This window comes from Streptomyces sp. NPDC102514, from assembly GCF_055584525.1.
Window position 1 is genome coordinate 170,159 of sequence record NZ_JBVJLW010000010.1, and the last position, 55,666, is coordinate 225,824.

The window sequence follows — 55,666 nt, forward strand, 5'->3', positions numbered from 1 at the left end:
GTCGCGGGCTCCTCTTCCTGGACGAACTCTCCACCGCCACCCCGGCCGTGCAGGCCGCTCTGCTGCGGGTCGTCCTGGAGCGGCGGGTCGGCGCGCTCCAACTGCCGCCCGGCGTACGGATCGTGGCCGCCGCCAATCCCCGCGCTTCCGCGGCGGACGGATGGGAGCTGAGCCCGCCGCTGGCCAACCGGTTCGTCCATCTGTACTGGGTGCACGATCAGGAGGTGGTGGTGCGTGGTCTCGGCGGTGTCTGGCCGAGGGCCGAACTGCCCCGGCTGGAACCGGAGTTGCTGGCGGAGGCGGTGGCCTTCTCCCGGCGCGTGGTCTGCGGCTTCCTGACCGCGCGGCCGACGCTGATCCACCGGCTGCCGAGCACCGAGACACGGCGTGGCGGTGCGTGGCCCTCACCCCGGAGCTGGGACGCCGCGCTGACCCTGCTGTCGTTCGGCACGGCGGCCTCGGTCTCGCGCGAGGTGCTGGCCCTGCTCGTACGGGGTGCGGTGGGCGACGGCCCCGGACTCGAACTCCTCGCGTACATGGACCGGATGGACCTGCCGGACCCGGAGACGCTGCTCGCCGACCCGGCCGCCGCCGAGCTGCCGGAGCGGGGCGACCTGCGGCAGGCCACGCTGGAGGCGGTGGTCGCGGCCGTCGGAGCACGGCCGGAACGGGAGCGCTGGGAGGCGGGCTGGGCGGTGCTGGTGCGGGCCCTGGAGACCGGTACCGCGGATCTGCTGGTCGCCCCGGCGACGGCCCTGGCCGCGGTGCGCCGCGACGACTGGGAGGTACCGGCGACGATGGACCGGCTGGCCGGGGTGGTGGGGCTCGCCCGGCGGGCGGACCGGTCGGTGGAGCGGGTCGCCGCGGCAGCCGCCGCGGCCGAGCGCGCGGCGGCGGGGACACGCCGGTGACGGGGACCCCGAGGACTCCGAAGCAGGCCGCTCCGCATGCCCCACCGCATCCGATGCCCCGGCCCGCGCCGCCACGTCCGATGCCCAGGCCCGCGCCGCCGCGCCCGGTGCGGGCCGCTCCGCCGGAGCAGCCGGCCGGCTCCCGTGCGGCGGCTCGAACGGCCGGGCTCCCGCTGGACATGGAGAAGTTGCTGGCCGCCCGGCTGCACGCGGTGAAGGTGCGCCCGTATCTCGCCGGTGCGCTCTTCGCCCTGCATGTGGTGGAGGACCGGTCGGTGCCGACGATGGCGGTGGACGCGCACTGGCGCTGCTACGTCTCCCCCGGGTTCGTGGCGCGCATGCCGACGGAGGAGCTGGCGGGTGTGTGGGTGCACGAGGTCTCCCATCTGCTCCGGGACCACCACGGCAGGGGCGAGCGGTACGCGCGGCAGCACGAGGAGTCCGGACCGGGCGAGGGAAGCGGGACGGGGGTCCCCCCGGCCGAAGGCTGGGGCAGGTTGCGCCGGAACATCGCCGCGGACTTCGAGATCAACGACGACATCTACGGGGACGGTCTGCCACGGCCCGCCGGAGCGGTGCTTCCGTCCCTGCTGCGGCTGCCGGGCGGGCTGTTGATGGAGGAGTACCTGCGGACGGCGTCGATGTCCGGTCTCACCGCGGACCTGGCCTGGCTGGACTGCGGCAGCGGCGCCGACGGGCAGGGCCGGCCGTGGGAGCTGGGTCCTGACGGGGCGCACGGGCTGAGCAGGCACCAGCAGGACGCGGTCCGCTTCCGGGTCGCGGAGGGGATCAAGGGCAGGCCGGGCGAGGCACCGGAGGGCTGGCGCCGATGGGCGGACGAGGCGTTCCAACCGCCGCAGCCGTGGCGGCAGTTGCTGGGTGCGGCGGTGCGGTCGGCGGCGGGCGCGCCGGGCGCGGGCGAGAACCACAGCTACCGGCGCCCGTCCCGGCGCTCGGCCGGTGTGCCCGGAGTGGTGCTGCCGAGCCTGCGCCGTACACCGCCCGCTGTCTGCGTCGTGATCGACACCTCCGGGTCGGTGAGCGACGCCGAACTGGGCAGCGCGTTGCTGGAGGTGGCGGCGATCTCGCGGGCGGTGGGCGGGCGGCGCGACCTGGTCTCGGTGATCTCCTGCGACGCGGCGGCCGGGGTCGCCGTGCCGCTCTGCCGCGCGGAGAACATCGAGCTGATCGGCGGCGGGGGCACGGACCTGCGCTCCGGTTTCGCCCGGGCGCTGCGCTCCCGGCCGCGCCCCGACGTGATCGTCGCCCTCACGGACGGCCAGACCCCCTGGCCCTCCACGCCGCCGCCCTGCCGTACGGTCGTCGGTCTCTTCCCGCGCCCCGCCCGCGCGGCGGACGAGGAGGACCCCGACTACGTACCGGACACTCCGCCGTCCTGGGCGCGTGTCGTCACGATCGGCTGAGAGCCCGCCGGGCGGGAGCTGCCGCGGCCACCGCGTCTGCGGCAGCTGCCTCTGCCTCCGGCGGGGAGCCGGCCGCCGCGGTGAGGCGGCGGTCGGCCAGCTGCCGGGCGGCCCTCATCGGGGTGATGCCGGTCGTGCGCGCGAGGCCGAGGATGTGGCCGACGGTGTCGCCGATGCCCTCGACCCGCTCCAGGGCGGCCTCGTGGCTGTAGCCCTCCGACTCCCGGCTGAGCGTGTAGGCGACCCCTCCGGCGCCGGCCACGTAGTCCGGCACCCAGACGATGCCGCGCTCCGCGAGGGTGTCGGCGACCGACTCGTCGGCGAGCTGGTTGTTGGCCGGTCCGACGACCAGCGGCGCGGTGAGCCGGGGAACACTCGCCTCGTCGAACACCCCGCCCACGGCGGCCGGGACGAGGATGTCGGCCGGTGCCGACAGCGCCCGGCCGGGCTCGACCCACCCGTACCCGCTCGCCAGCGCGGCCTCCTTGCGGGAGTGGTCCACGTCCGACACCACGACGTGCGCCCCTTCCGCGGCCAGGCCGGCCGCGACCCGGCCGCCGACGGACCCGAACCCGCTGACGACGACCCTCTTGCCGGTGCAGGAGGCGTCGCCGAAGACATGCCGGGCGCCGGCCCGCAGCGCGGCCAGGACACCGACGGCGGTGGGCCCGCCGGAGTCCCCGGTGCCGCCGTGCTCCTCGGGCGCGCAGTACGCGTACGGCGAGAAGCGCCGCAGGACCACCATGTCCTCGGGACCGGTGCCGATGTCGGGCCCTGTGCGGTAGGAGCCGTCGAAGGAGGCGATCAGCTCGCCCAGGTCCTCCAGTGCGGCCTGCCGCAGGTCCGGGGTGACGTCGGTGTCCCGGTCCAGGGCGATCACGCTCTTGCCGCCCCCGAAGTCCAGTCCGGCCACCGCCGACTTGTACGTCATCGCCTCCGACAGGCGCAGCGCGTCGGTCAGTCCGTCCTGCCAGGTGTCGTAGCGGCGCATCCGGCAGCCGCCGGCCGCAGGTCCCAGTACGCGGGAGTGGACGGCGACGATCAGCGGCAGGCCGGAGCGGCGTCCGCGGCGGACGACGACCTCTTCGTGTGCGAATGCTCGACTCATGGCGCCGAAGCTAGGCTGATGCGCGGACCACCGGGAGCTGCGCCGAATTACATTCGGTGTGCGGGCAGGGGAGGAAGCCGTGGACGAACTTGATTCGGCGATCGTGCGCGAACTGCAGGCCGACGGTCGGCAGTCGAACCGTGCCCTCGCCGGAAAACTGGGCATCGCCCCCTCGACCTGTCTGGAGCGCACGAGGCTCCTGCATCGGCGCGGCGTCATCCAGGGCTACCGGGCCGAGGTCTCCTTCAAGGCGCTCAACCGCTCGGTCCAGGCGATGGTGTTCACCCAGGTACGCCCTCTGCGCCGGGATGTCGTCACCTCGTTCGAGCAGTCGGTGACGCGGCTGCCGGAGGTGGTCTCCGTGTACACGATGACCGGGAGCGACGACTTCCTCGTCCATGTCACGGCCCAGGACATCGACCACCTGCACGCCTTTCTCCTGGACCAGTTCACCAACCGCCGGGAGATCATCGCCTTCCGCACCTCGATCATCTACCAGCACCTGACCAACCCGGTCCTCGGCCCGCTGCCGCCCGCGGAGTAGAGGCGCACCGGCAGCGTGCGGGCCGCCCGACCCGACCGACCCATAGGACCCATGCCATGACCACTGCACGCACCTTCCCCCTGGAGCCCACCCCGATCCACGTGTCCGACGAGGTGCTCGACGACCTGCGCGCCCGTCTCGCGTCGACCCGTCCGCCGCTGGACGAGGGGAACGAGGACTGGTCCTACGGCGTCCCGGCCGGCTACCTCGGTGAGCTGCTCGCCCACTGGCGGGACGGCTACGACTGGCGCAGGGCCGAGGCCGCCATCAACGTCCACGAGCACTACCGCGTGGATGTCGCCGGTGTCCCGGTGCACTTCATGCGCAAGCCGGGCCGCGGCCCCCGCCCGGTCCCGCTGATCCTCACCCACGGCTGGCCGTGGACGTTCTGGCACTGGTCGAAGGTGATCGGCCCGCTCGCCGACCCGGCCGCGTCCGGCGGTGACCCCGCCGACGCGTTCGACGTCATCGTGCCGTCGTTGCCCGGCTTCGGTTTCCCGGGCCCGCTCACGGGCTTTCCGGACGTCAACTTCTGGAAGGTCTCCGACCTCTGGCACACCCTGATGACCGAGACCCTGGGCTACGAGAGGTACGCCGCCGGGGGCTGTGACATCGGCGGGATCGTCACCAGCCAGCTCGGCCACAAGTACGCCGACGAGCTGTACGGCATCCATATCGGCTCCGGGCTGCCGCTGGACTTCTTCAGCGGCCCCCGCGCCTGGGACTTCGCCCGGAACCGGCCCCTCACCGACGACCAGCCCGCCGAGGTCCGCGCCCGTCTCGTCGAGCTGGACCACCGCTCGGCGTCCCACCTCACCGTGCACATGCTCGACGGCGCCACCCTGGCCCACGGGCTGAGCGACTCTCCCGCGGGGCTGCTCGCCTGGCTGCTGGAGCGCTGGAACTCCTGGAGCGACAACGGCGGTGACGTCGGGTCCGTCTTCACCAGGGACGACCTGCTCACCCACGCCACGATCTACTGGGTGAACAACTCCATCGCCACGTCGATGCGTTACTACGCCAACGCCAACCGGCACCCGTGGACCCCCGCCCACGACCGCACCCCGGTGGTGGAGGCCCCGGTCGGCCTGACCTTCGTCACCTACGAGAACCCGCCCGGCGTCCACACCGCCGAGGAACGCGTCCGGGCGTTCGAGACCGGTCCGCAGGCCGCCTGGTTCAACCACGTCAACGTCAACGCCCATGACCACGGCGGTCACTTCATCCCGTGGGAGAACCCCGACGCCTGGGTGAACGACCTGCGCCGTACCTTCCGGGGCCGCAGACCCTGACGACGGCACCGCTCTGACCTGGGGCGGAGGAGTACGGGAGGACATATCCGGACCGCCGTGTGGGTAACTTCCCCCGCATGGCTGCCGTGTTGTTCGACTTCTCCGGGACCCTCTTCCGTATCGAATCCACCGAGAACTGGCTGCGCACCGTACTGGCCGAGGCCGGGACGGCCCTGCCGGAGCAGGAGTTGCTCCGGACCGCGAAGGAACTGGAGGCGGCGGGCGCGCTGCCCGGCGGGGCGCCGCACAGGGGGCCGGTGCCACCCGAGCTGACCGCGCTGTGGGGCATCCGCGACGAGAGCGCCGAGGCGCACCGGGCCGCGTACACGGGAGCCTGCCGCCAGGTGGCGCTGCCCGCCGCGGAGCTGTACGACGCGCTGTACGACCGGCACATGAGCCCGGCGGCCTGGCGTCCGTACGCCGACGCGATCGACGTACTGCACACGCTGCGCGACCGCGGGGTCGCGATCGGGGTGGTCAGCAACATCGGCTGGGATCTGCGGCCCGTGTTCCGCGAGCACGGCCTCGACGCGTACGTGGGCGCCTACGTCCTGTCGTACGAGCACGGCGTCCAGAAGCCGGACGCCCGGCTGTTCGCGACCGCCTGCGACGCGCTCGGGGCCGATCCGCGCGACACCCTCATGGTCGGGGACGACCGGCAGGCGGACGGCGGCGCGGCGGCCCTGGGATGCGGGGTGCACTTCGTCGACCATCTGCCGGTGACCGACCGGCCGAACGGTCTGCGGCCGGTGCTGGACCTGATCCGCACCTGACTGCCGTCGGAGCCGCACCGGACCCCGGGCCGTTCCTCAGCTCTGATAGCCCTCGACCTGCGAGGACGGCCGTACGCGCGCGTCGTCCGGGTTCTCGCCGAACTCGGACTTCGCGCGCCGCTGCCGCAGCAGGTCCCAGCACTGGTCGAGGTCGCGCTCCAGCCGGCCGAGCCGCTCTTGTTCGGTCGCGCTGTCGATCTTCCCGGACGCGAGGGCGTCCCGGAGTACGCGTTCGTCGTCGACCATCGCCGTGATCCTGGCAAGGATCTGCTCTTGATCCATGGGTGTACGCCTCCTCGGCACTCCTGCCCACTCTAAGCAGCGGACGAAGGCTCGGCGACAGCGCCGAACGGCAGGCCGTCCCCCTGGCAGCCGCCGCACGAGGGGCACGCCGGTTCCTTACCGACCGCCCGGGACGATCCCCCGCGTCGCCCCGGACGGACGGCAGCCCGGAAGGGATCCCCGAGGGGACCGGCCCGGACGCGCTGAGTATAGTTGGCTGGCAGCCAGTCAACGCAGGAGTACATAGGATGTCCCCTCGCAGCGCATCGGTCAATGAAGAGTTGCGGCGACGTTCCCGCGAGAGGCTTCTGCAGGCGGCTCTGGAGCTCGTCGGCGAGCGCGGATACGACGCCACGACGCTGGGCGACATCGCGGACCGCGCGGGCTCCGCCCGGGGTCTCGTCTCGTACTACTTCCCCGGAAAGCGCCTGCTCGTCCAGTCCGCCGTGCACCGGCTGATGCACCGCACGCTGGACGAGGCGCTGGAGCGCGAGCCGCGCACCGAGGACGGGCAGGAGCGGATGGCACGGGCCATCGACGCGATTCTGGGCCTCGCCCGGGACCATCCGGTCGTGATGCGCCAGCACATGGCGGGCATCCTGCAGGGCGAGGGGTTCAAGCAGTGTCCTGAGCAGCGTCGGCTGGCCGAGCTGCTGAGCGACACGATGTCCCGCTACGGCTCTCCGGACACCGCCGCCGACTACCCGATGCTGCGGGCGCTGCTGATGGGCGCGGTGTACGCGGCCCTGGTGCCCGGGGTCCCGATGCCGGTGCCGGTGCTGCGGGCCGAGCTGTTCAGGCGGTACGGGCTGGAGTGGGAGCGGGGTGCCCCGCCGGGCGCCGAAGCACCCGGCGGGACGTATCCCGAGGATCTCTCACGGTTCTTCGCTCCCGGGAGCCGCGAGCCGGAAGAAGGCAGCGGTCACGGTGGCGTGGCGAACCAGGAGACGGACGCGGCCGGTCAGTCGAAGTAGTCCGGCTGCGTCTGGACGTTCAGCTCGTCCAGTCGGTTCTTCTTCGCCGGGTCCGTACGACGGTCATTGATCTTCAGAACGTCGAAGCCCTTGGCGATGTCGTTCGAGTAGATGTAGCCGTTGTAGTAGTACGCCGACCAGGAGCCGCCGGTCACCATGGTGGTGGTGCTCAGCGGACCGCGCTCGAAGAAGGCGATCTCCTTGGGCTTCGAGGAGTTCGTGAAGTCCCAGACGGAGATACCGCCCTGGTACCAGGCCTGGACCATGATGTCCTTGCCCTTGACCGGGATCAGCGAGCCGTTGTGGGCGACGCAGTTCTCGGTGTCGGCCTGGTGGCGCGGGATCTTGAAGTAGCTCTTGAAGACGAGCTTGCGCTTGTCGCCCTTGCCGACGATGTCGTAGATGCCGTCCGCGCCGCGGTTCGGGCCCACGGTCTCGTTGCAGGTGGCCGCACCGCCGCCGCCCAGCTCGTCCGTGAAGACGACCTTGTTGGCCTTCTGGTTGAAGCTCGCCGAGTGCCAGAACGCGAAGTTCACGTTGTCCTGGACCTGGTCGATGATCTTCGGGTTCTCCGGGTCCTTGATGGAGAACAGGATGCCGTCACCCATGCAGGCGCCCGCGGCGAGGTCCTTGGAGGGCAGCACGGTGATGTCGTGGCAGCCGGTGGTCTTGGAGACACCCGGGTTGGTCGGGCCACCGGGGTTGCCGCCGCCGTCCGGACCCTCACCGGGGAACAGGACGGGGAAGTTGACGACCGCGGCCTTCTCGGGCGCCTTGCGCGGCACCTTGATGATCGAGATGCCGTCGTGCGGCGGCTGGCAGTCGGGGAACGTGGCGCTCGGCGAGTACGAGGACACGTAGATGTAGACGTTCTTGCGCTCCGGCACCAGCGTGTGGGTGTGGGAGCCGCAGGCGGTCTCGACGGCGGCGACGTACTTCGGGTTCTTCTTGTCGCTGATGTCGAAGACCTTCATGCCCTCCCAGGAGGACTTCTCGGTCGCGGGCTGCGTGGTGCTGCTGCAGGAGTTGTCGCTGCGCGAGGAGTCCGTCGACAGGAAGAGCAGGTCGCCGGAGACGGTGATGTCGTTCTGCGAACCCGGGCAGAGCACCTGGGAGACCGTCTTCGGGGCCTTCGGGTTGCTGATGTCGAAGATGCGGAAGCCGTCGTAGTTGCCGGCGAACGCGTACTTGCCCTGGAAGGCGAGGTCCGAGTTGGTGCCGGGCAACGCGTCCTTGGGGATGTTCACGAGGTGCTGGATGTTGTCCGAGTGGACGATCTCGTCCTGCCCGGGTATCTCGCCGCTCGCGATCGCCGCTCGCGCCTCGGCCGCCTCGCTCTTGGAGACCTTCTCCGAAGTCACCGGAGCGTCCCCGGGGTCGGGGGTCGCGACCGCGGGTCCTGCCGTGAGCAGGGCGGCCAGCAGGCCGGCCGCGGTGGCGGCAACTCCCAGACGTCTGCGCCGCGTTCGGTGATTGTTCAACAGGGTCACTGCGTCCTCCCTTGTAGCCGTTCGCAGTCGAACGGTTCAGGTACCACCGCAGTATCGTCTTCATCATGCACAGATCAACAGGTGGCAACGCATTCGTAATGAATGTTTTTGATCATTGGCGCGCGGAAGCGTGCTAGGACGGTCATCGACACTCACAAGGTGTCCGTACTCGTCAGATGTCTGCCGATTCATGTGCCACAGGAGGTCACTGTGCTCGCTCGCCGTACGTCCCGCCGTCTGATCACGGCGTCCGTGACGGCCGCCGTTCTCGCACTCGGCGGCTGCACGGGCTCCGACGACGAGGCCAAGTCAGCGCCGGACACGGGCCCTTCGGTGATCGCGCCGGGCAAGCCGGGCGAGGCCGCCGAGACGCTCTCCGCCGCGGACGCCGCGAAGCAGCGCTCCGACGACGACACCCCCAACTCCGCGGACTTCGACTACGCCCGGATGATGATCGAGCATCACACCCAGGCCATCGTGATGACCGAACTCGCCCCGAAGCAGGCCTCGTCGACGCCGGTGAAACGCCTCGCCGAACGGATCGCCGCCTCACAGGGCCCGGAGGTCGAGACGATGAAGGCCTGGCTCAAGAACCACGGCGGCGACAAGAAGGACGCCAAGGGGTCCGGGGAGCACCACCACGACGTGATGCCCGGCATGGCGACCGAGACGCAGCTCAAGACGCTGCGCGCGGCGAAGGGCAAGGCGTTCGACGAGCTCTTCCTGACACTGATGATCACCCATCACAACGGCGCGATCACCATGGCCACGGACGTCCTCTCCCAGGGCAACAACATCCAGATAGGCGAAATGGCCGACGACGTGATCGCCCAACAGACGAGCGAGATCAGCAGGATGCGCGAGATGTGACACGCCCGCCACGCAGAGGGGCAGCCCCGCAGGGGCGCCCCTCAAGGGGCGCGGGGAACTGCGCGCCCAGCCACGACGCACCCGCACCCGACACACAACCACCCGCCCCGCCCAGCCGCAGGCACGGGCACCGGCCCCCTCAAAGACACCGGCGGAGCCGGACGGCGTCAGCGTCGAACATGCCGCGGCGCCAAAAGCCCCGCATCCCGCGCCCCCGCGATCAACCTGAGCGACCGCCGCCGGCTGTACCCCGTCGCGGACATCACCGCGAGCACCGGATCCCGCCCCGCCCGCTGGGCCGCCAGATACTCCCCGGCGACCAGGCGGCGGCTCTCGACACCGCGCGGCAGCGCAGGGCGCGCGTGCCGCTTTTCGGGGCTCCCGTCACCACCCACGGCGCTCGCCACCACGGGCGCGCCCCCGCACGCCTCAAGAAGCGGCCCCTCGATCCAGTCGGCGAGCACCGCCAGGTCGTCGAGGGAGAGCGCGGGCCGGGCCCGTACGTCCTCGACGGCGACGCCGCCCTCGCACACCGCCGCGAGCAGGTCGACACCGGCGCCGTCGGCGAAACTCAGCCGGACGTTGCACCACGTCGTGGCGGTGTCGTTCTCCCGCACTTCCCAGGCGCGCCGCACGGACACCGCCCCGTCCGGCTCATCACGATCAGAAAGATTAAGAAAGGATGTTTCCAGCACATACTCAACGTAACCGCATGATCACATTCATTGCGGCCAGGCACGCGCGAGGGGTCCGCGCGGCACACGGTCGGCGCAGCGCCGCGCCCCGGCCGTCTCCCGGCCGCATCCCGGCCCGTTCCCGCCCCTCCCCCGACGCGCGGTGCGATGCGATGCTGGAAGCGCCAGCGAGCTTCTCGTTCTCCTCGGGGAAGGGGTTGTGCCGTGCTGCAGGTCGCCGTCGTCGGTTCGGGGCCGAGTGGGGTGTACGCCGCGCAGGGTCTCGTCCAGCAGGAGCTGGTGCCCGGGATCCGGGTCGATGTGCTGGACCGGCTGCCGTGCCCGTACGGCCTGGTGCGCTACGGCGTGGCGCCCGACCACGAGAAGATCAAGTCGTTGCAGGGCACGCTGCGTACGGTCCTGGAGCACGAGCGGGTGCGGTTCCTCGGCGGAGTCCGGATCGGCCCGGAGGGACTGCCCGCCACCCGGCTCCGGGACTTCTACCACGCGGTCGTGTACTGCGTGGGCGCCGCCACCGACCGGCATCTCGGGGTGCCGGGCGAGGAGCTGCCGGGCAGCTGGTCGGCGACCGACTTCGTGTCCTGGTACAGCGCGCACCCGGACGTCGTGACCGACAGGTTCGGGACCGGCGGTTTCGTGGCCGGCGCACGGGCGGCCGTCGTCATCGGCGTGGGGAACGTGGCGGTGGACGTGACCCGCATCCTGGCCCGCGGTGCCGCGGAACTGAGCCCGACCGACATGCCCCAGGCGGCGCTCGACGCGCTGTCCGCCAGCCAGGTGCGGGAGATCCAGATGGTGGGCCGGCGCGGCCCCTCGCAGGCCCGCTTCACCACCAAGGAACTGCGGGAGCTGGGCGGTCTGCCGGACACCGGGGTCACCGTGGATCCGGCGGAGCTGGCGCTCGATCCGGCGTACCTGGATCCGTCCGCCCTGCCCGCCGCGCAGCGACGCAACGTCGAGGTGCTGCGCGGGTGGGCCGAGCGTCCGCGGGCCGTCGGCTCCCGGCGGATCCGGCTCCGCTTCTTCCTGCGGCCGGTCGCACTGCTCCCGGACGGCGGCGGGCGCGTGGGCACGGTCCGCTTCGAACGGACCGTCCCGGACGGCCTCGGCGGCGTGACGGGCACGGGGCGGTACGAGGACATCGAGGCCCAGTTGGTCCTGCGCTCGGTCGGCTACCGCGGGGTTCCGCTGGAGGGCCTGCCGTTCGACGCGGACCGCGGCACCGTCCCGCATCTCGCGGGCCGCGTCCTGCGGGCGGGCTCGGTCGCGCCCGGGGAGTACGTGGCCGGCTGGATCAAGCGCGGCCCGACGGGCGTCATCGGCACGAACCGCCCCTGCGCGAAGGAGACGGTGACCTCGCTCCTGGAGGACGCCCCCGCCCTCGTACAGCGCGAGATCCCGTCCGACCCGCTCGCCGCCCTGCGGGCCGAGGGCCTGCATCCGGTGGACTGGTCGGGCTGGCAGTCCATCGAACGGGCGGAGGCGGCCCTGGGTGCGTCCCTGGGCAGGCACGTGGTCAAACTCCCCGACTGGCAGGCACTGATGGATGCGGCCCAGCCCCTTTAGGGGCGCGGAGAACGGCGCGGCCGACCCCCACCGGCCCGCAGGCGACGAACAACCCCTCCGGGCAGGACACCAACCGGCAACACCACTGAAATCAACATTCTGTTCAACCCCCGTACGGTCACGGACAGCCCCCCTCCCCGCCACTCCAGGAGTCATGCCCATGACATCCCCCGTTCCGGAGCCCGCACGGCAGCTGCACCCCGTGCACCCGGTGGACGAGATCCCGCCCGTCCACAAACTCGCCGCGTTCGGCCTCCAGCACGTCCTCGCGATGTACGCGGGCGCCGTGGCCGTCCCCCTGATCGTCGGCAGCGCGATGAAGCTGTCGCCCGCGGACCTGGCGTACCTGATCACCGCGGACCTGCTGGTGTGCGGCATCGCGACGCTCATCCAGTGCGTCGGCTTCTGGCGGTTCGGGGTGCGGCTGCCGATCATGCAGGGGTGCACCTTCGCGGCCGTGTCGCCGATGGTGCTGATCGGGACGGGCGGCGGCGGACTGCCCGCGATCTACGGCTCGGTGATCGTCGCAGGTCTCGCGATCATGCTGCTGGCGCCGGTCTTCGGGAAGCTGCTGCGGTTCTTCCCGCCGCTCGTCACGGGCACGGTGATCCTGATCATCGGGCTCTCGCTGCTGCCGGTGGCCGGCAACTGGGCGGCGGGCGGGGCGGGTTCGGCGGACTTCGGCGAGCCGGAGAACCTGGCGCTGGCCGCCTTCGTGCTCGCGGTGGTGCTCGGCGTACAGCGGTTCGCGCCGACGTTCCTGAGCCGGATCGCGGTACTGATCGGCATCGTCGTGGGTCTCGCGGTCGCGGTCCCGTTCGGTTTCACGGACTTCGGCGGGGTCGGGGACGCGCACTGGCTCGGCATCAGCACGCCGTTCCACTTCGGCGCCCCCGCCTTCGAGGCGTCGGCGATCGCGTCGATGCTGGTCGTGGCGCTGGTGACGATGACCGAGACGACCGGTGACTTCATCGCGGTGGGCGAGATGACGGACCGCAGGATCGAGCCCCGGACACTGGCCGACGGGCTGCGCGCGGACGGCCTGTCCACGGTCCTGGGCGGTGTGTTCAACACCTTCCCGTACACGGCGTACGCGCAGAACGTCGGCCTCGTCGGCATGACACGGGTCCGCAGCCGCTGGGTCGTGGCCGCCGCGGGCGGCATCCTCGTCCTGCTCGGACTGCTGCCCAAGCTGGGCGCGGTGGTCGCGGCGATACCGGCTCCGGTGCTCGGCGGCGCCGGTCTGGTCATGTTCGGCACGGTCGCCGCGAGCGGCCTGCGAACCCTGGCCCAGGTGGACTTCAAGGGCAACGACAACCTGACGGTCGTGGCCGTCTCGGTGGCCGTGGGCATGCTGCCGGTCGGCGTACCGACGGTGTACGAGAAGTTCCCCGACTGGTTCCAGACGGTGATGAACAGCGGGATCAGCGCGGGCTGCCTCACGGCGATCGCACTGAACTTCCTCTTCAACCACCTCGGCCCGAAGGGCGGTTCAGCGGTGGACGGTTCAGCGGTGGACGGTTCGGAGGCGCGTGGTACAGGGGCGGGTGGTTCGGAGGCACCCGGGATTCCCGCGCAGGGCGGTTCAGCGGCCCCCGAGCCGGACGGCCTGACGGGCCGCCGCGGCGAGGACGCTGTCGAGAAGTCCCGGGAAGAGACCGTCTAGGTCGTCCCGGCGCAGCCCGTTCATCTTGGCGGTGCCCCGGTAGATCTGCCGGATCACCCCGGCCTCGCGCAGCACCCGGAAGTGGTGCGTGGTCGTGGACTTGGTGACGGGCAGGTCGAAGTGCGAACAGGAGAGCTCGTCGCCGTCGGCGGCGAGCTCCCGCACGACCTGCAGCCGCAGCGGGTCGGACAGCGCGTGCAGCACGGCCTCCAGCCGGATCTCCGCCCGCTGCGGGTGCGGCAGATCGCGGCTGCTGCCGGTCGGGGCGGCGATCGTCACGGCGGCTCCAGTACGTCGGGTCCGGAGGTCTCCCCGGAGTTCCCCATTGTACGAGAACTCTCATAGTTTGACATCCACCGTAGTACGATGCTTATCGTACGAGTTGACCACCCCGCCCCGCCATGATTGGAGTCCGCCGTGAGCGCGCTCTTCGAGCCCTACACCCTGCGCGAGCTGACCGTCCCGAACCGGGTCTGGATGCCGCCGATGTGCCAGTACTCGGCCGCGCCGGAGGGCCCCGAGGTGGGCGCGCCGAACGACTGGCACCTCCAGCACTACGGGGCGCGTGCCGCCGGCGGGACGGGCCTGATCATCGTCGAGGCCACCGCGGTCAGCGCCGAGGGCCGGATCTCGCCGTACGACCTGGGCATCTGGAACGACACCCAGGTCGAGGCGTTCCGGCGGATCACGCGCTTCCTGGTGTCGCAGGGCACGGTCCCGGCGATCCAGCTCGCGCACGCCGGCCGCAAGGCCTCCACGGACCGCCCCTGGACGGGCGGCGCGCCGGTCGGACCCGATGCGCACGGCTGGCAGGCGGTCGCACCGAGCCCGCTCGCCTTCGACGAGAACCACCCCGTGCCGACCGAGCTGACGGTGGACGGGATCCGCGAGGTCGTCGGCCAGTTCGCCGACGCCGCACGGCGGGCGCTGGACGCCGGTTTCGAGATCGCCGAGGTCCACGGCGCGCACGGCTACCTGATCGGCGAGTTCCTCTCCCCGCACTCCAACCGGCGCACGGACGCGTACGGCGGCTCGTACGAGAACCGGGTGCGCTTCGCCCTGGAGGTCGTCGACGCCGTGCGCGAGGTGTGGCCCGACGACAAGCCGCTGTTCTTCCGCATCTCGGCCACCGACTGGCTGGAGGAGAACGGCTGGACGGCCGACGACACGGTCCGTCTCGCCGCCGACCTGACCGCCCACGGTGTCGACCTGGTCGACGTGTCCACGGGCGGCAACGCGGCCGGTGTCCGCATCCCCGTCGGGCCCGGCTACCAGGTCCCCTTCGCCGCCCGCATCAAGGACGAGACCTCCATGGCCGTCGCCGCCGTCGGTCTCATCACCGAGGTGGAGCAGGCCGAGAAGATCCTCGCGAACGGCGAGGCGGACGCCGTGCTGCTCGGCCGGGAACTGCTGCGCAACCCCTCCTGGGCCCGGCTCGCGGCCCGCGAACTCGGGGACTCCGTGCACGTTCCGGACCAGTACCACCGTTCGGTCTGACGGGCCCGCCACCCGGGGTCCTTCGGAATCCGCGACCCCGGGTCCGCGGCCGGTCGGGGACTACCGCCGGCTGTCGAGCCAGTCCGCGAAGCGGGTCTCGGCGAGATGGGCCCCGGGGCCGGGCAGCAGCTCGCGTCCCTGGGGGTTCGCGCCGAAGTAGCCGACGGACTCGTCGGTGACGACCTCGCGCGGGTCCTTCTCGGCCGCCAGACCCGTACGGACGAACGCGTCGAGGTGCAGCTCCTCCGGGCCCGCCACCTCGGTGGTGCCGTTCAGCGGAGCCGCCACGGCGACCCGGGCGACCGCCGCGACCACGTCGTCGGACGCGAGGGGCTGGAGCAGCGAGGAGGGCAGCCGGACCGTGTCGCCCTCGGTGGACCCGGCCGCGATGCCCTTCACGAACTCGAAGAACTGCGTGGCCCGCACGATGGAGTACGGGATCCCGGACTCCTTGATCAGCTCCTCCTGGGCGACCTTGGCGCGCAGGTAGCCCGAGGCGGGCAGCGCGTCGCTGCCCACGACCGACAGAGCGACATGGTGTCCCACGCCCGCCGCGGCCTCGGCCGTCACGAGGTTGCCCGTGGACGTGCGGAAGAACTCCAGCACCGCGCTGTCCTCGAAGGAGGGCGAGTTCGACACGTCGACGACGACCTCCGCGCCCTTCAGCGCCTCGTCGAGGCCCTCTCCGCTGATGCTGTTGACGCCGGTGTTCGGGGAGGCCGGGAGGACGTCGTGGCCGTCCGTACGGAGCCTGTCCACGAGCTTCGACCCGATGAGCCCGGTACCGCCGATCACTACGAACTTCATGGTGAGACCCTTCCGGTTTCGTCCGTCGGAATCGGACGTGCTTCACCATGCTGACCGGGCAGGGTCCGGATCTGTGACAGCCGGCGCGGACTCAGCCGGTTTTCCACCTCCACTGGGGGCCGACCCGCTCCCACTCCGTGTCCCACTGGTCGAGCCGCTGCCGCTGCAGGCGCTCCGCGACCAGCCGTCCGCCCGCGAGGGGCACGAGCGCCGCGGTGGTGCCCACCAGGACGCCGATCAGACCCGCCCGCAGGCTCGCCTGGGCCTCCGTGGCGGGCCGGGTGACCATGCGCCCCTGGAGATCGGTCCACACGGTGACCGGGGTCCCCGCCGCGCTGCCCGGCTCGACCCGGGTCTGCCCCCGGTGGGCGGGGCCGTCCGCGGCGGGCCAGCGGACCTCGGCCCACACCTGTTCGGAACCGGAGGCCCTACCCGGCGCGCGCTCGGTGAGCACCGCGGTCACGGGACGCCACTCGGCACGCTCCCGCGCGAGATTCAGCTCGACCGACCGCGTCGCCCACAGGCCCCCGAGCGTTCCGACGAGCACCGCCAGCAGCCCGACGGCGAGCATGGTCCAGGCCTCGATCCTGTCGCTGCGCCGCCGCAGCGGATTGGGCCACCATCGCCACAGCAACGCCCTCGGACCACGCAAAGCCGCCATGGGGGCCCCTCTCCACACGCGCACACAGGACCCCCTCCCATACGCGAGCGGCGGCCCGGTTGCTCACGAGACCTGCCCCACATCCCCGGCCCGTCGCGAAGTCACCGGTGATCTCTCCTGGGAATCGCCCTGACCTGCACCGATATGCCGTCCGGGGGTGACTGTCAGTGGTGGGGTGCAGACTGGCCGACATCTGAGACAACGACGTCCGGAGGTGGATCGGCATGACCGAGGTTCTGCTCACGGTTGGCACGCGCAAAGGACTGTTCGTCGGGCGGCGGCGGGGCGGCGCGTGGGAGTTCGACGACAGCCCGTACTTCAACGCCCAGGCGGTCTACTCGGTAGCGATCGACACCCGTCGTGACGTGCCGAGACTTCTCGTGGGAGGCGACAGCGCGCACTGGGGCCCGTCGGTGTTCCACTCCGACGACCTGGGGCGCACCTGGACCGAACCGGCCGAGGCAGCCGTCAAGTTCCCGCAGGACACGGGTGCCTCGCTGGAGCGGGTCTGGCAGCTGCACCCGGCGGCGGCCGAGCCGGACGTGGTGTACGCGGGCACGGAGCCCGCCGCGCTGTATCGCTCGACGGACCGCGGCGAGTCCTTCGAGCTCGTCCGCCCGCTCTGGGAGCACCCCACCCGTTCACGGTGGGTGCCGGGCGGCGGCGGTGAGGGCCTGCACACGATCCTGACCGACGCCCGTGATCCGCGGGCGGTGACGGTCGCCGTGTCCACGGCCGGTGTCTTCCGTACGAAGGACGGCGGGGAGAGCTGGACGCCGTCCAACTCCGGGGTCTCCGCGGTGTTCCTGCCCGATCCGGACCCGGAGTTCGGCCAGTGCGTCCACAAGGTCACACAGGACGCGGCCACGGCCGATCGGCTCTATCTGCAGAACCACTGGGGTGTGTACCGCAGCGACGACGCAGGGGCGCACTGGACGGACATCGGCGAGGGGCTGCCGTCCACGTTCGGCTTCGCCGCGGCGGCGCATCCCCACCGCGGCGAGACCGCGTACGTGTTCCCCATCAACGCCGACTCCGACCGGGTCCCGGCGGACCGCCGATGCCGTGTCTTCCGCACGGCGGACGCGGGCAGGACCTGGGAGCCGCTGACGGCGGGGCTGCCGCAGGAGGACCACTACGGCACGGTGCTGCGGGACGCCCTGTGCACGGACGGCGCGGACCCGGCGGGCGTGTACTTCGGCAACCGCAACGGAGAGGTGTTCGCCTCGGCCGACGACGGCGACACCTGGCAGCAACTGGCGTCCCACCTGCCGGACGTGCTCTGCGTACGGGCCGCGGTGATCGGTTGAGCCCCCGCACACGGCCGGTGCCGGCCGCGGGGCCGGTGTCGGCGGCACGGCCGGCCGGTGGCGGTCGCCCGGGCCGTGACCCCCGGCCCGGCGTCAACACCCTTCGGTGGCACCGCACATGTCACCGCGGGGCATGCGGCGGCCTCGGGTTGATCGACGGCCCGTGTACGGCAGTAGGGTGACGCCGTGGCACCACGACCGTTGCATGAGATTGTCGAACCCGGCTGGGCCAAAGCCCTCGAACCGGTGGCCGGACGGATCACGGAGATGGGGGACTTCCTGCGCGCGGAGATCGCCGCGGGACGCACCTACCTACCCGCTGGTTCGAACGTGCTCCGCGCCTTCCAACAGCCCTTCGACGACGTCCGGGTCCTGATCGTCGGCCAGGACCCCTATCCGACTCCGGGACACGCCGTGGGGCTGTCGTTCTCGGTCGCACCCGAGGTGCGGCCGCTGCCCGGCAGCCTCATCAACATCTACCGGGAGCTGAGCACCGACCTGGGCCTGCCCCCGCCGTCGAACGGCGATCTGACCCCCTGGACCCAGCAGGGTGTGCTGTTGCTCAACAGGGCGCTCACCACGGCCCCGCGCAAACCGGCCGCACACCGCGGCAAGGGCTGGGAAGAGGTCACCGAACAGGCGATCCGGGCACTGGCCGCACGGGGAAGACCGCTGGTGTCGATCCTGTGGGGCCGCGACGCCCGCAATGCCCGCCCCCTGCTCGGCGACCTCCCTTCGGTGGAGTCCGCGCATCCGTCGCCGATGTCGGCGGACCGCGGCTTCTTCGGCTCGCGGCCCTTCAGCCGGGCCAACGACCTGCTGACCCGCCAGGGCGGCGCACCGGTGGACTGGCGGCTGCCGTGACCGGTCCCGGCGGCGGGGCGGGTGACGGGGCGGGCGGTGGGTCCGGTGTGCTGGGGGTGGACTCCGGTGGGTCGGGGATGCGGGTCGTCCTGGCCGTCGACGGGGGGCGGATCACGGCCCCCCTGACGTCCGGGGAGCCGGTGCGCACCGGGCCGCGCGGCATCGACGCCGGACATCTGCTCGGGCAACTGCTGCCGATGGCACGGCAGTTGATGGCCGATGCCGGGGTCGGCACGCTCCGGGCCGTCACCGTCGGCGCGGCCGGTCTCACCACTTTGGGTGACTCGCTGCGCGCCGAGCTGCCGTCGGCGCTGGCCCGCGAACTCGGCGTACGGCGGCTGGCGCTGGTCGCCGACGCCGTCGCGGCCTACACGGGCGCGCTGGGCCAGCGGGTGGGCGCCGTCGTCGCGGCCGGTACGGGGATGATCGCGATCGGCACGGACCTGCGTGAGTGGCGCAGGGCGGACGGCTGGGGCCATCTGCTCGGTGACAGCGGCAGCGGGGCCTGGATCGGCCAGGCAGGCCTCGACGCGGCCCTGCGCGCCTACGACGGGCGCCCCGGCGGTTCGGCGCCGCTCCTGGCCCGCGTGGAGGCGGTGTTCGGTTCCGCCCCGGCGGTGCCGGGGCGGCTCTATCCGCGCCCGGACCGGCCGGCCGTGCTGGCGGCCTTCGCGCCCGAGGTGGCCGCCTGTGCCGACGGCGGCGACCCGGCCGCGCTCGGCATCCTGGCCGCGGCGGCCCGGCACATCGCCGACTCGGCCGCCGCGGTGTGCCCCACGGAGGCGGACGTGCCGCCCGGCGGGGCCGCGGGGGCTGGCGAGGTGCGCCTCGCGCTCACCGGCGGGCTGTTCCGGATGGGCGACCCCCTGCTCGTACCCCTGCGGGCCGCGCTGGCGGAGCGGCTGCCGCACGTGCGGGAGGTGCCGGCCGCGGGTGACCCCCTCGACGGGGCCGTCGGCATCGCCGTCGAGCTCGCCGACGACCGGCTCACGCTGCCGCGCGACGACAGCATGCTGCTCGTCGTACGGGACCTCTCGGATGCCGCGGGAGCCCCGGGCAACCGTTCACAAGATCGCTCTCCGTGATCCACAGATAACCAGGGAGATCGCTCCGCGCGTAACTCATCAGACAAAACCGGACGGATACCGCTCACCTGCACCCTCCCCGAACAGGGGAGCCCAGGAAACCAGTAACATTCGGCGCCATGAGCTCCCCCACTGGGCCCGCGTCCGGCCTGCCAGTACGAATGCCGCGACCCCGCCAGCCCGGTCGGCACCGCCGGCCGGAACCGTTGGCGGCTCCCGAGGGCGCGCCCGCGCTCGTCCTCGCGGTGCCGGGCACGCCCAGCACCGCCACCCGCAGCCTCGTCGAGGAGGTCGTGAGCATCGCGCGCTCCGAGCTGCCCGGCCTCGACGCCAGGATCGGGTACCTCGACGGGGACGACACCGAGTTCCCCACTCTCCAGACGGTGCTCGCGCACGCCTCCGAGGAGCGTGCTCAGCGCTTCGAGCAGGCCCGCGCGGCCGGTGTGGACGTGGTGGAGCCCGACGGGCCCGTCGCCGTGGTCGTGCCGCTGCTCGCCGGCCCGGACAACGCGCTGCTGCGCCGCGTCCGCCAGGCCGTCATGGACAGCCGCGTCGCGGCCGACCTGACGGATGTGCTCGGCCCGCACCCGCTGCTCGCCGAGGCACTGCACGTGCGCCTGTCCGAGGCGGGCCTGGCGCGCGCCGACCGGGCCAGGCTGTTCACCGTGGCGACCGCCGCGGACGGCATCATCCTCGCGTCCGTCGGCGGTGACGAGGCCGTGCAGGCGGCCGGGATCACCGGCATGCTGCTCGCCGCGAGACTCGCCGTGCCCGTGATGGCGGCGGCGCTGGACGAGGAGGGCTCGATCGCGGCCACCGCCGAGCAGCTGCGCAACTCCGGTTCCCAACAGCTGGCGCTCGCCCCGTATCTGATCGGCCCCGAGCTGGAGCCGGGTCTGCTCGACGAGGCGGCCAAGGAGGCGGGCTGTTCCGCCGCCGAGGCGCTGGGCCCGTACCCGGCGATCGGCAAGCTGGCGCTGGCCAGGTACACGTCGGCGCTCGGTATCGCGCCGCCACAGCCGCAGGGCGCGCCGGTCCGCTGACGCGCCGACCGGACGGTACCGCACAGGGCACCAACCCCGAAGGGCCCGCTCCGTCTCCGGAGCCGGGCCCTTCGGGGTTCCCGAGCCTCCTGGGGAGCCCTTCAGGGACCCTTCAGCGGCCCCTCGGCAGTCCTTCGGCAGCCCTTTCGGCGGAGCGCTCAGTCGAGCACCACGCAGGACGCCGCGGGCGCCTTGACCGACCCGCCGCGCTGCGGGATGCCCGTGTCGGGGTCCACCGAGAACCACGCGACATGCCCCGAGCGCTCGTTGGCCACGTACAGGAAGCGGCCCGTCGGGTCCAGGGTCAGGGCGCGCGGCCAGATGCCGCCGCAGGAGACCGTGGCGACCAGTTTCAGGCCCTCGTCGGGCGTGCCGGGCACGAGCACGGAGACGACGTCCTGGCCGCGCGTGGCGGTCCACACGAAGCGGCCGTCGGGTGACACGACGATGCCGGACGGGTAGGCGTCGCCGTCCGGGAGGTCGGCCAGCACGGAGGTCTCCCCCACCGGCCTGAGCGCGCCCCTGACGGCGTCCCAGCGGCAGGCGGTGACGGTCGGCGACAGTTCGTTGAGGACGTACGCGCGCTCGCCGTCCGGGTGGAACGCCAGGTGGCGGGGCCCGGAACCGGGCCGCAGGGCGATCTCCCGGTGCAGCGCGAGCGTGCCGTCGCGCAGCGCGCACACCCGGACCGAGTCGGTACCGAGGTCGACGCTCACCGCCCACCGGCGGCTCGGATCGGGCTGGACGTGGTGGGCGTGCGGGCCCTGCTGGCGCTGGGTGTGCGGCCCCGCGCCCTCGTGCTGCAGCACCCCGGAGACCGCTCCGAGGCTCCCGTCGTGGCGCACGGGCAGGGCGCTGACGCTGCCGGAGCCGTAGTTGGCGGTCAGCACATGACCGTCGAAGAGGCTCAGATGCGTGGGCCCGCTGCCGCCGACCCGCACCAGGGGCCCGGCCAGGGACGGCTCGTCGCCCTTCACCCGGTAGGCGGCGACCGCGCCCTGGGTCGTCTCGCTCACCGCGTAGAGCATGTCCCCGCCGGGCGACAGGGCCAGGTACGAGGGGTCGGCGACGCTGTTCACGGCACTCAGCAGCGTCAGCGCGCCGGTGTCCCCGTCCACGGCGGCGGTGAGCACGCCCAGGCCTCCCGCCGCCGTGAAGGAGCCGATGTACGCCCGTCGCTGCCGTCCGCCGCCGCCGTCCGTCACTGCGTCCCCTCTCGGTGCCACGTCATGACCACGCCCTTCTCAGGTTCCTGTCGGGTTCCTGGGGGCGACGGTAGCAGCGAATGGCCTAGACCAAGCGGTGTGGCCGTTCAGGCGTGTACGGCGGTTCCGTGGACGCCGTGTCGGTCCAGCAGCGCGAGTTCCTCCTCGCTGAGCGGCGGGAAGTCCAGCGCCCGTACGTTGTGGTCGAGTTGCCAGGTCGAACTCGCCCCGATCAGTGCGCTGGTGACCTGTGGGAGCCGCAGGACCCACTGCAGGGCGAGCTGGGCCAGGGACTGGCCGCGTTCGCGGGCCAGTTCGTTGAGCGCCGTCGCCCGTTTCCGGTAGGTGTCGTCGATGACGTCCGGTGACAGGAAGGAGCTGTTGTGGGCCCGGGCGCTCGCGGGGACCGCGCCGGTGAGGTACTTGTCGGTGAGCAGCCCCTGGGCCAGGGGACTGTAGACGACGAGACCGAAGCCTTGCTGGGCGGCGAGTTCGATCAGCCCGTCATGTTCGGGGCGCCGGTCGAAGAGGGAGTAGCGCGGCTGATGGACGAGCAGCGGCACTCCGGCCCGGCGCAGCAGTACGGCGGTCTCGTGGGCCCGTTCGGCGGGGTAGTTGGAGATGCCCGCGTACAGCGCCTTCCCCGAGGTGACCGCGCTCACCAGCGCTCCGACCGTCTCCTCCAGCGGGGTGGAGGGGTCGGGGCTGTGGCTGTAGAAGATGTCGACGTGGTCGGTGCCGAGGTCGCGCAGGCTCTGGTCGAGCGAGGTCAGCAGCGACTTGCGGGAGCCGCCCCGCTGGTAGGGGCCGGGGCCGATCGGGTTGCCGGCCTTGGTCGACAGGATCAGTTCGTCCCGGTGGGAGGCGAGATCCCGGCGCAGCACCCGACCGAAGAACTTCTCGGCGGCGCGGTGCGGCGGGCCGTAGCGGTTGGCGTTGTCGAAGTGGGTGATCCCCAGGTCGAAGGCGTGCAGCACGATGTCGCGCTGCGTCCCGTAGGGGTGGTCGGTGCCGAACTTCTGCCACAGCCCGAACGAGAAGGCGGGCAGGTCCAGGCCCGAGGTCCCGGCGCGGCGGTAGGCGAGGTGGTCGTATCGGTCGGCCGCCGGCCGGTGCGGGCTGCCGGAGGTGGAAGCGGTGGAGGCTGACATTCGGGCTTTTCCTTCATGGTCGCGGTGCACTGGTGGGCAATTTCGTCAGGGTGTAATAAAAAATATATAGAGCAAAGCCTCTCGCGATGTATCTTCATGGAAAAAGCGAGCGAAGAGGAGAAGTAATGTGCCCGGCCTCCGTCAGGAACGTCACCATTTCGGCGAGTGAGCTCAGTTTCGTGCTGTCCGGCAATGCGTCGAGCGGCACGTCGGCCGTCGTCCTTGAAGTGGGAAGAAAGGGCGGGGAAGGTGTCGATCCTCGGCGTTCCTATGCTGCGGGGCACATCCCCGGTGCGCACTATGTGGAGTTCGAAGCGGATCTGGTCGGATCGCCCACCGGGAGTTCCGGTCACGGGCCGCTCCCCGCGGTGGGCGACCTGCAGGAGCGGCTGCGCGACTGGGGTGTGGACGACGGCGGCACGGTCGTCGTCCACACCCGGCAGAATCCCGCCGTGGCCGCCCGGGCCTGGTGGATCCTCCGCTGGGCCGGTGTGGCGGACACGCTCTGCCTGGACGGTGGCCTCGCCGCCTGGCAGGCGTTCGGCGGACCGCTCGACACCGACGTTCCGCCGCGGGCCGCCGGCACGGCCGTCGTGCGGCCCGGTTCGCTCGCCGTCCTGAGCGCGGAGGACGCCGGACGGCTCGCCGCCGCGGGGCACCTCGTCGACGCGCGCGCCCCGGAGGCGTACGCCGGAGATCCGGGGCGGACGGGGACCGGCCACATTCCGGGCGCGTACAGCATCCCCGGCTCGGAGAACTTCTCCGGGGGCCGGCTGCGCGACACCGCGGAGTTGCGGGCCCTGTACGCCGGCCACCTGGACGGACGCGCGGTCGGCGCGTACTGCGGCGGTGGGGTGTCGGCGACGACGACGGTGCTGGCGCTCGCTTCCCTGGGGGTCGAGGCGGCTCTGTACCCGGGCTCGTGGTCCGCCTGGATCACGGATCCCGCCCGGCCGACCGCGACCGGGCCCGCCCCCGGAGCCCGGCCGCCCGCAGCGCGGTGACGGCGGCAGGGCCGGGGGCCACCGAGCCCCCGGCCCCGCCCCCCGAGCCCGACCCCACAGACATTCCGGCATTCCGGTAGCCAGGCACTCCGGCAACCGGGCGTCGCGGCCCTCAGTGCCCCGGAGCCCCCGGAGCGCCCCGCGGCTCACCCCCGGTCGACCACACCGGGGCCGCCCGAGAGGTCGCCGGTGAACAGACCGCGCAGCTCGGCCTCCTCGTCGGCCGTGGGGACCCATCGGGAGGCCCGCACGTTCTCGTCGAGCTGCCCGGGCACGGTCACCCCCGCGATCACGCTGGTGACCGTCGGCTGGACCAGCAGCCAGCCCAGCGCCGCCGCGCTCGGAGTGATGTCCCGGTCGCGCGCGAACTGCTCGAACTTCGCCAGGGCGGCCCACGGCGCCGAACGCAGCAAATAGCGTTTCAGATTGGTTATCTTCGCATTCTCCGGTGCCCGCTCCGCCGAATACTTTCCGGTGAGCAGTCCGTTCTGCAGAGGGAAATACGGAATGAATCCGAGACCATGGTGGTCCAGCGCCGGAATCAGTTCCTCCTCCGGTTTCCGCCAGAGAAGACTGTATTCGTCGGTCGTGGAGACGAACCGGGTGAGGCCGTGCGCGCGGGCGGTGTGTTCCGCGTCGACGATCTGCCAGGCCTTGAAATTCGACGCGCCGACGTACCGTACCTTTCCCGATCTCACCAGGGTGTCGAGCGCCGACAGGGTCTCGTCGATCGGTGTGAGGGGGTCCGGGAAGTGGATCTGGTACAGGTCGATGTAGTCGGTACGCAGTCGGCGCAGCGACTCCTCGACCGCGGCGACGATGTATTTGCGGGAGCCGGGACGGCTGTAGGCGGCACCGCGCTCGTGCTTGAGGTTCAGGCCGAACTTGGTGCCGATGACGACCTGTTCGCGGCGGTCGCCGAGTGCGGCGGCGAACAGTTCCTCGCTCTGGCCGGGCCGGTCGCCGTAGCCCTCGGCGAGGTCGAAGTAGGTGATGCCGAGGTCTATCGCGCGGTCGACGATCGCGGTGACCGCCTCCTGGCCGGTCGCGCGCATGCCCGACCGGCCGAAGGTGCTGGCGCCGATGCCGATCTCGGACAGGATGAGACCCGACGAGCCGAGCCGGCGGTGTCCGTCGGGAAGGTGCAGAGCGGGGGGCACGGTTGGCCTCTCTCCTGAATGGGTGCCGTCAGTGGGTGCCGTCGGCAGGCGTCGTCAGTAGGTGTCGTCGGTGTCCAGCAGGCCCTGGAGCGTCGAGGCCTCGTACTCGGTCCGGAAGATGCCGCGGCGCTGGAGCTCCGGGACGACGAGGTCGACGAAGAGGTCGGCCGGTCCGCGGTGGTACGGAGGGAACAGCTGGACGCCGTCGAGGACCTCCTCCTCCAGGTTCTCCTCCAGCCAGTCGGCGATGGCCTTCGCGTCGCCGACGACGGCCGGCTGCTGGGCGTGCCGGGCGCGCTGGACGTAGTGGTACAGCTCGCGCAGGGTGGCGTCCTCGCCGATCTGCGTGGAGAGGATCTGCCGCAGCAGTTCCCGGTCGTCCTTGGTGTCGCCCGCGCGGTCGCCGAGCAGCGGCTTGAGCGCGTCGTCGGCGAGTGTGTCGATGTCGACGACGTCGAGGACACGCTCGCTGTCACGGACCCTCGACAGGTCGATGCCGAGGGCCTGGGAGAAGGCGGCCGGCAGGGCCTCCGTCAGCTGCAGGGCTTTGATCTCGTTGAACTTCGCGCGCGCTTCCCTGGCGGTGCCGCCGAGGTAGAAGGTGATCCCCGGAATGATCTTGAATTTCTCGGGGTCGCGTCCGTTGGCCGCGACGCGTTCCTTGAGCCTGCGGTACTCCTCCTTGCCGCGGCTGATGCCGAAGTACAGCGAGAAACGCACCTGCCCGAAGTCGGCGCCGTACCGCAGGGACTCCTCGGAGAGGCCCACCTGGACGATGGGGATGTGGGACTGCACCGGCGGCGGTACGTTCAGCGGTCCGCGGACGTCGAAGTGCTCTCCGTGATGGTCGAGTTGATGCCAGGAGCCCGGCTTCACCAGCGTGCCGGCGCGCTTGTCGTCGAGCAGGAGGTCGTCGTCCCAGCTGTCGTACAGCAGCCGGTTGACGACCTCGGTGAACTCCCGGGCGCGGGCGTACTTCGTCGCCTCGGTCGGCACGGGGTTCTTGCCGTAGTTGCCGACCGGGTCGCCGTCGCGGTCGATGCCGAAGACGACGTTCAGCGCGGTGCGGCCCTGGTTGAAGTTGTCCAGCGTCGCCAACTGCCGGGCGACGCCGTAGGGATGCTCGAAGGAGGAGTTGACCGACATGACGAACCCGAGGTTCTTCGTGATCGCCGCGGCGTGTCCGGCGTACACGAAGTTGTCCCAGCGGAAGACGCGGTTGAGGCGGTCGGGCTCGCTGCCCAGCGCGCTGCCGGCGAAGACGTAGTCCAGCTTGCCGCGCTCGGCGGTCCGGGCGATGTCGAGGATGACGCTGGGGTCACGCAGTCCTGCGTTGGTGGCCTCCGGCAGCCGCCAGGCGTCCAGGTCCCAGCCGGTGCCGTAGGCGGCCAGGCCCAGCCGGAGCTTGCGTCGGGTGCTCATGCGGATCGTTCCTCCGGGTCGGTGGCGGCGAAACTGTTGGGGGGTGTGTCCAGGCCGAAGTGGCCGCGGAAGGTGTCCGTCGTGTACTCGGTGCGGTAGACGCCGCGTTCCTGGAGGATGGGGACCACCTCGTTCGCGAAGCGCTCCAGCGGCTCCCACAGGTGGGGCACGCTGACGTTGAACCCTTCGGCGGCGCCGCGGTCGAACCAGTCGATCAGGGTGTCGGCGACGTGCTCGGCCGTGCCGATGACCAGGGGGAAGTTCCCGGCGATCGAGGCACCCAGGACGTCCCTGACGCGTACACCGCCGTTGTCCACGGTGCGGCCGGTGCGCTGGGCCAGCGCCGTCAGCAGGGTGCGGCCGTAGTCGTTGAACCGGTCGGCGGTGTCCGGCTTCACGGTGCCGTCGACGCCCAGCGGGCGCAGGTCGGCACCGACACGTTCCGACAGCGAGCGGACACTGCGGACGCCCTTGGGCAGCGGGAACCGGGAGGCCTTGATGCGGGCCCAGTCCGGCCCCGACCAGTACGACTCGTCCTGGTCGCCCTCCACGAGGTCGTCGTCGAACGGCAGCAGGCCGTTCAGCTCCTCGTACAGCTCGACCGCCTGGGCCCGGGTGTCGGCGACGAGCGGGGTGATGCCCGGCAGGAAGAAGATCGGGTCCACCCGTCCGCGCAGGCGTTCGGCGCGGCGGCGTACGTCGGTGTTGAACGCGATCGAGTCCTCCGGTGTCGCGGGACCGGTGAAGTTGACGTCGGCCCACTTCGCGGTCAGCTCACGGGAGAGCTCGGAGGCACCGGCGTACAGCAGCGGTACGTGGCCCTGCGGCGGGCGCTCCAGCGGCAGGGTGCCGGCGACCTGGAAGTGCCTGCCCTGCCAGTCGAGCCGGTGGACCTTGGTCTCGTCGAGATAGCGCCCGGTCTTCTTGTCCTGGAGGTAGGCGCCGTTCTCGATGCTGTCCCACAGCCGCTGGACGACGTGGATGAACTCGTCGGCGCGCTCGTAGCGGTGGGCGCCGCCCAGGTCGGGGAGGCTGAAGTTGCGGGCGGCCAGGTCGGAGGCGCCCAGGACGACGTTCCAGGCCAGCCGTCCGCCGCTGAGGTGGTCGAGGGACGCCGTCAGTCTCGCCAGGATGTACGGCTCGTAGAACGTCGGGTGCGCCGTCACGACGAGCCCGATCTTCGAGGAGTGCAGGGCGAGTTGGGAGGCCAGGGTGAAGGGTTCCAGGCGTCCGGTGTTGTGGGTGGTGACCCACTGCTCGCCCACGATGTCGCCCGGGAGGGTGTCCCCGAGGAAGAAGAAGTCGAACTTCGCGTCCTCGACGATCCGCAGCGCCCTGGTCGCGTACTCCAGCTCGAAGGCCTGTGCCGTGGGCGCGTCCTGGTGGCGCCAGCCGCCCCAGTGCGTGCCGTTGAGCCAGTGCATGTAGCCCAGGTGAAGGTGCCGCTCGGGCATCAGGTGTTCCTTTCCGTTGCGGATCCGCCGGGTCCCACGAGGACGGCCGGGCCGGATCCCGCGAGGGCGGCCGGGCCGGGCGCGGCGGCACCGGGGATCGACGCCAGCAGTTCCTTGACGTAGTCGGTCCGCGGCTCGGTGAGGACGCCCAGGGCCGGGCCGCGTTCGACGATGTGACCGTGCTGCAGGACGACGATCTCGTCGGAGACCTCGGCGATGACGCCCAGGTCGTGCGAGATGAAGACGTAGGTCAGGCCCAGTTCGCGCTGGAGCGAGTCGAGCAGGCCGAGGATCTGGCGCTGCACGGTCACGTCGAGGGCGGAGACCGGTTCGTCCAGGACGACGACGTCGGGCCGTGGTGCCAGTGCGCGGGCGATGGCCACCCGCTGCCGCTGGCCGCCGGAGAGTTCGGCGGTGTACCGGTCGGCCAGCTCGGCGGGCAGGCCGGTGACCTCCAGCAGTTCGGTGATCCTGCGCGCACGCTCCTGCGCCGTCCCGTACGTGTGGCCCCGCAGCGGTTCGTCGAGGATCGCGCGGACCGTGGAGCGCGGGTTGAGGGAGGCGAAGGGGTCCTGGTAGACCATCTGCACCTTGCGGTAGAGGCCTGCCTGTCCGGCGCCCCTGCGGTGGTGGACGACCGGTTCGCCGTCGATGGCGACCGACCCGGTGTCCGGCGGGGTCAGCCCGGCGAGGACGCGTACGAGGCTCGTCTTGCCCGATCCCGATTCGCCGACGATGCCCAGTGTGGTTCCCTTGCGCACCCGGAACGAGGCGTCGGCCACCGCGGTGACCGGCTCCGCGCCGCGGCGGGAGGTGAAGGTCTTGCCGACGCCCTCGGCCTCGACGACCACCGGGGAGTCCGCGGGCACGGTACGGGCGTACTCCAGCCGGGCGGTCGCGGCCTGCCGGCCCGAGAACCCGAGCGAGGAGGAGCGCAGCAGGTCCTCCGTGTACGCGTCCGCAGGATCGGCGACGACCTCGCCGGTCCGCCCGCTGCGCACGATCCGTCCGTCCTTGACGACGGCGATGTCGTCGGCCCGCTCCGCGGCGACCCCCAGGTCGTGGGTGATGAGCAGGATTCCCAGACCGTCGGTCTCCACCAGGGCCGACAGGAGGTCGAGGATGGTCCGCTGCACCGTGACGTCGAGGGCGGTCGTGGGCTCGTCGGCTATGAGGAGCCGGGGCCGGGTGCTCATCGCGGCGGCGATCAGCACCCGCTGGCACATTCCGCCGGACAGCTCGTGCGGATAGCGGCCGTACAGACGGGCGGGGTCGCGCAGTCCGACCTTCGCGAACAGGTCGAGGACCCGTGCGCGGCGCTCCGTGCGGGAGCCCAGGCCGTGGGCGCGCAGCGGTTCCCCGGCCTGGACGCCGACGGGCAGCAGGGGGTTGAGGCCCAGGAGCGCGTCCTGGGGTATGTAGCCGATCTCCTTGCCGCGCACGGCCCGGTACTGCCGTTCGGACAGTCCGGTGAGGGTACGGCCGCCGAGGACGACCTCGCCCGAGGTGACCCGGCCGTTCTCGGCGAGGGTGCCGGTGACGATCCGGCCCAGGGTGGACTTGCCCGAACCGGACTCGCCGACGACGGCCCGGATCGAGCCGGCCGCGACGTCCAGGCTCACACCGTCGAGCACGGGCACGGCGGCGCGGCCTGGGACGGTGAACTCGGCGCTCACGTCCCGCAGTCGCAGCAACGGCGTGTCCTCGTCCACGGTCGACGGCACCTGCTCAGGCGACGACACGGGTCCTCCCTCGGTTGAACGACCTGCCGATGCGGTAGACCGCGAGAACGGTGAGTACGACGACCAGGCCGGGCAGCAGGCTCAGCCACCACTGGACGCCGATGAACGTGCGTCCCTCGGCCACCAGGAGGCCCCACTCGGGTGTCGGCGGAGGTGCGCCGAGTCCCAGGAAGCTCAGTGCGGCGACGGTCAGGATCGCCGTGCCGATGTCCATGGTCGCCGCGGCCAGGACCGACCTGGACGCGTTGGGCACGACGTGCTTGAACAGGCGGCGGACATAGCCGTGCCCGGCGAAGACCGAGGCCTCCACGTACTTGGCGTTGCCGACCTTCAGTACCTCGGACCGCATCAGCCGGGCGAAGCCGGCCGTGCTGTTGATGCCGATGGCCACCGCGATGTTGAGCGTCCCGCGGCCCAGCGCGGAGATGATCGCGAGGGAGACGATCAGGCTCGGCACCGCGAGCATGATGTCGACGATCCGCATCAGGACGCTGTCGGTCCTGCCGCGCAGCGCGCCCGCGACGAGACCGATCAGCGAGCCGCTCACCAGACCGATGGCGACCGCGACGACCGCCGCCTGGAGGGACAGCCGGGTGCCCCACACCGTGCGGGTGAACTGGTCGCGGCCGAAGTCGTCGGTGCCGAAGAGATGGTCGGCGCCCGGCGCGAGCAGCATCTGCGAGCCGTCCTGGCGCAGCGGGTCGCCGGAGGCGAACAGGCCGGGGTGGATCGCGGCGACCAGGACCACGACGATCCACAGGTACGCGGCGAGGAGTCCGGGTGAGCGCAGGAGTTCGGAGAGCCGACGGCCGCTGTTCCCGGGCAGCCGCTTGCGCCGCCCGGGCGGCGGCGCGGGCACCGTCGCTTCCTTGGCTTCGAGTGTCGTCATGTCATCCGTCCCAGGAGATCCGCTTGTCGAGCAGCGGGTAGACCGCGTCGACGACGAGGTTCACCACGACGAAGATCACCGCGCTCATCGTCACCGCGACCAGGACGACGGGCATGTCGCGGCCGTCCACGGCGTCGACCACCAGCCGTCCCACCCCGAGCCGGGAGAACACCGTCTCCGTCAGGACCGTCCCGCCGACCATCACGCCGACGGTGGTGCCCAGCGAGGTGACGACCGGCAGTGCGGCGTTACGCAGGGCGTGCCGGACGACGATGTCGAAGCGGCTGAGCCCCCAGTTGCGGGCCGTCTCGATGTAGGGCGAGGTCAGCGCGCCGCGAAGGTTGGCGGTGAGCAACTGGGAGATGCTGCCGCCGCCGGCGACCGCGAGGGCCGCCGAGGCGATGAGAAGTCCCAGGAAGCTCTGGTCGCTGACCGCTTTGATCCAGTGCAGTTGGAAGGCGAACACCTGCAGCAGCACGAGGCCCACCAGGAAGGGGGGCAGCGACACCGCGACCGGCGGCAGCGAGATGAGCAGTTCGCGCGCCCACTTCCAGTCGGTCAGCTCGATGAGCACCGACAGCGTCACGCCGAGCACGACCGCGAGGAGCAGTCCGAGGAACGCCAGCTTGAGCGTCTCGGGGAAGGACTCGAAGTACACCTCCACCGCCGGGCGGCGCTGGTAGACGCTCTGGCCGAAGTCCCCCTGGAGGGCTCCGGTCAGCGCGTCCCAGTACTGGACGAGCACGGGGCGGTCCAGGCCGAGCAGCTCGCGCTGCTCGGCCAGGAGCTGTTTCACGTCGGCGCCGTCGGCGCCCGCCGTGAGTCCGCCCGCCGCGTCACCGGGGACGATGTACAGCAGGAAGAACGCCCCGGTGAAAGCACCCCAGACCACGATGACGCCGTAGAGGAGCCGAAGACCGTATCGTGCCATCGTCTACTTCTTCGCCAGCCACGCGTTGATCAGGTACTGGTCGAGCCCGACCGGCGTGATGTCGTGCAGCCGGGGCGAGTGGGCCCAGATGTCGACGTCGTTGGAGACCGGCACCTCGTACGCCTGGTCGACGAGGATGCGCGACGCCCGGTCGACCAGTGCCTGGCGCTCGTCCTTGTCGATGGTCTGGTTCTGCTCCTGGAGGAGCGTGTCGAGTTCGTTGCCCGTCTTGTCGTCGTCCGCGACGAAACTCCGGTCGGAGCCGTCCGTCGTGCCGTAGTTGGCGCGCAGGACGTCGGGGTCGGGCGAGGAGGCGTACCAGTAGGCGACGTCGTACTTGCCGCTGAGCAGTGCCTCGTTGGCCTCGGCGGCCAGTGGCGGGTCGAGGACGAGTTCGATGCCGAGCTTCTTCCACTGGTCCTGGAGGACCTGGAGGCTCGCGTCGTCCCGCGGGGCTTTCAGCGACAGCCGTTCGCCGTCGGCGTTGCGGCGGATGCCGTCGGAGCCGACCTTGGTCCAGCCGGCCTGCTCCAGCAGCGACGTGGCTTTCTTCGCGTCGTACTTCAGCAGCTTGCTCTGGTCGGAGTAGTAGGGGTTGTCCTTGCTGAGCGGGCCGGTCGCGGGCTGGTCCACGCCGCCCGAGGCGATCTTGACGAACTGCTCTCGGTCCACGCCGATCTGGAGCGCCTGGCGGACGCGTACGTCCTTGAGGAACTTGGAGGAGGTGTTCAGCGGCAGTTCGAGTCCGGTCGCGGGGTTGAGCGTCTTGGAGATCGTCAGCCCGGCGCTCTTCAGCTGGGTGACGTACTTGGCGTTCACCCAGTAGATGAACTGGAGTTCGTCGTCACCGATGACCGCGCCGTTGCGGACCGAGTCCTCGGGGATGATCTTGTAGACGACCTCGTCGAGATAGGCAGCCCCCTGGTGGTCGAAGTACTTCGGCGCCCAGTCGTAGTCCTTGCGCTTCTTCAGCACGATGCGCTGGTTCGGGGTGTACTCCTCCAGGTAGAAGGGGCCCGATCCGTCGAGCCACTTCTGCCGCTTCTCGACGGGGAGTTCGGCCGTCTTCTGCGAGACGATGCCGACGTACGCACGCGAGAGGGACGTCAGGAAGGCGGCGTTCGGCTCCGCGAACCGGACCGTGACCTTGTGCTCGGAGGGCGTGGTTATCTTGCTGACGCCCTGCACGATGGTCTTGGCGCTGGAGTGGATGCCGGGCCGGTTCAGACTCTCCAGGTTGGCCTTGACCACCTTCGCGGTGAGTTTGGTGCCGTCGTGGAAGGTGACGTCGTCACGCAGCTCGAACGTATAGGTCCGCGCGTCCTTGCTGACCGTCCAGCTCGTGGCGAGCCACGGTTCGACCTTCTTGGTCTCGGGGTTGTAGAAGACGAGCGAGTCGGCGAGGGCGCGGGCCACCGTGCGCCAGACCTGGTTGACGACGGCTGCGTCGACCCCGCCGGGGTCGGCGCTGAGGCCGATGTTGAGCGTGCCTCCGTAGCGGTCCTTCTTGGCCACGTTGGCGGCTGCCCCGCTCTGCCCCTCGCCGCCGCTGCCCGAGCAGGCGGCGGTGGCGAGAAGCGCCAGCGTGGCGCCCACTGCGGTAAGCCAGTGCCGCGGACGTGAACTGAACACGACTTGTGGTTTCCTCTCGATCGGCTCAGGGGCGAGCGGTAGCGGCTGCGGCTGTCGTCAATGACCGGTCGGCGCTACGTAGTTGCACTTGCCTCAGGCGAAGGTGCGGCAGTGATACATAAAACTTCTCGCATCAAGGCCGAGTGAAGATACGACGCGATAACAGCTGGATACTGCTGCCTCGTAGCCGATATGTTTACACGGGTGCGCGCTAAGTATCGTGACGACAGTGTTGCAGTCTCCTGAACGGGGAAACCGGCATGGTGTTCGACAAGAAGTACAGTGACGAGGTCCGCCGTCTGGCGGTCGAACGGGTACGGCAGAGGCGCCTCGAAGAGCCCGAGAACCGCTCGATCGTCCGGGAGGTCGCCGAGGAGTTCGAGGTCGGCCCGCAGTCCCTGCGCAAGTGGCTCACCCGCTACGACGACGGCAGTTACGACTACGACCCGGTCCCCGGCTCCGTCGCCCTCGCCGTCTCCGCCGACGGTCACGGAGACGGCTGGGAACCCCGCGCCGCGACCGCCGGCCGCCAGGAGCGCAGGACGGGCCAACGCGAACTGCTCAGCAGGATCGACGAACTGGAACATCAGATCGCCGTCCTGCAGGAGGACAACCGTTCCCTGACCCGGGTCGTCTCGCTGCTGGCCGACCAGCTCCGGGTGGCCACCACGCACGGTGTCCAGATCCCGGACTCCACGGTCCGCCACACACCTCGTGCCTAGACTTCCTGCGGTGAGCGACAGAATGACCGTGGTCAGCAACCTGCACGGGCGGACCACCGACGTCCGCGGCCGTTACGCCATCGCCGGACCCGGATTCGAGTTCGCGTCGGACGGATCGGTGCGCAGCGGCGGTCCTGGCGAGGAGGCGAGCTCGCTCGACCTGCTCGTCGCCTCCCTCGTCTCCTGTGCGCTCAACGCGTTCCGGCACGACTTCGTCGAAGGCGGGCAGCCGGAGCGCCGGGTCGAGATCTTCGCCCGTATCGAGCGCAGGATCGAGGGGGACTACCTCGGCACGCTCATCATGGAGTGCTTCATCGACGGCGTCGACCATGTGACGGCCGACGAGCTGGTCGCCGAGTACAAGAAGCGGTGCCGTATCTACAACGCCCTCAAGGAGAGCCTTCCGGTGGTGTTCGTCCCGCACGCCTCGGGGTCCCCGGGATGACGGCGGCCGGGCCGGCCCCTCTCGTGGACGCGCGGACGGCGTCCGCCCTCGGCGCGCGCTCGGTGTTCGTCGAGGTCGCGCCCTGGCGGGTGATGGCACCGGGCCCGGATCCGATCCGGGGAAGCATTCCCGGCGCGATCCCGACCTCGGTCATGTCCGACTTCGCCGGCCGTCCGACGGCCGAGAGCGGCCACCTCCCACTGCCAGATCCGGGCGACGTGCGGGCCGCCCTGCTGGCTCACGGCGTCGGGCCCGCCGACGACCTCGTCCTCTACACGCGCCGCGTCGAGGAGCTGTCGTCCGCCGCACGCGCGTGGTTCGTCCTCACCTGGGCCGGCTTCCGTTCGGTGCGCGTCCTGGACGGCGGGCTGCCGGCCTGGACCCGTGCGGGCGGCCTGACGGGCCCCGCGCGGGAGCGGCGACCGGCCGCCCCCGCGCACGCCCCCCACGCACCCGCACCTTCGCCGTTCCTCCCATCGGAGAGCGGCGGCCGGCGTGTGCTCGGCGTCGCGGACGTCCTGGAGGTCGCGGACTACGGCACGCTGCTCGACTCGCGCCCCATGAGCGCGTACAACGGAGCGCTGGACGACCCCAGGACCGGCCATGTCCCGCACGCGGTCCACGCCCACTCGGCCGAACTGGTCACCCCCGAGGGGCTGCTCGTACCGCCCACCGACCTGCGGAGATGGTTCCTGTCCCGGCGGGCGATCGGCAGCCATGAGGTCGGTGCCTACTGCGGCGGCGGGGTGTCCAGCGCGCTGCTGGTGTTCGCCGGGGCCCTGCTCGGCCAGCAGGTGGGCCTGTACGTGGATTCCTGGTCGGCCTGGGCACGCGATGTGTCCCTGCCGGTCGAGCGGGGCCCCGTGTCGACCCGTTCCACGGTCGTCGACACCGACTGCGCCTGAAGAAGCGCCGGGCGCGCGACGAGGTGTGCCCTGATGCCGGGGCGGCCCCACGCCCCGGCACCTCCGCGTCACCGCTCGTCGCGCAACCGCGTCACTCCTCGTCGCGCAGCCGGGCCGCCAGGGAGATCAGCGGCTCGGCCACCTCGGTGCGGCCCGAAGCGGTCAGACGGGCGACCGCCGCGTCGATACGGGTGAGGGCGGGCGCGGGGCGTTCCAGGTAGATGCCCTCCACCGCTCCCGCCAGGCGGATGCTCTCGGCCCACTCCTCGGCGTGGGCCTCGGCGTGCTCCCGCTCCGGGCCGGGCTCGCCCAGCAGGGCGAGGGCCTTGTTCAGAGCGGTCAGGGCGTCCTCGTACGTACCGGCGTAGGCGTTGACGCGCCCGTGCTCGTACGCCAGGGCGGTGTCCAGGGAGCGGCCGTGCGCCTCGTACCCGGCGGTGCGGGCCTCGTCGGCGATCCGGCCGGCGGCGGAGAGCAGGCCGAGGGCGTCGGCCAGACCGTCGGCGCCCTGCTGCTGCGCCTGGAGCCGGGCCAGTTCGCGCAGGCAGTTGCTGATCTGCTCGTAGCGCGGGGCCCGCGCGTGGGCGGCGAGCGCCTGGTCCGCCACCTCGCGGGCCCGGCCGAACTCGCCCGACTCGCCGAGGAGTACGGCCGTCTCCGCGGCGATCATGGCGTGGCTCCCCGGGTCGTCGTCCCAGCCGGCCGACTCGGCCGCGAGGACGACGAACTCCGCCGTGGCCCCACGTGATCTTCGGGTGCAGCATAGACGGCCCCACCGACACCGATTCCACAAGGAATTCACCTGGTCCGCACGGGCGGGACACCTGGGCGGAGCGGGCGGGCGGGGCCAGGCCCGTACGAGGTCGGGGCGTCGTCAGGCGACGGTGACGGGGCGGCTGCGCAAGGGCTCGGCGAGTGCCTTCAGCGCCTGCTCCAGACCGTGCAGATGCGTCAGCGCCTGCTCACCGACGGCGGGGTGCGCCGCGGGAGCGGGCACGTCGATCCCGGCGCGGGCCGCGGCGGGGCCGGTCAGGGCCTCCACCGCGCCTTCCACCCGCCGGCAGGCGGCGGCGAGCCGCTCGTCGTGGGAGGCGTCGGGATCCGCGGCGATCGACGCCAGGCCGCGCACCTCCTGGGCGCACCGGTCCAGCAGCTCGACGACCTGGCGGGCCCTCGTCCTGCGGGCCCGCAGCGGGGCGAGCGGATGGACCAGCGGGGCCAGCGACAGCCGCACCCGGCCCAACAGCAGTTCCAGCTCGGCGACATACCGGGCCGGGTCGGCGGTCGGGGACCCGGCGAGACGGGCGGCGGCCTCGGAGGTGCAGGCGTGGACGCAGTGCAGCGCCCGCTCGATCCACGCGTCGGTGGTGGCGTGCGTGGTCACCGGCAGCACCAGCAGGACGGCGAGCGCCGCGCCGAGCGCCCCCGCCCCCGTCTCCAGCACACGCAGCAGGAGCAACCCCGGATCGAGCACCCCCAGCAGCCCGTAGAGCAGACCCGCCATCACCGTCACGGCCAGCATCATCCACGTGTAGGACACCGCGGCCGCGTAGAAGATGCCGAACACGCACACCGCGACGAGCCCCGCGGTCGGAGCGCCGGCTCCGTCCAGCGGAACGGCGATCACCAGGCCGACGGCGATACCGATGACCGTGCCCAGGACCCTTCGGAAGCCCCGCACCAGGGTCTCGCCCCGCGAGGACGTGTTGACGAAGATCCACCAGGCGGTGCCGACGGCCCAGTACCAGCGCTCGTGCGACAGGATCTGGCCCGCGGCGATCGCGAACGCGCAGGCGGCCGTCGCCTGGAAGGCCTGGCGGGTGGTCGGCCGGGCGAGGCCGCGGCCGGTGGGCGGCGCGGGCGCGGCCGGGACCGGGCTGCGCCGCTCGATGCACCACGCGCCGAACCGCACCGCCGAGGACGCGGCCAGCGACAGGGTCATCGCGGCGTACAGCTGGGGAAGCTGGGCCGGGACGGCGTGCAGGAACTGGGTGATGAAGAAGGTCATGAACGCGAAGATGCCGAGCGCGTGACCGCGGGGGCCCCAGCGGCGGGCGTACACCCCGCCGAGGACGACGGCCAGCCAGACGGCGTCGCGGACGGTCGGTACCGCGTGCAGGACGGCCGCGACGGCGAGTACGGGGAAGCCGACGGCGGGCAGCAGGGCGGTGGTGACCGCCTGGCCCCGCACGGTCGCGTCGCCCACCGTGAACAGCGCGAGGAGCGCGGTGAGGCCCCCGGTGATCGAGGCGGACAGCGAGAGTCCGGCGAGCTCCGACAGGGCCACCGCGAGACCGATGCCGAGCACCGCGCGCAGCGAGAGCCGCAGCCGTACCAGGCCCGGGTCCGGCGCCATGAACATCTTCTTCACCGTCGGCTGCCCGCCCCCGTTTCGCGTCGACACCTTGAGCATGTGGCCCTGCGGACACGGCCCACAGGCATGGGCATGGCGCCGTGTGTCCGGTCCGGCTTCCTTGCCGTCCGGCGCTTCACGACGCCATCGATACGCCCACGTTAAGCAGGAGAAGGGCGATGGCTCAACAGGCTTCTGATCCACTGGGCCATTGGTACAGTCGGGAACGATCACTCCGGACCACAGAGAGACCAACGGACCATGGCCGTGGACGAGCTCGACACCCGTATCCTCCGGCTGCTCCTGGAGCAGCCGCGCACCAGCGTGCGGGAGTACGCCCGGGTCCTCGGGGTGGCCCGCGGCACGCTGCAGGCGCGGCTCGACCGGCTGGAGCGGGACGGTGTGATCACCGGGACGGCCCCCTCGCTCTCCCCCGCCGCGCTGGGCCACCCGGTGCTCGCGTTCGTGCACATCGAGGTCACCCAGGGGCATCTCGACGACGTGGGGGACGCGCTGGCCGCCGTGCCGGAGATCATCGAGGCGTTCTCGATCACCGGTGGCGGGGATCTGCTGACGCGGGTCGTGGCACGGGACAACGGCCACCTCGAAGACGTGATCCAGGCGCTGATCAGTCTGCCGGGGGTCGTCCGTACGCGGACGGAGGTGGCGCTGCGGGAACGGGTGCCGCAGCGGGTGCTGCCGCTCGTGGAGTCGATCGGCCGTTCGGCCCGGAGCTGATCATTGGCATCCTGGTCGCATGAGCGATCTCGACGGCATCCCGGTCATCTTCGATCTCGACGGCACCCTCGTGGACAGCGAGCCGAACTACTACGAGGCGGGCCGGCGGACGCTGGCCGGGCAGGGCGTCACGGACTTCACGTGGGCCGACCACGAGCGGTACGTCGGGATCAGCACGCAGGAGACGATCGCGCTCTGGAAGGAGCGGTACGGGCTCGACGCCCCGGCCGACGCGCTGCTCGCCGACAAGAACCGGCGCTATCTGGAACTGGCCCGTGCGTCGACCCCGGTGTACCCGGAGATGCGCGCGTTCGTGGAGCTGCTGGCCGGTGACGGGGTCCCGATGGCGGTGGCCTCGGGGTCGTCGCGGCCGGCCATCGAGGCGATCCTGTCGGGCACGGGGCTGGACGAACGTCTACGGGTCGTCGTGTCGGCGGAGGAGGTCGCTCTCGGCAAGCCCGCGCCGGACGTCTTCCTGGAGGCCGCACGGCGGCTGGGGGTCGCGCCGGGGCGCTGTGTGGTGGTGGAGGACGCGGTGCCGGGGGTTGTGGCGGCGGGGGCCGCGGGGATGCGGTGCATCGCCGTGCCGTATGTCGTGACCCAGGCTGGGGATCCCGCGTTCGCCACGGCGGGGTTGCTTTTCCGCGGCGGCCAGGGGGAGTTCACGGCTCGGGAGGCGTACGAGTGGCTCGGGGGCGGGGCTCCGCCGGCCTGAGGGGGTGGGGGCGGCTGGGTGCGTTCGGCTGCGGCCCCGGTGGGGGCTGAGCGCGCAGTTCCCCGCGCCCCTGAAAGATGAAAAGCAGGGGCCCCGTTTTTCAGGGGCGCGGGGAACTGCGCGGCCCGCCCCCACCGGGGCCGCACACGAGCCGCTAGCTCACACCCCCCGCGTCCAGCAGCGCCGCCGCCGTCGTGGTCGTCAGGCCTGAGAGCGTTTCCGCTTTCGCCCCCGCCCGCGCACTCGCCCCGTCGAAGATCAGCGTGAGCTGGCGAGCCAGCAGCTCAGGATCACGCGCCCCACCCCGCTCCGCGTCCACGCGAAACGCCTCGACCAGGGCGCCCTTGACCCGCAGGGCCACGACACTGGCCGGATGCTCGGGGTCCTTGAGTTCGACCAGCGCCGACAGGTACGGGCACCCCCGGTAGTCGTCCTGCGCAGCCACCCGCTCCAGCTGCTCGAAGACGTACAGGATCCGCTCCCGCGGCGACCGCGGATCCTCGGGCCCGAGATGCAGCATCCGCCCGTACTCCGGTGCGCGCCGCTCCAGGCTCGCCGCCAGCACCTCGTCCTTGCCGGCGAAGAGCTGGTACATGGACCGCTTGGACACCCCGGCGGCCCGGCACAGCGCCTCGACGCCGAGGGAGACGCCGTCGCGGTAGAAGAGCTCCGTGGCCGCGTCGAGCAGCCGGTCCCTCGTGGATGTCTTGTCCGTGGTGGTGGCCATGGGGCGAGGCTACCTCCGTCGCTCGGCCGGAAGAAACCGATCGGTCTACCGGGTCCGCCGCGTGCCGGTCAGGCGACCAGCTGCGGGTACAGGACCGAAAGGTCGGCCGACAGACCGGACTTGACCTGGCGGGTCAGATCGTCGGCGAGGACCTCGAAGGCGCCGCTCTCGATGCCGTCGAGCGCCTGCGCCGCCACGTCCACGGGCGAGGACTTGGGCGCGTCGATCGCCGCGGTCATGTCGGTGTCGACGTAACCGACGTGCAGCCCGGTGACGCTGATCCCGCGCGGGGCGAGGTCGAGCCGCAGGGAGTTGGTCTGGGACCAGAGCGCCGCCTTGGACGCGCTGTACGAGCCTGCCAGGCCGATCCACGACAGTACGGAGTGGACGTTCAGGATGTGGCCGCCGCCGTTGCGCTCGATCACGGGGACGAACGCGCGGGCGGTGAGCAGCGGTCCGTAGAAGTTCGTCTCGAAGTCCTTGCGCACGTCGTCGACCGGCGAGTCCAGGAACGACGTGTGCATGGAGACACCCGCGTTGTTGATCAGGACGGTGATGTCGCCGGCCTGTTCCGCGGCAGCCGCGACGGAGGCGGGGTCGGTGACCTCCAGGGCCAGCGGTACGGCCCGGGTGTCCTTGACGGTCCGCGGGTCGCGGGCGGTGGCGTACACCTTCTTCGCGCCCCGCTCGAAGAGCCCTTCCACCAGCGCCTTGCCGATTCCCCTGCCGCCACCGGTGACCAGGACGACGGAACCCTCGATTGCGGTCATGACTCTCTCCGAACCTCAGCGGATACGATGTGGAAACCGATCGGTTTCCCTTCTCCATGAAGGTAAACCGATCGGTTTCACAATGCAAGCCGTGCGGACGGAAGACGGACGGGGAGCGGACGCGAAAACGGGAGTGGCCCCAGCTGTCACAGCTGGGGCCACTCCCGTCGACGGGTTGTCCGTACGCCTCCCGCGGGGGCTACGCTCCGCTGGCGCCGAGCATGTCCTCGCGTTCCACGAGCTTCACGCGCTCACGGCCCTGCGGCTCGCCGAGCGCCTTCTCCGCGGCGTCCAGGCGGTACCAGCCCTCCCACGTGGTGAAGCGGACGTTCCGCTCGGCGAGGAACGCGTCCACCGACTCGGGTTCCGGCGAGGTGGGCGTCTGGAGACGACCGTTCCCGTGGTCGTCGAGCAGGCTGGCGACCGTCTCGTTGGCGTCGCCCTTGGTGTGGCCGATGAGGCCCACCGGACCGCGCCGGATCCAGCCGGTGACGTACGTCGACGTCAGGTGCTCGCCGGTCTCCTCGATCACCCGGCCGGCCTTGTCCGGGACGGTGCCCGACTCGACGTCCCAGGGCAGCTTGGGCAGCTTGTCGGAGAGGTAGCCGACGGCACGGTAGACCGCGCCGAGGTCCCAGTCCTTGAACTCGCCGGTGCCCTTGACGTTGCCGGTGCCGTCGAGGGCGGTGCGCTCGGTGCGCAGACCCACGACCTTGCCGTCCTCGCCGAGGATCTCGGTCGGCGACTCGAAGAAGTGCAGGAACAGCTTGTGCCGCCGCTCGCCGACGTCGCGGATCGCCCAGTTCTCCAGGGTCTTGGAGACCATGTCGGCCTGCTTGTTGCCGCGCCGGGTCGCGATCGAGCCGTCGTCGTAGTCGATGTCCTCGGGGTCGACGATGACCTCGATGTTCGGGGAGTGGTCCAGCTCCCGCAGCTCCAGCGGGCTGAACTTCGCCTGCGCCGGACCGCGGCGGCCGAAGACGTGGACCTCCAGGGCCTTGTTGGCTTTGAGCCCCTCGTGGACGTTCGCCGGGATCTCGGTGGGCAGCAGTTCCTCCGCGGTCTTGGCGAGGATGCGGGCCACGTCGAGCGCCACGTTGCCGACGCCGAGGACGGCGACCTTCTCGGCCTCCAGCGGCCAGGTGCGCGGCACGTCGGGGTGCCCGTCGTACCAGGACACGAAGTCCGCCGCGCCGTACGACCCGTCGAGCCCGATGCCGGGTATGTCGAGGTGCCGGTCGGCCGTCGCCCCGGTGGAGAAGATCACCGCGTCGTAGAAGGCGCGCAGGTCGTCGAGGTTGATGTCACCCGGGTAGTCGACGTTGCCGAAGAGGCGGATCTGCGGCTTGTCGAGCACCTGGTGCAGGGCGGTGATGATGCCCTTGATGCGCGGGTGGTCGGGGGCCACGCCGTAACGGATCAGGCCGAAGGGGGCCGGCATCCGCTCGAAGAGGTCGATGGAGACACCGGGCTCGACGGCCACTGCGGACTTCAACAGCGCGTCGGCGGCGTAGATCCCGGCGGGGCCGGCTCCGACTATGGCTACCCGCAGGGGGCGAGGCATGATCAGGTTCCCTTCGAGCGGTGATCAGGAGTACTCACCGGGAGCCTAAACTAAGGCTATCCTAAGTCTGTAGCCGGGCTGGATCTATGACCTCATAACTCCGATTTATGAGTGGATCGAGTGCATGTCCGCCGATGCCCTCAGCCGGTGCCGCCTCAGACGTACGGCCCCTCAGGCGTACGCCCCCGCCTCAGCTGTCGTAGTCCACGGTCAGGGTCTCCGAGACCGGGTACGACTGGCAGGTCAGTACGTAGCCCGCGTCGACCTCGGCGTCCTCCAGGGCGAAGTTGCGGCGCATGTCGGCCTTGCCGTCGGTGATCAGAGCACGGCAGGTGCCGCAGACGCCACCCTTGCAGGCGAAGGGCAGGTCGGGGCGGTTCCGCTGGGCACCTTCCAGGATGCTCCGGTCCCGGACCAGTGCTGCGGTGGTGGAGCGGCCGTCCAGAGTGACGGTGACCTGGCTGACGGGCCCCTCGACGGCCGCCTCCTCGTGACGCACCTCTCGTACGGGCTCGTCGTCGGCGTAGAACAGCTCCCGGTGGACGCGGTCTCCGGGCACGCCGAGGCCGGTCAGGACCCGCTGGGCGTCGACGACCATGCCGTGCGGCCCGCACAGCCACCAGTGGTCCGCCGACCCCACGTCGACCAGCGAGCCGACCAGTGCCGAGAGGCGCTCCGCGTCGAGGCGGCCGGACAGCACCTCGGCCTCGCGGGGCTCACGGGACAGCACATGGGCGAGCTGGAACCGCGCCGGATAGAGGTCCTTCAGATCGGCCAGTTCGTCGGCGAACATCACCGTGTCCGTGCGGCGGTTGCCGTAGAAGAGGGTGACCGTCGAGCGCGGATGGGCCGCCAGGACGGACTCGGCGATGGACAGCATCGGCGTGACACCGGAACCGGCCGCGACCAGCACATGGTGGCCGGGCACGGCGAGGTCGGGCGTGAACGTGCCGGTGGGGGCCATCACCTCGACCGTGTCACCGGGGCGCACCTCGCGCACGAGCCAGGCCGAGAACAGACCGCCCGGCACCACCCGCACCCCGATGCGCGGCACCGAACCGGCCGGCGAACAGATCGAGTACGAACGCCGCTCGTCCCGTCCGTCGACCACGCGCCGCAGCGTCAGCGACTGACCGGGCGCGAAGGCGAACTCCGCCGCCAGCTCCGCCGGGATCTCGAAGCTCACGGCCGCCGCGTCCTCGCACAGCGGCTGTACGGCGGCGACGCGCAGGGGGTGGAAGGCCGGGCGGCGGCGGACCCGCACGGGCACCGCCGGGGCGGGGGCCGTCGCGACCGCGGCCGGGGTCGGGGCCGCCGGGTCCGTGGTGTCTCCCGCCGGCTCTTGCCTCAGGCCTGCCATCAGATCTCCTTGACGTACTCGAACGGTTCGCGGCAGGCGCGGCAGCGGTGGAGCGCCTTGCAGGACGTGGCGGAGAAGCGGGACGTCTCCTCGGTGTCCGTCGCGCCGCAGCGCGGACAGGCCACCGTGCGGCGGGTGGGGGCCAGTACGAGGGGCACCGGGCCTGCGGCGTGCCGGGGTGCGGCTCCCGGGGGTGCGATGCCGTGCTCGGTGAGCTTGCGGCGGCCCTCGGGGGTGATCCAGTCGCTGGTCCACGGCGGGTCCAGGACCGTACGGATCTCCACGCGCGCGTACCCCGCGTCGCGCAGTCGTGCCGCCACGTCCGCGCGCATCTCGGCCATCGCGGGGCAGCCCGAGTAGGTGGGCGTCAGCCGCGCGACCACGGTGCCGTCCCCGCCGACCTCGACCCCGCGCAGGACGCCGAGGTCGGCCAGGGTGAGCATGGGCAGTTCGGGGTCCGGCACCTGTTCGGCGATGTGCCAGGCACGCTGCACGTCCCGCACGGCGGTCACCATGTCGCCCCCGGGTGGGCGCGGGCCACGCTCTGCAACTCGGCCAGCAGCGGCGCGAGATGCTCGGTGTGCTCCCCGTCCCTGCCTGCGCCGGGCAGTGGCCGGAACACCGGCATGGGCAGCCCGGCGGCCTCGGTGACCTGCCGCAGGACGGTGACCACCTCGTCCCGGACGTCGTACGCCGTGAACAGCTCGCCGAAGTACGGGGCGACCTGCTCCATCGCCCTGCGCGTACGGCGGTGCGACTCGTCCGTGCCGTCACCGAGGCGCACGACCCACTCGGCCGCGTACTGCCGGTGGTAGGTCAGTTCCTTGACGCCCTTCGCCGCGACGGCCGCGAGGACGGGGTCGGGGTGCGACGACAGCTCCCCGAAGTGGGCGAGCCGCCAGCTGGACAGGACCAGCAGCCGCACGGCCGAGAACGCGAAGTCACCGCCGGGCAGTTCGGCCAGCCGGACGTTCCTGAAGTCGTCCGCGTCCCGGAAGTAGGCGTACGCGTCCTCGCCGCGCCCGGTGCCGTCGACCTGGCCGGCGCGGGCGTAGAGCAGCCGGGCCTGGCCGAGGAGGTCGAGGCCGATGTTGGCGAGGGCGACCTCCTCCTCCAGCTCGGGGGCGCGGGTGGTCCACTCGGCGAGCCGCTGGGCGCTCACCAGGGCGTCGTCGGCGAGGGCCACGCAGTCGGCGGCCAGCAGGTCGGCGGCGACGCCTTCGAGCACGGTGGTGTCCACGCCGTGCAGCGGGTCCTCGAAGCCGGTGCCGTACGCCCAGCGGGTGTCGTCCTCGTGTCCCTCGGCGAGGGACAGATAGACATGGTCGTCGCTCATGCCCTGCTCCTCAGATGTGTGGGACGTCGTCGGGGATGTCGTAGAAGGTCGGGTGGCGGTAGACCTTGTCGGCGCTCGGCGCGAAGAACGGGTCCTTCTCGTCGCGGGTGGAGGCGGCGATGTGCTCGGAGCGCACCACCCAGATCGAGACGCCCTCGTTGCGGCGGGTGTAGAGGTCGCGCGCGTGGGTGAGGGCCATCGTGTCGTCGGCCGCGTGCAGGGAGCCCACGTGGACGTGGTTCAGTCCGCGCTTGCCGCGCACGAAGACCTCGTACAGCGGCCAGTCGCCCTGGGTGGTCTCCGCCGTCGCGTCCGGGGTGGAGTCGCTCATGCCGTCGCCCCTTCCTGCGTACGCGCACGCGCGCGCCGTGCCTGCTTGGCCGCGTGGGCCGTGGCCGCCTCCCGTACCCAGGCGCCGTCCTCGTGGGCGGTCCTGCGGCGCTCCACCCGCTCGGCGTTGCAGGGTCCGTCGCCGCCGATGACCCGCTTCAGCTCGGACCAGTCGGGGGTGCCGAAGTCGTGGCGGCCGCGCTCCGCGTTCCAGCGCAGCTCCGGGTCGGGGAGGGTCACGCCGAGTTTGGCGGCCTGCGGGACGGTCATGTCGACGAACCGCTGACGCAGTTCGTCGTTGGTGTGCCGCTTGATCTTCCAGGCCATCGAGGCCGCGGAGTTGGGCGAGTCGCCGTCGGGCGGGCCGAACATCATGAGCGAGGGCCACCACCAGCGGTTCACGGAGTCCTGGACCATGTCCCGCTGGGCCTCGGTGCCGCGCAACATGGTCAGCAGCAGTTCGTAGCCCTGTCGCTGGTGGAAGGACTCCTCCTTGCAGATCCGCACCATCGCGCGCGCGTAGGGCCCGTACGAACTCCTGCACAGCGGGACCTGGTTGCAGATCGCCGCGCCGTCGACGAACCAGCCGATCACGCCGACGTCGGCGAAGGTCGGGGTCGGGTAGTTGAAGATCGACGAGTACTTCTGGCGGCCCTCGATCAGCCGCTCGGTGAGGTCGGCGCGGTCGGCGCCGAGGGTCTCGGCGGCCGAGTACAGGTACAGCCCGTGGCCCGCCTCGTCCTGGACCTTGGCGAACAGGATGGCCTTGCGGCGCAGCGACGGGGCGCGGGTGATCCACTCGCCCTCCGGCTGCATCCCGATGATCTCCGAGTGCGCGTGCTGCGCGATCTGCCGGACGAGGGTCCTGCGATAGCCGTCGGGCATCCAGTCGCGGGGCTCGATGCGCTGGTCCCGCGCGATCGTCGCGTCGAAGTGCTCCTGCAACAACTGCTCCGGGAGGGGCGTCCCGGCGGAGTGTGTCGTGGTCATCGATACCAGCTTCCCTACCGACCATTCGTTCGGTACCAGTGTGCCGCCTTTCCCCCGCCCGGGCAAGACCCGCACTCGATCACCTGACCGAAGGGCCGGTCGGCGCGGGCTTCCGCTCCCGTCCCGGGCCGGCGCAAACCACCCGTGCGCCCCCGCGCCGGTCGCACGGAGGCAGGGACCGGCGTGGGAGCACTTCGTCGGCGGTGGCGCACCTCGCGCTACGGAGCGCCACGTCAGGGGCGCGAACACGCCCCTTTCACGCGGTTCCCTGCCGCCACCCGTGGCTGTTTGGCTTTACACGCAGCACCGCACTGCCCAGCCGTCCGCACAGCCCCACGGCCACCGCCCCGGCCTCCACCGCCCCGTGCACCCGCGCCCGACAGCAGCCCCGCGTCAGCCCGGCACCGCCCGCCTGCTCGCATCACGTACCCGGAGGACATGTGACCGCCCCGGAAAGTCCCCCCGACAGCGCCGTCGCCCCGCCCGACGCCGACACACCCTTCACCAGTCTCGGCACACAGGCCGCGCGCCAGCTCGCCACCACCACCAAGTCCGCACCGCAGATGCAGGCCATCACCTCGCGGTGGCTGCTCAAGATGCTGCCGTGGGTGGACGTCAAGGGCGGCACCTACCGGGTCAACCGGCGACTGCAGCTCCGCGTCGGCCGGGGCCGGGTGCAGTTCGACCACAACGGCGCCGACGACATCAAGGTCATCCCCGAGACGCTCACCGAACTGCCGGCCCTGCGCGGCTACACCGACACGGCGGCCCTCCAGGAGATCGCCGCACGGTTCCGCGTACGGGAGGTGCGCGCCGGCCAGGTCCTCTTCGACGCCGGACAGCCCGTGACCGAGGCGTATCTCGTCGTCCACGGCCGGTTCACCCGCTACACCCCCGGCAAGTACGGCGAGGAGGAGGTCACCGGGGTCGTCACGGACGGCGCCCAGCTCGGTGACGAGGCCATCGGCCAGGAGGACCCGCGCTGGCACCACTCGGTGCGGGCCGACACCGCGGGCACGGTGCTGACCCTGAACTGGGACAGCCTCGAACAGTTCGTGGAACGCACCCCCTCCCTCGCCGCACAGCTCGCCGCGTTCGCCGAGCAGCAGAGCAAGCCCATGAACCGCAAGGGCGAGGCCGACGTCCCCATGCAGGCGGGGCACGTGGGCGAGCCGACCCTCTCCGGCGGCTTCGTCGACTACGACCTCTCCCCGCGCGAGTACGAGCTGTCGCTCACCCAGACGGTGCTGCGCGTCCACACCCGTGTCGCGGACCTCTACAACAGCCCGATGGACCAGACCGAGCAGCAACTGCGCCTGGCCATCGAGGAGATCCGCGAACGCCAGGAGTGGGAGCTGGTCAACAACCGCGAGTTCGGTCTGCTGCACAACGTCGACCACGCCCAGCGCGTCAGCACCTTCTCCGGCCCGCCGACCCCCGACGACCTCGACGAACTGCTGTCGATGCGCCGCAAGACCCGGGTGTTCCTGGCCCACCCGAAGGCGATCGCGGCCTTCTTCCGGCAGTGCAACCGGCGCGGTCTGATGCCTGGCACCACCACCATCGAAGGGCATGAGGTGCCCGCGTGGCGGGGTGTCCCGTTCCTGCCCTGCGGCAAGATCCCGATCAGCCCGCAGCACACGAGCAGCGTCATCGCCCTGCGCACCGGAGAGGCCGACCAGGGCGTGGTCGGGCTGTACCAGACCGGCATTCCCGAGGAGTACCAGCCGGGGCTCAACGTCAGGTTCATGAACATCGACTCCACCGCGATCATGAACTATCTGGTCACCGCCTACTACTCCATGGCGATCCTCGTTCCCGACGCGGCGGGAATCCTGGAGAACGTCCAGGTCGGGCGGACCGCGGAGTGAGCACCCCGCCCGTGTCCCCCACGACTCCCCGACTGCCAGGGCCGCCGAACCTCGCCCGCGCCACCACCCGCCGTCGCAGCGGCGCGGTGCCCGGACTGCGGTACCGGCCGGCCGTGCCCGCCGACCCGGAGAAGGCCGCGGAGATCGACCGCAGGCTGGAGGCCTGGGCCCGTGAGCTGGACCTGTTCCCCCAGAGCTGGACGGGGGACTTCGCGGGGTTCCAGTGCGGCCGGGCCGTCGTGCTCCAGCACCCCGGCGCGATCAGCCTCGACCACCTCATGGCGGCCGGGAAACTGCTGCTCGCCGAGAACGTCGTCGACGACTGCTACTGCGAGGAGGTCGAGGGCCGGGGCGGAGCGGCCCGCGGGCTGGGCGGGCGGCTGGTCATCGCCCAGTCGGCACTCGATCCGTACCACGGCACACCCGAGCTGGAGGAGGAGTGGCGCCACGGCATGGCGGCCGACGGGCCGCTGCGCTCGTACCACCACGCCCTGCGGGACTACCGCGAGCTCGCCACTCCCAGCCAGAGCGACCGGATCGTGCACGACCTGGCCCGGCTGCACATGGGCTATCTCGCGGAGGCCGCCTGGTCCGAGATCCGGTACGTGCCGCAGATCTGGGAGTACCTGGTGATGAGGCAGTTCAACAACTTCCGGCCGTGTCTGTCGATCGTCGACGCCGTGGACGGCTACGAACTGCCCGCGGCGCTGTACGCCCGGTCCGAGATCCAGCGGATCACCGCGCTCGCCTGCAACGCCACCACGATCGTCAACGACCTGTACTCCTTCACCAAGGAACTGGCCTCCGACCCCACCCATCTGAACCTGCCCCAGGTCATCGCCGCCAACGAGCGGTGCGGACTGAAGGCCGCCTACCTGCGGGCCGTCGAGATCCACAACAGGATCATGGAAGCGTTCGAGGAGGAGTCGGCGGTCCTGTCCGCCACCTCGCCCCTCGTCGCGCGCTACGCCGAGGGCCTGGCCTCGTGGGTGTCAGGGAACCACGAATGGCACGCCACCAACTCCCACCGATACCACCTGCCCAACTACTGGTAGCACCACCGTCCCTGCCCATCGTCACAGCGCCACGAGGAGTCCCCACTTGACCATCACCAACACCGAGACCACCGCAGCATCGGTGCCGAGCCAGTCCACGTACCAGACCCGCGTCGCGGACTACTGGAACGCCGAGGAGAACCCGGTCAACCTCGAACTGGGGAAGATCGACGACCTGTACCACCACCACTACGGCATCGGAGCCGTCGACCGGTCCGCTCTCGACGAGGGTCCCGGCTCGGGCCCCGACCGGATCACCGCCGAACTGCACCGGCTGGAGCAGGCCCAGGCCGACCTGCTCGCCTCCCGGCTCGGCGACCTCTCCCCCACCGACCGTGTCTTCGACGCCGGCTGCGGGCGCGGCGGCGGCAGCGTGGTGGCCCATCTGCGGTACGGCTGCCACACCGACGGGGTGACGCTCTCCCGGAAACAGGCCGACTTCGCCAACGAGCAGGCCCGTAAGCGGGGCATCGACGACAAGGTGCGCTACCACCACCGGAACATGCTCGACACGGGCCTGGAGAGCGGCGCGTACGCGGCGTCCTGGAACAACGAGTCCACCATGTACGTGGAGTTGGACCTGCTCTTCGCAGAGCACGCCCGGTTGCTGCGCCGCGGGGGCCGCTATGTGACGATCACCGGCTGCTACAACGACGCCTACGGGCGGGCCTCCCGCGAGGTGTCGCTCATCAACGCGCACTACATCTGCGACATCCATCCGCGCTCGGAGTACTTCCGCGCGATGGCCCGCAACCGGCTCGTGCCCGTCCATGTGGAGGACCTCACCGCCGACACGATCCCCTACTGGGAGCTGCGCCAGGAGGCCGGGCATCTGGTCACGGGCATCGAGGAAACGTTCCTGAACGCGTACAGGAACGGCAGTTTCCAGTACCTGCTCATCGTGGCCGACCGCGTCTGACGTGCCCTGAACCGGCAACCGGGCCCGGCCGTCGCGATCGACGGCCGGGCCCGGACCCATGGCCTTCAGGCGGCCTCCGCAGCCTCCGTCACGTCCCGCTGCACGCCGTCGCGGTGGATCGGGGTGCGCGTCCCCGTGAGGGGCGCGCCCGTTCCGCCGCGCCGGGCCGCGACGATCTCCGCCGCGATGGACAGGGCGGTCTCCTCAGGCGTACGGGCGCCGAGGTCGAGGCCGATCGGCGACCGCAGCCGTGCCAGCTCCGCCTCGGTGAGGCCGACTTCGCGCAGCCGCCGGTCACGGTCCGCGTGGGTGCGGCGCGAGCCCATCGCCCCGACGAACGCGACCGGCATCCGCAGCGCCTGCTCCAGCAGCGGGATGTCGAACTTGGCGTCGTGGGTGAGCACGCACAGCACCGTGCGCCCGTCGGTGTCGGTGCCCCGCAGATAGCGGTGCGGCCAGTCGACGACCAGGTCGTCGGCCTCGGGGAAGCGGGCCCGGGTGGCGAACACGGGACGGGCGTCGCACACCGTCACGTGGTAGCCGAGGAACTTGCCGGCCCGTACGAGCGCCGCGGCGAAGTCGATCGCACCGAACACGATCATGCGCGGCGGCGGCACATTGGACTCGACGAGCAGGGTGAGCCCGCCGGGGCAGTTGCTGCCGTCCTCCGAGAGGTCGAGGGTGCCGGTGCGTCCGCCGTCCAGCATCGCCCGCGCCTCGGCCGCCGCCGTCCGGTCCAGCTCCGCGAAGCCATGGCCGTACGACCCCTCGTACGAGCCGTCGGGGTGCACCAGCAGCGCCCTGCCGAGGAGTTCGGCCGGGCCCCGGACGACCCGGGCGAGCGCCCTGGGTTCGCCCGCGGTGACGGACAGCAGCGCCGAACGGAACAGCTCACGGACCGGTGCCTCTACGGCGACCGGCGTGATCATGATGTCGAGCACCCCGCCGCAGGTCAGACCGACCGCGAAGGCGTCCTCGTCGCTGTAGCCGAACCGTTCGAGGACGCTCTCGCCGTCCTGGAGCGCCTGCACGCACAGGTCGTACACCGCTCCTTCCACGCAGCCGCCGGAGACCGAGCCGATGACCGTGCCCTCGCTGTCGACGGCGAGGGCCGCACCAGGGCCGCGCGGTGCGCTGCCGCCGACGGCCACCACGGTGGCCACGGCGAACTCACGGCCCTGTTCGACCCAGCGGGTCAGCTCGTCGGCGATGTCAAACATGCGGGCCAGCCGTGATGACGCGGTCCGGCCGGATGGGCAGGTTCCGGTGGCGTACACCGGTCGCGTGCCAGACCGCGTTGGCGATCGCCGCCGCGGCGCCCACGATGCCGATCTCGCCGATGCCCTTGATGCCGACCGGGTCGTCCGGGTCCGGGTCGTCGACCCAGTCCGCCTCGACGAGGGGTACGTCGGCGTTCGAGGCGACGTGGTAGCCCGCGAGGTCGGCGCCGTACAGGGCGCCGGTGTTCCGGTCCCTGACCGCCTCCTCGTGCAGGGCCATGGAGATGCCCCAGATCATCCCGCCGGTGAACTGGCCGCGGGCCGTGAGCGGGTTGATGATCCGCCCGGCGGCGAACATGCCGAGCATGCGGCGCACGCGCACCTCTCCGGTGCCCACGTCCACGGCGACCTCGGCGAACTGCGCCCCGAAGGAGTGCCGTTCCTTCTGTGCGAGGGCCCCGACGGCGGCGGTGGTGTCCGAGCGGACGGTGATGCCCTCCGGCGGGATGCCGTCGCTCAGGGCGAGCCGCTCCCGCAGTTCGGCGGCAGCGGCCGTGACCGCCCAGGCCCAGGACCGGGTGCCCATCGACCCGCCGGCGATCATCGCCGGACCGAAGTCGCTGTCGCCGATCCGCACGTGCACCCGGTCGGTCGGCACCTCGAGGGCGTCGGCGGCGATCAGGGTGAGCGCCGTCCGGGCGCCCGTTCCGATGTCCGCGGCGTTGACGCGCACGGTGAAGGTGCCGTCGGCCTCCGCGGTCGCGGCTGCCGTGGACGGCATCGCTCCCACGAAGAAGGAGGCCGCCGCCGTGCCGGTGCCGATCAGCCAGCGGCCTTCCCGGCGCACGCCCGGACGCGGGTCCCGGTCGGCCCAGCCGAACCGGCGGGCGCCCTCCTCGAAGCAGGCGGGCAGGTTGCGCGTGCTGAACGGCAGCCCGGAGACCGGACCCACCTCGGGTTCGTTGCGCGTACGCAGCTCGATCGGGTCGATGCCGAGCTTCTCGGCGAGTTCGTCGAGGGCGGACTCCAGCGCGAACGAGCCGGGGGCCTCGCCGGGAGCGCGCATGAAGGTCGGGCTCGGCACGTCGAGCCGTACGACCCGGTTGGCGGTGTGGTGGGCGGGGGCGTCGTACATCACGCGGGCCACACCGGCACCCGACTCGATGAACTCGTGCACGGTCGAGGTCAGGCTGAGGCAGCTGTGCTCCAGCGCGCGCAGCCGTCCCTCGGCGTCCGCGCCGAGCCGGACCCGCTGGGTCGTGGGGCTGCGGTAGCCGGCGAGCGAGAACATCTGACGGCGGGTCATGATGACCCGGACGGGGCGCGACAGGGCGGTCGCGGCCATCACCGCGGCGACCTGGTGGGCGCGGACGCCCTTGCTGCCGAAGCCGCCGCCGACGTGTTCGGAGCGCACGTGCACCGAGGCCGGGTCGAGCGAGAAGAGACTGGCGAGTTCGGCCGCGACCCAGATCGTGCCCTGGTTGGAGTCCACGACCTCAAGACGGCCGCCGTCCCACAGGGCGGTCGCCGCGTGGGGCTCCATCGAGTTGTGGTGCTCTTCGGGCGTGGTGTATTCGGCGTCCAGGACGACGGCGGACGCGGCCAGTTCGGCTTCGAGGTCGCCCTTCTCCGTCACCGCGGGGCCGCCGGGGCCGGGGATGGAGTACGCGTCGGGGTGCTCCGCGGCGAAGGCGACGTCGTGCGCCTCCTCCTCGTAGTGCACCACCAGTGCCTCGGCGGCCTCCCTGGCCTGCTCGGAGGTCTCGGCGACGACCAGCGCCACCGGCCAGCCCGCGTGCGGCACCCGGTCGTGCTGGAAGACGGCGATGGTCGGGTCCGGCGGCATGCCGAGCATGCCGTCGTAGTCGGTGTCGACGCGCGGGGCGTTCCCGTGGTGCAGGACGGCGAGGACGCCGGGCATGTCGAGGACCGGGCCGTCCTCCACCGAGCTGACGCGGCCCCGGGTGACGGTGGACAGCACCAGCCAGCCGTGGGCCAGTTCGGTGAAGGGGATCTCGGCCGCGTAGCGGGCCGCTCCGGTGACCTTGTCGCGGCCCTCCACACGGGTGTGCGCGGTGCCGACGGCCGGTACCGCCCTGATTCCGGTCGTGGTGGTGGTCATCGGGTGGCCTCCTCGGCGAGTTCGCTCAGTACGGCGACGACGAGGTTGCGCATGAGTGTCACCTTGTATCCGTTGTGCGGCAGCGGCCGGGCGGCCGCCAGTTCGGCGTCTGCGGCGGCGGCGAAGGCGGCGGCGTCGACCGGTCCGCCGGTCAGGGCGGCTTCGGCCGCGCGGGCGCGCCACGGCCGGGACGCGACGGCCCCGAAGGCGAGGCGCACCTCGTGCACGACGCCGTCCCGGACGTCGAGCGCGGCGGCGATCGAGCCGATCGCGAAGGCGTACGAGGCCCGCTCGCGCACCTTGCGGTAGCGGGAGTTGGCCGCCACCGGCGCGGGCGGCAGGACGACGCCGGTGATCAGCGCTCCCGGCGGCAGGGCGGTCTCCAGGTGCGGGGTGTCGCCCACCGGCAGGTAGAAGTCGGTGAGGGGCAGGACGCCCGGTCCGTCGGCCGTCTCGTAGGTGACGACGGCGTCGAGGGCCGTCAGTGCCACACCGAGGTCGGAGGGGTGGGTGGCCACGCAGTGGTCGGAGGCGCCGAGGATGGCGTGGTTGTGGTGCTCGCCCTCGATGGCGGGGCAGCCGCTGCCGGGGTCGCGCTTGTTGCACGGCTTGGTCACGTCGGCGAAGTAGCCGCAGCGGGTGCGCTGCAGCAGGTTCCCGCCGACGGTCGCCATGTTGCGCAGCTGCCCGGAGGCGCCGGCGAGGACCGCCTGGGTCAGGGCCGGGTAGCGGCGGCGCACGTCGGGGTGCGCGGCGAGATCGCTGTTGGTGACGGTCGCGCCGATGCGCAGCCCGCCGTCCTCGGTCGACTCGATGCGGTCCAGCGGCAGTTCGCGTACGTCGACGAGCCGGCCGGGGCGTTCGACACCGGTCTTCATCAGGTCGACGAGGTTGGTGCCGCCGCCGAGGAAACGGGCGTCCGGGTCGGCGTCGAGCAGTGCGAGGGCGCCGGAGACGTCGAGGGCCCTCTGGTATCCGAACTCCTTCATGCCGCTGCCCCTTCGTGCTCGGTGCCCTGCTCGGCCTGGGCGGCCCGTGCGGCGGCGTCGGCCTCGGCCGCGCGGGCGACGGCCTGGACGATGGACACGTACGCGCCGCAGCGGCACAGGTTGCCGCTCATGCGTTCGCGGATCTCGTCGGGGGTCAGGGGCGGCGGTCCCGCTTCGGGGCGTACGTCGTCGGTGACGGCGCTCGGCCAGCCGGCGGCGTGCTCCTCGATGACGGCGACGGCGGAACAGATCTGGCCAGGTGTGCAGTAGCCACACTGGTAGCCGTCGAGGTCGAGGAAGGCCTGCTGTACGGCGTGCAGCTGGTCGCCCTCGGCGACGCCCTCGATGGTGGTGATCTCCCGGCCCTCGGCCGCCACCGCCAGGCTCAGGCAGGCGACGGCCCGGCGTTTGTCGATCAGGACCGTACACGCCCCGCACTGCCCCTGGTCACAGCCCTTTTTGGTGCCGGTCATATCGAGGCGTTCACGCAGGGCGTCGAGCAGGGTGGTGCGGTGGTCGACGGTCAGGGAGTGCTTCTCGCCGTTGATGTTCAAAGTGACGGCGCTGTACGTCGACGGGGGCGCTGTGGCCATGATCAGCCTTCTTTCACATTCCCGGGCCGTCCCACGGGGACTGTCCGGCAGGCAGAGAGAACGGAAAAACGCTATAGACGTAAGAGACGCGAAGAAGCGTCGGAACGAGGGCCGGGGGTGGTGTCGGGTGGGGGGACGGCGCCCCGCGCGGCGGCGGCGGGCCGGAAGCGTGCATGATGCAAGCAGGCAGGACCGCGGCCGGCCACCGCCATCTGTCCAGGCAGGACGGCCCGCCGGTAAGGTGTACCTAACCGGACAACTGTCCGCTCACGAGAAAACGTAGTGGACACCTGTCCGCTTAGCAAGGACGGGATTCGGCCACGAACCCGCGAGGAGGACGCGTGGGGCACAAGAAGGACGCACCTCTGCGCTCGGACGCGCAGCGCAACCGCGAACGCATCCTGGAAGTGGCCGTGGCCGAGCTGACGCTCTGCGCGGACGCCCCGCTCAGCGTCATCGCCAAGAAGGCGGGCGTCGGGCAGGGCACGTT

53 protein-coding genes and 1 pseudogene (2 of these 54 cut by a window edge) are annotated in these 55,666 nt (G+C 71.5%); 24 read left to right on the forward strand and 30 right to left on the reverse strand.

All coding sequences use genetic code 11. The features are described from left to right. On the forward strand, positions 1–911 hold the 3' portion of the coding sequence (locus ACZ60E_RS25585) for an AAA family ATPase (protein WP_469443348.1). It extends 415 nt beyond the left edge of the window; 911 of the gene's 1,326 nt are visible here — the last part of the coding sequence; its start codon lies off the left edge, out of view; it ends in the stop codon at positions 909–911. 179 nt (positions 912–1,090) lie between these two features. After that, on the forward strand, positions 1,091–2,335 hold the full coding sequence (locus tag ACZ60E_RS25590) for a vWA domain-containing protein (protein WP_469443549.1): 1,245 nt from the start codon (positions 1,091–1,093) through the stop codon (positions 2,333–2,335). Here ACZ60E_RS25590 and ACZ60E_RS25595 read toward each other — a convergent pair. Continuing rightward, entirely contained in the window at positions 2,322–3,443 is a 1,122-nt protein-coding gene (locus tag ACZ60E_RS25595) for a Glu/Leu/Phe/Val dehydrogenase family protein (RefSeq protein WP_469443349.1), read from the reverse strand. The two genes, ACZ60E_RS25590 and ACZ60E_RS25595, sit on opposite strands and share 14 nt — an antisense overlap. A 79-nt stretch (positions 3,444–3,522) precedes the next feature. On the opposite strand from ACZ60E_RS25595, the gene ACZ60E_RS25600 reads away from it, so the two are divergent. From ACZ60E_RS25600 to ACZ60E_RS25610, 3 genes are all read left to right on the forward strand, one after another. After that, a complete protein-coding gene (locus ACZ60E_RS25600; protein ID WP_453792225.1) occupies positions 3,523–3,987 on the forward strand; it encodes an Lrp/AsnC family transcriptional regulator in 465 nt (154 codons plus the stop codon). Positions 3,988–4,043: 56 nt separating this feature from the next. Then, positions 4,044–5,279 carry an epoxide hydrolase family protein gene (locus ACZ60E_RS25605; RefSeq protein ID WP_469443352.1) on the forward strand — a complete coding sequence of 412 codons (1,236 nt, stop codon included), beginning with the start codon at positions 4,044–4,046 and terminating at the stop codon, positions 5,277–5,279. 77 nt (positions 5,280–5,356) lie between these two features. After that, on the forward strand, positions 5,357–6,052 hold the full coding sequence (locus tag ACZ60E_RS25610; RefSeq protein WP_453792227.1) for an HAD family hydrolase: 696 nt from the start codon (positions 5,357–5,359) through the stop codon (positions 6,050–6,052). A gap of 36 nt (positions 6,053–6,088) precedes the next feature. On the opposite strand, the gene ACZ60E_RS25615 is transcribed toward ACZ60E_RS25610, so the two are convergent. Next, positions 6,089–6,334, reverse strand: a complete 246-nt coding sequence (locus ACZ60E_RS25615; RefSeq protein WP_383948050.1) for a DUF2630 family protein — start codon at positions 6,332–6,334, stop codon at positions 6,089–6,091. A 248-nt stretch (positions 6,335–6,582) separates the two neighbouring features. On the opposite strand from ACZ60E_RS25615, the gene ACZ60E_RS25620 reads away from it, so the two are divergent. Further along, entirely contained in the window at positions 6,583–7,308 is a 726-nt protein-coding gene (locus ACZ60E_RS25620) for a TetR/AcrR family transcriptional regulator (RefSeq protein WP_469443355.1), read from the forward strand. Here ACZ60E_RS25620 and ACZ60E_RS25625 read toward each other — a convergent pair. Then, on the reverse strand, positions 7,296–8,798 hold the full coding sequence (locus ACZ60E_RS25625; protein ID WP_469443357.1) for an LVIVD repeat-containing protein: 1,503 nt from the start codon (positions 8,796–8,798) through the stop codon (positions 7,296–7,298). The genes ACZ60E_RS25620 and ACZ60E_RS25625 overlap by 13 nt on opposite strands. Before the next feature lie 210 nt (positions 8,799–9,008). Between ACZ60E_RS25625 and ACZ60E_RS25630 the strand changes: the two genes are divergently transcribed. After that, the gene (locus ACZ60E_RS25630) at positions 9,009–9,668 is read left to right on the forward strand and encodes a DUF305 domain-containing protein (RefSeq protein ID WP_469443359.1); all 660 of its coding nucleotides are present in this window, start codon (positions 9,009–9,011) and stop codon (positions 9,666–9,668) included. Positions 9,669–9,835: 167 nt separating this feature from the next. On the opposite strand, the gene ACZ60E_RS25635 is transcribed toward ACZ60E_RS25630, so the two are convergent. Beyond that, positions 9,836–10,309, reverse strand: coding sequence for a DUF6214 family protein (locus tag ACZ60E_RS25635; RefSeq protein ID WP_384799431.1), 474 nt, complete (start codon positions 10,307–10,309; stop codon positions 9,836–9,838). Between the two features lie 258 nt (positions 10,310–10,567). Here ACZ60E_RS25635 and ACZ60E_RS25640 point away from each other — a divergent pair, with 258 nt between their 5' ends. Together ACZ60E_RS25640 and ACZ60E_RS25645 are read left to right on the forward strand one after the other, a co-directional pair. Then, positions 10,568–11,929 carry an FAD-dependent oxidoreductase gene (locus ACZ60E_RS25640; protein ID WP_469443361.1) on the forward strand — a complete coding sequence of 454 codons (1,362 nt, stop codon included), beginning with the start codon at positions 10,568–10,570 and terminating at the stop codon, positions 11,927–11,929. Positions 11,930–12,089: 160 nt separating this feature from the next. Next, complete coding sequence (locus ACZ60E_RS25645; protein WP_469443363.1) at positions 12,090–13,595, forward strand: nucleobase:cation symporter-2 family protein; 1,506 nt, start codon at positions 12,090–12,092, stop codon at positions 13,593–13,595. Here the strand turns inward: ACZ60E_RS25645 and ACZ60E_RS25650 are convergent. Further along, positions 13,515–13,874 (reverse strand): ArsR/SmtB family transcription factor, encoded by a 360-nt coding sequence (locus ACZ60E_RS25650; RefSeq protein WP_384799254.1) that lies wholly within the window; start codon positions 13,872–13,874, stop codon positions 13,515–13,517. The genes ACZ60E_RS25645 and ACZ60E_RS25650 overlap by 81 nt on opposite strands. Positions 13,875–14,012: 138 nt before the next feature. On the opposite strand from ACZ60E_RS25650, the gene ACZ60E_RS25655 reads away from it, so the two are divergent. Further along, positions 14,013–15,092, forward strand: a complete 1,080-nt coding sequence (locus ACZ60E_RS25655; RefSeq protein WP_469443365.1) for an NADH:flavin oxidoreductase/NADH oxidase — start codon at positions 14,013–14,015, stop codon at positions 15,090–15,092. 60 nt (positions 15,093–15,152) lie between these two features. On the opposite strand, the gene ACZ60E_RS25660 is transcribed toward ACZ60E_RS25655, so the two are convergent. Next, on the reverse strand, positions 15,153–15,899 hold the full coding sequence (locus tag ACZ60E_RS25660; RefSeq protein WP_469443367.1) for an SDR family oxidoreductase: 747 nt from the start codon (positions 15,897–15,899) through the stop codon (positions 15,153–15,155). Between the two features lie 91 nt (positions 15,900–15,990). Next, entirely contained in the window at positions 15,991–16,560 is a 570-nt protein-coding gene (locus tag ACZ60E_RS25665; protein ID WP_469443369.1) for an Rv1733c family protein, read from the reverse strand. A 224-nt stretch (positions 16,561–16,784) separates the two neighbouring features. Between ACZ60E_RS25665 and ACZ60E_RS25670 the strand changes: the two genes are divergently transcribed. From ACZ60E_RS25670 to ACZ60E_RS25685, 4 genes are all read left to right on the forward strand, one after another. Beyond that, a complete protein-coding gene (locus ACZ60E_RS25670) occupies positions 16,785–17,870 on the forward strand; it encodes a WD40/YVTN/BNR-like repeat-containing protein (RefSeq protein WP_469443371.1) in 1,086 nt (361 codons plus the stop codon). Between the two features lie 186 nt (positions 17,871–18,056). Continuing rightward, positions 18,057–18,734, forward strand: a complete 678-nt coding sequence (locus ACZ60E_RS25675; RefSeq protein ID WP_384799269.1) for a uracil-DNA glycosylase — start codon at positions 18,057–18,059, stop codon at positions 18,732–18,734. Between the two features lie 77 nt (positions 18,735–18,811). Continuing rightward, complete coding sequence (locus tag ACZ60E_RS25680) at positions 18,812–19,819, forward strand: N-acetylglucosamine kinase (RefSeq protein ID WP_469443550.1); 1,008 nt, start codon at positions 18,812–18,814, stop codon at positions 19,817–19,819. Positions 19,820–19,938: 119 nt separating this feature from the next. Continuing rightward, on the forward strand, positions 19,939–20,862 hold the full coding sequence (locus ACZ60E_RS25685) for a sirohydrochlorin chelatase (RefSeq protein WP_385837600.1): 924 nt from the start codon (positions 19,939–19,941) through the stop codon (positions 20,860–20,862). Positions 20,863–21,020: 158 nt separating this feature from the next. Here ACZ60E_RS25685 and ACZ60E_RS25690 read toward each other — a convergent pair whose 3' ends face one another. Both ACZ60E_RS25690 and ACZ60E_RS25695 read right to left on the reverse strand, forming a co-directional pair. Further along, positions 21,021–22,067, reverse strand: coding sequence for a lactonase family protein (locus tag ACZ60E_RS25690; protein ID WP_384799275.1), 1,047 nt, complete (start codon positions 22,065–22,067; stop codon positions 21,021–21,023). A 107-nt stretch (positions 22,068–22,174) separates the two neighbouring features. Continuing rightward, entirely contained in the window at positions 22,175–23,218 is a 1,044-nt protein-coding gene (locus ACZ60E_RS25695; RefSeq protein ID WP_469443375.1) for an aldo/keto reductase, read from the reverse strand. 125 nt (positions 23,219–23,343) lie between these two features. Between ACZ60E_RS25695 and ACZ60E_RS25700 the strand changes: the two genes are divergently transcribed. Continuing rightward, a complete protein-coding gene (locus ACZ60E_RS25700) occupies positions 23,344–24,222 on the forward strand; it encodes a sulfurtransferase (protein ID WP_469443377.1) in 879 nt (292 codons plus the stop codon). 146 nt (positions 24,223–24,368) lie between these two features. Here the strand turns inward: ACZ60E_RS25700 and ACZ60E_RS25705 are convergent, their stop codons facing one another. From ACZ60E_RS25705 to ACZ60E_RS25735, 7 genes are read right to left on the reverse strand one after another with little or no spacing between them, the layout of a single operon-like run. Further along, on the reverse strand, positions 24,369–25,382 hold the full coding sequence (locus tag ACZ60E_RS25705; RefSeq protein ID WP_469443379.1) for an aldo/keto reductase: 1,014 nt from the start codon (positions 25,380–25,382) through the stop codon (positions 24,369–24,371). Positions 25,383–25,436: 54 nt separating this feature from the next. Further along, entirely contained in the window at positions 25,437–26,804 is a 1,368-nt protein-coding gene (locus tag ACZ60E_RS25710; protein WP_469443381.1) for an NtaA/DmoA family FMN-dependent monooxygenase, read from the reverse strand. Further along, a complete protein-coding gene (locus tag ACZ60E_RS25715; RefSeq protein ID WP_469443383.1) occupies positions 26,801–28,258 on the reverse strand; it encodes an NtaA/DmoA family FMN-dependent monooxygenase in 1,458 nt (485 codons plus the stop codon). The genes ACZ60E_RS25710 and ACZ60E_RS25715 overlap by 4 nt, the downstream gene beginning before the upstream one ends. Beyond that, on the reverse strand, positions 28,258–30,000 hold the full coding sequence (locus ACZ60E_RS25720) for a dipeptide ABC transporter ATP-binding protein (RefSeq protein ID WP_469443385.1): 1,743 nt from the start codon (positions 29,998–30,000) through the stop codon (positions 28,258–28,260). Before ACZ60E_RS25720 ends, ACZ60E_RS25715 begins: the two co-directional genes overlap by 1 nt. Continuing rightward, positions 29,987–30,889, reverse strand: coding sequence for an ABC transporter permease (locus tag ACZ60E_RS25725; RefSeq protein ID WP_469443388.1), 903 nt, complete (start codon positions 30,887–30,889; stop codon positions 29,987–29,989). The genes ACZ60E_RS25720 and ACZ60E_RS25725 overlap by 14 nt, the downstream gene beginning before the upstream one ends. Position 30,890: 1 nt before the next feature. After that, on the reverse strand, positions 30,891–31,820 hold the full coding sequence (locus tag ACZ60E_RS25730) for an ABC transporter permease (RefSeq protein WP_384799299.1): 930 nt from the start codon (positions 31,818–31,820) through the stop codon (positions 30,891–30,893). Positions 31,821–31,823: 3 nt separating this feature from the next. After that, a complete protein-coding gene (locus tag ACZ60E_RS25735) occupies positions 31,824–33,452 on the reverse strand; it encodes an ABC transporter substrate-binding protein (protein WP_469443392.1) in 1,629 nt (542 codons plus the stop codon). Between the two features lie 260 nt (positions 33,453–33,712). Here ACZ60E_RS25735 and ACZ60E_RS25740 point away from each other — a divergent pair, with 260 nt between their 5' ends. The 3 genes from ACZ60E_RS25740 to ACZ60E_RS25750 are packed head-to-tail and all read left to right on the forward strand — an operon-like array spanning position 33,713 to position 35,524. Further along, entirely contained in the window at positions 33,713–34,174 is a 462-nt protein-coding gene (locus tag ACZ60E_RS25740) for a transposase (protein ID WP_469443394.1), read from the forward strand. A 10-nt stretch (positions 34,175–34,184) separates the two neighbouring features. Further along, on the forward strand, positions 34,185–34,619 hold the full coding sequence (locus ACZ60E_RS25745; protein WP_469443396.1) for an OsmC family protein: 435 nt from the start codon (positions 34,185–34,187) through the stop codon (positions 34,617–34,619). Then, on the forward strand, positions 34,616–35,524 hold the full coding sequence (locus ACZ60E_RS25750; RefSeq protein ID WP_469443397.1) for a sulfurtransferase: 909 nt from the start codon (positions 34,616–34,618) through the stop codon (positions 35,522–35,524). Before ACZ60E_RS25745 ends, ACZ60E_RS25750 begins: the two co-directional genes overlap by 4 nt. A gap of 91 nt (positions 35,525–35,615) precedes the next feature. Here the strand turns inward: ACZ60E_RS25750 and ACZ60E_RS25755 are convergent. Both ACZ60E_RS25755 and ACZ60E_RS25760 read right to left on the reverse strand, forming a co-directional pair. Continuing rightward, positions 35,616–36,269, reverse strand: a pseudogene (locus ACZ60E_RS25755) (hypothetical protein); the annotation flags it as partial. Between the two features lie 129 nt (positions 36,270–36,398). Further along, entirely contained in the window at positions 36,399–37,886 is a 1,488-nt protein-coding gene (locus ACZ60E_RS25760) for an FUSC family protein (protein ID WP_469443552.1), read from the reverse strand. A 252-nt stretch (positions 37,887–38,138) separates the two neighbouring features. On the opposite strand from ACZ60E_RS25760, the gene ACZ60E_RS25765 reads away from it, so the two are divergent. Continuing rightward, on the forward strand, positions 38,139–38,615 hold the full coding sequence (locus tag ACZ60E_RS25765) for an Lrp/AsnC family transcriptional regulator (protein WP_384799314.1): 477 nt from the start codon (positions 38,139–38,141) through the stop codon (positions 38,613–38,615). 19 nt (positions 38,616–38,634) lie between these two features. Then, complete coding sequence (locus tag ACZ60E_RS25770) at positions 38,635–39,330, forward strand: HAD family hydrolase (protein WP_469443400.1); 696 nt, start codon at positions 38,635–38,637, stop codon at positions 39,328–39,330. A gap of 154 nt (positions 39,331–39,484) precedes the next feature. Here ACZ60E_RS25770 and ACZ60E_RS25775 read toward each other — a convergent pair whose 3' ends face one another. The 8 genes from ACZ60E_RS25775 to paaA all read right to left on the reverse strand — a co-directional run bounded on the left by ACZ60E_RS25775 (position 39,485) and on the right by paaA (position 46,407). After that, complete coding sequence (locus ACZ60E_RS25775; RefSeq protein ID WP_469443401.1) at positions 39,485–40,057, reverse strand: TetR/AcrR family transcriptional regulator; 573 nt, start codon at positions 40,055–40,057, stop codon at positions 39,485–39,487. 68 nt (positions 40,058–40,125) lie between these two features. Continuing rightward, a complete protein-coding gene (locus tag ACZ60E_RS25780; protein WP_384799322.1) occupies positions 40,126–40,827 on the reverse strand; it encodes an SDR family oxidoreductase in 702 nt (233 codons plus the stop codon). A 199-nt stretch (positions 40,828–41,026) separates the two neighbouring features. Further along, on the reverse strand, positions 41,027–42,391 hold the full coding sequence (locus ACZ60E_RS25785; RefSeq protein WP_384799325.1) for an FAD-dependent oxidoreductase: 1,365 nt from the start codon (positions 42,389–42,391) through the stop codon (positions 41,027–41,029). Positions 42,392–42,581: 190 nt separating this feature from the next. Further along, complete coding sequence (gene paaE / locus ACZ60E_RS25790; RefSeq protein ID WP_469443404.1) at positions 42,582–43,751, reverse strand: 1,2-phenylacetyl-CoA epoxidase subunit PaaE; 1,170 nt, start codon at positions 43,749–43,751, stop codon at positions 42,582–42,584. Next, the gene (paaD, locus tag ACZ60E_RS25795; RefSeq protein ID WP_469443406.1) at positions 43,751–44,266 is read right to left on the reverse strand and encodes a 1,2-phenylacetyl-CoA epoxidase subunit PaaD; all 516 of its coding nucleotides are present in this window, start codon (positions 44,264–44,266) and stop codon (positions 43,751–43,753) included. The genes paaE and paaD overlap by 1 nt, the downstream gene beginning before the upstream one ends. Then, the gene (paaC, locus tag ACZ60E_RS25800) at positions 44,260–45,087 is read right to left on the reverse strand and encodes a 1,2-phenylacetyl-CoA epoxidase subunit PaaC (protein ID WP_469443408.1); all 828 of its coding nucleotides are present in this window, start codon (positions 45,085–45,087) and stop codon (positions 44,260–44,262) included. The genes paaD and paaC overlap by 7 nt, the downstream gene beginning before the upstream one ends. 10 nt (positions 45,088–45,097) lie before the next feature. Further along, positions 45,098–45,418, reverse strand: a complete 321-nt coding sequence (gene paaB / locus ACZ60E_RS25805) for a 1,2-phenylacetyl-CoA epoxidase subunit PaaB (protein ID WP_385838988.1) — start codon at positions 45,416–45,418, stop codon at positions 45,098–45,100. Next, complete coding sequence (gene paaA / locus ACZ60E_RS25810) at positions 45,415–46,407, reverse strand: 1,2-phenylacetyl-CoA epoxidase subunit PaaA (RefSeq protein WP_469443411.1); 993 nt, start codon at positions 46,405–46,407, stop codon at positions 45,415–45,417. The genes paaB and paaA overlap by 4 nt, the downstream gene beginning before the upstream one ends. Before the next feature lie 440 nt (positions 46,408–46,847). Here paaA and ACZ60E_RS25815 point away from each other — a divergent pair, with 440 nt between their 5' ends. The 3 genes from ACZ60E_RS25815 to ACZ60E_RS25825 are packed head-to-tail and all read left to right on the forward strand — an operon-like array spanning position 46,848 to position 50,252. Beyond that, the gene (locus tag ACZ60E_RS25815; RefSeq protein ID WP_469443412.1) at positions 46,848–48,278 is read left to right on the forward strand and encodes a family 2B encapsulin nanocompartment shell protein; all 1,431 of its coding nucleotides are present in this window, start codon (positions 46,848–46,850) and stop codon (positions 48,276–48,278) included. Then, positions 48,275–49,333: a family 2 encapsulin nanocompartment cargo protein terpene cyclase gene (locus ACZ60E_RS25820; RefSeq protein ID WP_469443414.1), complete on the forward strand. Its 1,059-nt coding sequence runs from the start codon at positions 48,275–48,277 to the stop codon at positions 49,331–49,333. Before ACZ60E_RS25815 ends, ACZ60E_RS25820 begins: the two co-directional genes overlap by 4 nt. A gap of 46 nt (positions 49,334–49,379) precedes the next feature. Next, on the forward strand, positions 49,380–50,252 hold the full coding sequence (locus tag ACZ60E_RS25825; RefSeq protein WP_385838993.1) for a geranyl diphosphate 2-C-methyltransferase: 873 nt from the start codon (positions 49,380–49,382) through the stop codon (positions 50,250–50,252). Between the two features lie 65 nt (positions 50,253–50,317). Here the strand turns inward: ACZ60E_RS25825 and ACZ60E_RS25830 are convergent, their stop codons facing one another. The 4 genes from ACZ60E_RS25830 to ACZ60E_RS25845 are packed head-to-tail and all read right to left on the reverse strand — an operon-like array spanning position 50,318 to position 55,176. Continuing rightward, positions 50,318–51,472: an XdhC family protein gene (locus ACZ60E_RS25830; protein ID WP_469443416.1), complete on the reverse strand. Its 1,155-nt coding sequence runs from the start codon at positions 51,470–51,472 to the stop codon at positions 50,318–50,320. Then, positions 51,465–53,594 carry a xanthine dehydrogenase family protein molybdopterin-binding subunit gene (locus ACZ60E_RS25835; protein WP_469443418.1) on the reverse strand — a complete coding sequence of 710 codons (2,130 nt, stop codon included), beginning with the start codon at positions 53,592–53,594 and terminating at the stop codon, positions 51,465–51,467. Before ACZ60E_RS25835 ends, ACZ60E_RS25830 begins: the two co-directional genes overlap by 8 nt. Further along, a complete protein-coding gene (locus tag ACZ60E_RS25840) occupies positions 53,591–54,583 on the reverse strand; it encodes an FAD binding domain-containing protein (RefSeq protein ID WP_469443420.1) in 993 nt (330 codons plus the stop codon). Before ACZ60E_RS25840 ends, ACZ60E_RS25835 begins: the two co-directional genes overlap by 4 nt. Beyond that, positions 54,580–55,176, reverse strand: coding sequence for a 2Fe-2S iron-sulfur cluster-binding protein (locus ACZ60E_RS25845; RefSeq protein WP_384799361.1), 597 nt, complete (start codon positions 55,174–55,176; stop codon positions 54,580–54,582). The genes ACZ60E_RS25840 and ACZ60E_RS25845 overlap by 4 nt, the downstream gene beginning before the upstream one ends. A gap of 341 nt (positions 55,177–55,517) precedes the next feature. On the opposite strand from ACZ60E_RS25845, the gene ACZ60E_RS25850 reads away from it, so the two are divergent. Beyond that, a protein-coding gene (locus ACZ60E_RS25850; RefSeq protein ID WP_384799364.1) for a TetR/AcrR family transcriptional regulator crosses the window boundary here: on the forward strand, positions 55,518–55,666 show its 5' portion. It continues 433 nt past the right edge of the window; the window shows 149 of its 582 coding nt (coding positions 1–149); its start codon is at positions 55,518–55,520; the stop codon falls past the right edge of the window.

Coding starts and splice junctions, on each gene's coding strand:
- ACZ60E_RS25725 (WP_469443388.1), bottom strand. CDS start 30,889: ATGACGACACTCGAAGCCAAGGAAGCGACGGTGCCCGCGCCGCCGCCC.
- ACZ60E_RS25680 (WP_469443550.1), top strand. CDS start 18,812: ATGCGGGTCGTCCTGGCCGTCGACGGGGGGCGGATCACGGCCCCCCTG.
- ACZ60E_RS25765 (WP_384799314.1), top strand. CDS start 38,139: ATGGCCGTGGACGAGCTCGACACCCGTATCCTCCGGCTGCTCCTGGAG.
- ACZ60E_RS25710 (WP_469443381.1), bottom strand. CDS start 26,804: ATGAGCACCCGACGCAAGCTCCGGCTGGGCCTGGCCGCCTACGGCACC.
- ACZ60E_RS25645 (WP_469443363.1), top strand. CDS start 12,090: ATGACATCCCCCGTTCCGGAGCCCGCACGGCAGCTGCACCCCGTGCAC.
- paaB (WP_385838988.1), bottom strand. CDS start 45,418: ATGAGCGACTCCACCCCGGACGCGACGGCGGAGACCACCCAGGGCGAC.
- ACZ60E_RS25750 (WP_469443397.1), top strand. CDS start 34,616: ATGACGGCGGCCGGGCCGGCCCCTCTCGTGGACGCGCGGACGGCGTCC.
- ACZ60E_RS25760 (WP_469443552.1), bottom strand. CDS start 37,886: ATGTTCATGGCGCCGGACCCGGGCCTGGTACGGCTGCGGCTCTCGCTG.
- ACZ60E_RS25730 (WP_384799299.1), bottom strand. CDS start 31,820: ATGGCACGATACGGTCTTCGGCTCCTCTACGGCGTCATCGTGGTCTGG.
- ACZ60E_RS25615 (WP_383948050.1), bottom strand. CDS start 6,334: ATGGATCAAGAGCAGATCCTTGCCAGGATCACGGCGATGGTCGACGAC.
- ACZ60E_RS25740 (WP_469443394.1), top strand. CDS start 33,713: ATGGTGTTCGACAAGAAGTACAGTGACGAGGTCCGCCGTCTGGCGGTC.
- ACZ60E_RS25700 (WP_469443377.1), top strand. CDS start 23,344: ATGTGCCCGGCCTCCGTCAGGAACGTCACCATTTCGGCGAGTGAGCTC.
- ACZ60E_RS25670 (WP_469443371.1), top strand. CDS start 16,785: ATGACCGAGGTTCTGCTCACGGTTGGCACGCGCAAAGGACTGTTCGTC.
- ACZ60E_RS25835 (WP_469443418.1), bottom strand. CDS start 53,594: ATGACCACCACCACGACCGGAATCAGGGCGGTACCGGCCGTCGGCACC.
- ACZ60E_RS25685 (WP_385837600.1), top strand. CDS start 19,939: ATGAGCTCCCCCACTGGGCCCGCGTCCGGCCTGCCAGTACGAATGCCG.
- paaE (WP_469443404.1), bottom strand. CDS start 43,751: ATGGCAGGCCTGAGGCAAGAGCCGGCGGGAGACACCACGGACCCGGCG.
- ACZ60E_RS25845 (WP_384799361.1), bottom strand. CDS start 55,176: ATGGCCACAGCGCCCCCGTCGACGTACAGCGCCGTCACTTTGAACATC.
- ACZ60E_RS25620 (WP_469443355.1), top strand. CDS start 6,583: ATGTCCCCTCGCAGCGCATCGGTCAATGAAGAGTTGCGGCGACGTTCC.
- ACZ60E_RS25775 (WP_469443401.1), bottom strand. CDS start 40,057: ATGGCCACCACCACGGACAAGACATCCACGAGGGACCGGCTGCTCGAC.
- ACZ60E_RS25770 (WP_469443400.1), top strand. CDS start 38,635: ATGAGCGATCTCGACGGCATCCCGGTCATCTTCGATCTCGACGGCACC.
- paaC (WP_469443408.1), bottom strand. CDS start 45,087: ATGAGCGACGACCATGTCTATCTGTCCCTCGCCGAGGGACACGAGGAC.
- paaA (WP_469443411.1), bottom strand. CDS start 46,407: ATGACCACGACACACTCCGCCGGGACGCCCCTCCCGGAGCAGTTGTTG.
- ACZ60E_RS25695 (WP_469443375.1), bottom strand. CDS start 23,218: ATGTCAGCCTCCACCGCTTCCACCTCCGGCAGCCCGCACCGGCCGGCG.
- ACZ60E_RS25785 (WP_384799325.1), bottom strand. CDS start 42,391: ATGCCTCGCCCCCTGCGGGTAGCCATAGTCGGAGCCGGCCCCGCCGGG.
- ACZ60E_RS25590 (WP_469443549.1), top strand. CDS start 1,091: ATGGAGAAGTTGCTGGCCGCCCGGCTGCACGCGGTGAAGGTGCGCCCG.
- ACZ60E_RS25840 (WP_469443420.1), bottom strand. CDS start 54,583: ATGAAGGAGTTCGGATACCAGAGGGCCCTCGACGTCTCCGGCGCCCTC.
- ACZ60E_RS25595 (WP_469443349.1), bottom strand. CDS start 3,443: ATGAGTCGAGCATTCGCACACGAAGAGGTCGTCGTCCGCCGCGGACGC.
- ACZ60E_RS25605 (WP_469443352.1), top strand. CDS start 4,044: ATGACCACTGCACGCACCTTCCCCCTGGAGCCCACCCCGATCCACGTG.
- ACZ60E_RS25660 (WP_469443367.1), bottom strand. CDS start 15,899: ATGAAGTTCGTAGTGATCGGCGGTACCGGGCTCATCGGGTCGAAGCTC.
- ACZ60E_RS25610 (WP_453792227.1), top strand. CDS start 5,357: ATGGCTGCCGTGTTGTTCGACTTCTCCGGGACCCTCTTCCGTATCGAA.
- ACZ60E_RS25830 (WP_469443416.1), bottom strand. CDS start 51,472: ATGTTTGACATCGCCGACGAGCTGACCCGCTGGGTCGAACAGGGCCGT.
- ACZ60E_RS25715 (WP_469443383.1), bottom strand. CDS start 28,258: ATGCCCGAGCGGCACCTTCACCTGGGCTACATGCACTGGCTCAACGGC.
- paaD (WP_469443406.1), bottom strand. CDS start 44,266: ATGGTGACCGCCGTGCGGGACGTGCAGCGTGCCTGGCACATCGCCGAA.
- ACZ60E_RS25665 (WP_469443369.1), bottom strand. CDS start 16,560: ATGGCGGCTTTGCGTGGTCCGAGGGCGTTGCTGTGGCGATGGTGGCCC.
- ACZ60E_RS25780 (WP_384799322.1), bottom strand. CDS start 40,827: ATGACCGCAATCGAGGGTTCCGTCGTCCTGGTCACCGGTGGCGGCAGG.